Origin of the sequence: Haloterrigena salifodinae, from assembly GCF_003977755.1 — an archaeon.
GTDB lineage: Archaea > Halobacteriota > Halobacteria > Halobacteriales > Natrialbaceae > Haloterrigena > Haloterrigena salifodinae.
Genome location: NZ_RQWN01000001.1, coordinates 279,972 through 335,369, shown reverse-complemented (window position 1 = coordinate 335,369; position 55,398 = coordinate 279,972). Strand labels below are relative to the sequence as shown.

The 55,398-nt window shown below is 65.3% G+C and carries 53 protein-coding genes, 2 tRNA genes and 1 pseudogene (1 of these 56 cut by a window edge); 28 read left to right on the top strand and 28 right to left on the bottom strand.

The window, feature by feature from the left end:
- Window positions 1-26 precede the first annotated feature (26 nt).
- From EH209_RS01665 to EH209_RS01655, 3 genes are all read right to left on the bottom strand, one after another.
- On the bottom strand, window positions 27-860 hold the full coding sequence (locus EH209_RS01665; protein WP_126661255.1) for an alpha/beta fold hydrolase: 834 nt from the start codon (window positions 858-860) through the stop codon (window positions 27-29).
- A gap of 140 nt (window positions 861-1,000) precedes the next feature.
- The gene (locus EH209_RS01660; RefSeq protein WP_008894912.1) at window positions 1,001-1,279 is read right to left on the bottom strand and encodes a MarR family transcriptional regulator; all 279 of its coding nucleotides are present in this window, start codon (window positions 1,277-1,279) and stop codon (window positions 1,001-1,003) included.
- A gap of 158 nt (window positions 1,280-1,437) precedes the next feature.
- A complete protein-coding gene (locus EH209_RS01655) occupies window positions 1,438-2,130 on the bottom strand; it encodes a haloacid dehalogenase type II (RefSeq protein ID WP_126661254.1) in 693 nt (230 codons plus the stop codon).
- Between the two features lie 139 nt (window positions 2,131-2,269).
- On the opposite strand from EH209_RS01655, the gene EH209_RS01650 reads away from it, so the two are divergent.
- On the top strand, window positions 2,270-3,151 hold the full coding sequence (locus tag EH209_RS01650; RefSeq protein WP_126661253.1) for a halocarboxylic acid dehydrogenase DehI family protein: 882 nt from the start codon (window positions 2,270-2,272) through the stop codon (window positions 3,149-3,151).
- A 37-nt stretch (window positions 3,152-3,188) separates the two neighbouring features.
- On the opposite strand, the gene EH209_RS01645 is transcribed toward EH209_RS01650, so the two are convergent.
- The gene (locus EH209_RS01645) at window positions 3,189-3,989 is read right to left on the bottom strand and encodes a class I SAM-dependent methyltransferase (RefSeq protein WP_126661252.1); all 801 of its coding nucleotides are present in this window, start codon (window positions 3,987-3,989) and stop codon (window positions 3,189-3,191) included.
- 304 nt (window positions 3,990-4,293) lie between these two features.
- Window positions 4,294-4,389 (bottom strand): annotated as a pseudogene (locus EH209_RS24505) (cation transporter); the annotation flags it as partial.
- Between the two features lie 155 nt (window positions 4,390-4,544).
- Between EH209_RS24505 and EH209_RS01630 the strand changes: the two are divergent.
- The 3 genes from EH209_RS01630 (at window position 4,545) to EH209_RS01620 (ending at window position 6,414) form a co-directional block, all read left to right on the top strand.
- Window positions 4,545-5,240: an SDR family NAD(P)-dependent oxidoreductase gene (locus tag EH209_RS01630; RefSeq protein WP_126661251.1), complete on the top strand. Its 696-nt coding sequence runs from the start codon at window positions 4,545-4,547 to the stop codon at window positions 5,238-5,240.
- Between the two features lie 59 nt (window positions 5,241-5,299).
- A complete protein-coding gene (locus tag EH209_RS01625; RefSeq protein ID WP_126661250.1) occupies window positions 5,300-5,668 on the top strand; it encodes a methylglyoxal synthase in 369 nt (122 codons plus the stop codon).
- An 86-nt stretch (window positions 5,669-5,754) separates the two neighbouring features.
- The gene (locus EH209_RS01620; RefSeq protein WP_126661249.1) at window positions 5,755-6,414 is read left to right on the top strand and encodes an HAD family hydrolase; all 660 of its coding nucleotides are present in this window, start codon (window positions 5,755-5,757) and stop codon (window positions 6,412-6,414) included.
- A 45-nt stretch (window positions 6,415-6,459) separates the two neighbouring features.
- Here EH209_RS01620 and EH209_RS01615 read toward each other — a convergent pair whose 3' ends face one another.
- Window positions 6,460-7,947, bottom strand: coding sequence for a flippase (locus EH209_RS01615; RefSeq protein ID WP_126661248.1), 1,488 nt, complete (start codon window positions 7,945-7,947; stop codon window positions 6,460-6,462).
- 249 nt (window positions 7,948-8,196) lie between these two features.
- Here EH209_RS01615 and EH209_RS01610 point away from each other — a divergent pair, with 249 nt between their 5' ends.
- The 3 genes from EH209_RS01610 (at window position 8,197) to EH209_RS01600 (ending at window position 13,570) form a co-directional block, all read left to right on the top strand.
- A complete protein-coding gene (locus tag EH209_RS01610) occupies window positions 8,197-9,651 on the top strand; it encodes a sulfatase-like hydrolase/transferase (RefSeq protein ID WP_126661247.1) in 1,455 nt (484 codons plus the stop codon).
- A 69-nt stretch (window positions 9,652-9,720) separates the two neighbouring features.
- Window positions 9,721-10,701, top strand: coding sequence for a hypothetical protein (locus tag EH209_RS01605; RefSeq protein ID WP_126661246.1), 981 nt, complete (start codon window positions 9,721-9,723; stop codon window positions 10,699-10,701).
- A 229-nt stretch (window positions 10,702-10,930) separates the two neighbouring features.
- Window positions 10,931-13,570, top strand: coding sequence for a hypothetical protein (locus EH209_RS01600; protein WP_126661245.1), 2,640 nt, complete (start codon window positions 10,931-10,933; stop codon window positions 13,568-13,570).
- 45 nt (window positions 13,571-13,615) lie between these two features.
- Here EH209_RS01600 and EH209_RS01595 read toward each other — a convergent pair whose 3' ends face one another.
- From EH209_RS01595 to EH209_RS01585, 3 genes are all read right to left on the bottom strand, one after another.
- A complete protein-coding gene (locus EH209_RS01595; protein WP_126661244.1) occupies window positions 13,616-14,026 on the bottom strand; it encodes a hypothetical protein in 411 nt (136 codons plus the stop codon).
- A gap of 23 nt (window positions 14,027-14,049) precedes the next feature.
- A complete protein-coding gene (locus EH209_RS01590; protein WP_126661243.1) occupies window positions 14,050-14,514 on the bottom strand; it encodes a DUF2240 family protein in 465 nt (154 codons plus the stop codon).
- Window positions 14,515-14,586: 72 nt separating this feature from the next.
- Window positions 14,587-15,225, bottom strand: a complete 639-nt coding sequence (locus tag EH209_RS01585) for a ribonuclease H (RefSeq protein ID WP_126661242.1) — start codon at window positions 15,223-15,225, stop codon at window positions 14,587-14,589.
- A 425-nt stretch (window positions 15,226-15,650) separates the two neighbouring features.
- Between EH209_RS01585 and EH209_RS01580 the strand changes: the two genes are divergently transcribed.
- Both EH209_RS01580 and EH209_RS01575 read left to right on the top strand, forming a co-directional pair.
- Window positions 15,651-16,016 carry a DUF7344 domain-containing protein gene (locus EH209_RS01580; RefSeq protein WP_126661241.1) on the top strand — a complete coding sequence of 122 codons (366 nt, stop codon included), beginning with the start codon at window positions 15,651-15,653 and terminating at the stop codon, window positions 16,014-16,016.
- A 135-nt stretch (window positions 16,017-16,151) separates the two neighbouring features.
- Window positions 16,152-17,084 (top strand): DMT family transporter, encoded by a 933-nt coding sequence (locus EH209_RS01575; protein ID WP_126661240.1) that lies wholly within the window; start codon window positions 16,152-16,154, stop codon window positions 17,082-17,084.
- 178 nt (window positions 17,085-17,262) lie between these two features.
- Here the strand turns inward: EH209_RS01575 and EH209_RS01570 are convergent, their stop codons facing one another.
- Window positions 17,263-19,494, bottom strand: coding sequence for a CDC48 family AAA ATPase (locus EH209_RS01570; RefSeq protein ID WP_012943348.1), 2,232 nt, complete (start codon window positions 19,492-19,494; stop codon window positions 17,263-17,265).
- 248 nt (window positions 19,495-19,742) lie between these two features.
- Between EH209_RS01570 and larC the strand changes: the two genes are divergently transcribed.
- A complete protein-coding gene (larC, locus tag EH209_RS01565; protein WP_126661239.1) occupies window positions 19,743-21,137 on the top strand; it encodes a nickel pincer cofactor biosynthesis protein LarC in 1,395 nt (464 codons plus the stop codon).
- Between the two features lie 57 nt (window positions 21,138-21,194).
- Here the strand turns inward: larC and EH209_RS01560 are convergent, their stop codons facing one another.
- The 3 genes from EH209_RS01560 to EH209_RS01550 all read right to left on the bottom strand — a co-directional run bounded on the left by EH209_RS01560 (window position 21,195) and on the right by EH209_RS01550 (window position 22,916).
- A complete protein-coding gene (locus EH209_RS01560) occupies window positions 21,195-21,827 on the bottom strand; it encodes a hypothetical protein (RefSeq protein WP_126661238.1) in 633 nt (210 codons plus the stop codon).
- Between the two features lie 367 nt (window positions 21,828-22,194).
- Window positions 22,195-22,548: a toxin transporter gene (locus EH209_RS01555; RefSeq protein ID WP_126661237.1), complete on the bottom strand. Its 354-nt coding sequence runs from the start codon at window positions 22,546-22,548 to the stop codon at window positions 22,195-22,197.
- 14 nt (window positions 22,549-22,562) lie between these two features.
- Window positions 22,563-22,916: a toxin transporter gene (locus EH209_RS01550; RefSeq protein ID WP_126661236.1), complete on the bottom strand. Its 354-nt coding sequence runs from the start codon at window positions 22,914-22,916 to the stop codon at window positions 22,563-22,565.
- A 1,148-nt stretch (window positions 22,917-24,064) separates the two neighbouring features.
- On the opposite strand from EH209_RS01550, the gene EH209_RS01545 reads away from it, so the two are divergent.
- On the top strand, window positions 24,065-25,534 hold the full coding sequence (locus EH209_RS01545; protein WP_126661235.1) for a hypothetical protein: 1,470 nt from the start codon (window positions 24,065-24,067) through the stop codon (window positions 25,532-25,534).
- 207 nt (window positions 25,535-25,741) lie between these two features.
- On the opposite strand, the gene EH209_RS01540 is transcribed toward EH209_RS01545, so the two are convergent.
- Complete coding sequence (locus tag EH209_RS01540) at window positions 25,742-26,572, bottom strand: hypothetical protein (RefSeq protein ID WP_126661234.1); 831 nt, start codon at window positions 26,570-26,572, stop codon at window positions 25,742-25,744.
- A 482-nt stretch (window positions 26,573-27,054) separates the two neighbouring features.
- Between EH209_RS01540 and radB the strand changes: the two genes are divergently transcribed.
- Window positions 27,055-27,762 carry a DNA repair and recombination protein RadB gene (gene radB, locus EH209_RS01535; protein WP_008894942.1) on the top strand — a complete coding sequence of 236 codons (708 nt, stop codon included), beginning with the start codon at window positions 27,055-27,057 and terminating at the stop codon, window positions 27,760-27,762.
- A 66-nt stretch (window positions 27,763-27,828) separates the two neighbouring features.
- The gene (locus EH209_RS01530; RefSeq protein WP_126661233.1) at window positions 27,829-30,078 is read left to right on the top strand and encodes a beta-glucosidase; all 2,250 of its coding nucleotides are present in this window, start codon (window positions 27,829-27,831) and stop codon (window positions 30,076-30,078) included.
- Between the two features lie 27 nt (window positions 30,079-30,105).
- Here EH209_RS01530 and EH209_RS01525 read toward each other — a convergent pair whose 3' ends face one another.
- Window positions 30,106-31,263, bottom strand: coding sequence for a CBS domain-containing protein (locus EH209_RS01525; protein ID WP_126661232.1), 1,158 nt, complete (start codon window positions 31,261-31,263; stop codon window positions 30,106-30,108).
- 105 nt (window positions 31,264-31,368) lie between these two features.
- Here EH209_RS01525 and EH209_RS01520 point away from each other — a divergent pair, with 105 nt between their 5' ends.
- The 4 genes from EH209_RS01520 to EH209_RS01505 all read left to right on the top strand — a co-directional run bounded on the left by EH209_RS01520 (window position 31,369) and on the right by EH209_RS01505 (window position 34,497).
- Window positions 31,369-31,668, top strand: a complete 300-nt coding sequence (locus EH209_RS01520) for a lycopene cyclase domain-containing protein (RefSeq protein WP_126661231.1) — start codon at window positions 31,369-31,371, stop codon at window positions 31,666-31,668.
- A gap of 112 nt (window positions 31,669-31,780) precedes the next feature.
- Window positions 31,781-32,548, top strand: coding sequence for a CAP domain-containing protein (locus EH209_RS01515; RefSeq protein WP_126661230.1), 768 nt, complete (start codon window positions 31,781-31,783; stop codon window positions 32,546-32,548).
- Window positions 32,549-32,672: 124 nt separating this feature from the next.
- The gene (locus EH209_RS01510) at window positions 32,673-33,455 is read left to right on the top strand and encodes a YihY/virulence factor BrkB family protein (protein WP_126661229.1); all 783 of its coding nucleotides are present in this window, start codon (window positions 32,673-32,675) and stop codon (window positions 33,453-33,455) included.
- A 79-nt stretch (window positions 33,456-33,534) separates the two neighbouring features.
- Window positions 33,535-34,497: a hypothetical protein gene (locus EH209_RS01505; protein ID WP_126661228.1), complete on the top strand. Its 963-nt coding sequence runs from the start codon at window positions 33,535-33,537 to the stop codon at window positions 34,495-34,497.
- Between the two features lie 112 nt (window positions 34,498-34,609).
- Here the strand turns inward: EH209_RS01505 and EH209_RS01500 are convergent, their stop codons facing one another.
- The 6 genes from EH209_RS01500 to EH209_RS01475 form a co-directional block, all read right to left on the bottom strand.
- On the bottom strand, window positions 34,610-35,518 hold the full coding sequence (locus EH209_RS01500; RefSeq protein WP_126661227.1) for an AEC family transporter: 909 nt from the start codon (window positions 35,516-35,518) through the stop codon (window positions 34,610-34,612).
- A gap of 163 nt (window positions 35,519-35,681) precedes the next feature.
- Window positions 35,682-36,710 (bottom strand): hypothetical protein, encoded by a 1,029-nt coding sequence (locus tag EH209_RS01495; RefSeq protein WP_126661226.1) that lies wholly within the window; start codon window positions 36,708-36,710, stop codon window positions 35,682-35,684.
- A gap of 118 nt (window positions 36,711-36,828) precedes the next feature.
- Window positions 36,829-37,368 (bottom strand): hypothetical protein, encoded by a 540-nt coding sequence (locus EH209_RS01490; RefSeq protein ID WP_126661225.1) that lies wholly within the window; start codon window positions 37,366-37,368, stop codon window positions 36,829-36,831.
- A gap of 37 nt (window positions 37,369-37,405) precedes the next feature.
- The gene (locus tag EH209_RS01485; RefSeq protein WP_126661224.1) at window positions 37,406-37,618 is read right to left on the bottom strand and encodes a hypothetical protein; all 213 of its coding nucleotides are present in this window, start codon (window positions 37,616-37,618) and stop codon (window positions 37,406-37,408) included.
- 181 nt (window positions 37,619-37,799) lie between these two features.
- Complete coding sequence (locus EH209_RS01480) at window positions 37,800-38,606, bottom strand: helix-turn-helix transcriptional regulator (RefSeq protein ID WP_126661223.1); 807 nt, start codon at window positions 38,604-38,606, stop codon at window positions 37,800-37,802.
- Window positions 38,607-39,393: 787 nt separating this feature from the next.
- Window positions 39,394-39,867 carry a DUF1330 domain-containing protein gene (locus EH209_RS01475; protein ID WP_126661222.1) on the bottom strand — a complete coding sequence of 158 codons (474 nt, stop codon included), beginning with the start codon at window positions 39,865-39,867 and terminating at the stop codon, window positions 39,394-39,396.
- Window positions 39,868-40,142: 275 nt separating this feature from the next.
- Between EH209_RS01475 and EH209_RS01470 the strand changes: the two genes are divergently transcribed.
- Window positions 40,143-40,988: a helix-turn-helix transcriptional regulator gene (locus EH209_RS01470; RefSeq protein ID WP_249038727.1), complete on the top strand. Its 846-nt coding sequence runs from the start codon at window positions 40,143-40,145 to the stop codon at window positions 40,986-40,988.
- Between the two features lie 706 nt (window positions 40,989-41,694).
- On the opposite strand, the gene EH209_RS01465 is transcribed toward EH209_RS01470, so the two are convergent.
- Window positions 41,695-41,769 (bottom strand) — tRNA-Val (locus tag EH209_RS01465).
- 183 nt (window positions 41,770-41,952) lie between these two features.
- Between EH209_RS01465 and trpD the strand changes: the two genes are divergently transcribed.
- Genes trpD through trpG form a run of 4 tightly spaced genes read left to right on the top strand, consistent with a single transcriptional unit; the run spans window position 41,953 to window position 45,977 of the window.
- Window positions 41,953-42,969, top strand: a complete 1,017-nt coding sequence (gene trpD, locus EH209_RS01460; RefSeq protein ID WP_126661221.1) for an anthranilate phosphoribosyltransferase — start codon at window positions 41,953-41,955, stop codon at window positions 42,967-42,969.
- Complete coding sequence (locus EH209_RS01455) at window positions 42,966-43,616, top strand: phosphoribosylanthranilate isomerase (RefSeq protein ID WP_126661220.1); 651 nt, start codon at window positions 42,966-42,968, stop codon at window positions 43,614-43,616. Before trpD ends, EH209_RS01455 begins: the two co-directional genes overlap by 4 nt.
- Window positions 43,617-43,623: 7 nt before the next feature.
- Window positions 43,624-45,330, top strand: coding sequence for an anthranilate synthase component I (gene trpE / locus EH209_RS01450; RefSeq protein ID WP_126661219.1), 1,707 nt, complete (start codon window positions 43,624-43,626; stop codon window positions 45,328-45,330).
- On the top strand, window positions 45,327-45,977 hold the full coding sequence (gene trpG / locus EH209_RS01445) for an anthranilate synthase component II (protein ID WP_211338310.1): 651 nt from the start codon (window positions 45,327-45,329) through the stop codon (window positions 45,975-45,977). The genes trpE and trpG overlap by 4 nt, the downstream gene beginning before the upstream one ends.
- 164 nt (window positions 45,978-46,141) lie before the next feature.
- Here trpG and EH209_RS01440 read toward each other — a convergent pair whose 3' ends face one another.
- Entirely contained in the window at window positions 46,142-46,330 is a 189-nt protein-coding gene (locus EH209_RS01440; protein WP_049914527.1) for a hypothetical protein, read from the bottom strand.
- 432 nt (window positions 46,331-46,762) lie between these two features.
- Between EH209_RS01440 and EH209_RS01435 the strand changes: the two genes are divergently transcribed.
- A complete protein-coding gene (locus EH209_RS01435) occupies window positions 46,763-49,891 on the top strand; it encodes an adenosylcobalamin-dependent ribonucleoside-diphosphate reductase (protein ID WP_126661218.1) in 3,129 nt (1,042 codons plus the stop codon).
- A gap of 211 nt (window positions 49,892-50,102) precedes the next feature.
- On the opposite strand, the gene EH209_RS01430 is transcribed toward EH209_RS01435, so the two are convergent.
- Window positions 50,103-50,321 carry a hypothetical protein gene (locus tag EH209_RS01430; RefSeq protein ID WP_249038726.1) on the bottom strand — a complete coding sequence of 73 codons (219 nt, stop codon included), beginning with the start codon at window positions 50,319-50,321 and terminating at the stop codon, window positions 50,103-50,105.
- Between the two features lie 114 nt (window positions 50,322-50,435).
- Between EH209_RS01430 and EH209_RS01425 the strand changes: the two genes are divergently transcribed.
- Window positions 50,436-50,627, top strand: a complete 192-nt coding sequence (locus tag EH209_RS01425) for an HVO_2523 family zinc finger protein (RefSeq protein WP_126661217.1) — start codon at window positions 50,436-50,438, stop codon at window positions 50,625-50,627.
- 134 nt (window positions 50,628-50,761) lie between these two features.
- Window positions 50,762-51,289, top strand: a complete 528-nt coding sequence (locus EH209_RS01420) for a response regulator (RefSeq protein ID WP_126661216.1) — start codon at window positions 50,762-50,764, stop codon at window positions 51,287-51,289.
- A 3-nt stretch (window positions 51,290-51,292) separates the two neighbouring features.
- Here the strand turns inward: EH209_RS01420 and EH209_RS01415 are convergent, their stop codons facing one another.
- The gene (locus EH209_RS01415) at window positions 51,293-52,045 is read right to left on the bottom strand and encodes a VTT domain-containing protein (RefSeq protein WP_126661215.1); all 753 of its coding nucleotides are present in this window, start codon (window positions 52,043-52,045) and stop codon (window positions 51,293-51,295) included.
- A 92-nt stretch (window positions 52,046-52,137) separates the two neighbouring features.
- Between EH209_RS01415 and EH209_RS01410 the strand changes: the two genes are divergently transcribed.
- Window positions 52,138-52,536, top strand: coding sequence for a DUF5830 family protein (locus tag EH209_RS01410; RefSeq protein ID WP_126661214.1), 399 nt, complete (start codon window positions 52,138-52,140; stop codon window positions 52,534-52,536).
- Window positions 52,537-52,540: 4 nt separating this feature from the next.
- Here EH209_RS01410 and EH209_RS01405 read toward each other — a convergent pair whose 3' ends face one another.
- Window positions 52,541-53,770 (bottom strand): DUF7115 domain-containing protein, encoded by a 1,230-nt coding sequence (locus tag EH209_RS01405; RefSeq protein WP_126661213.1) that lies wholly within the window; start codon window positions 53,768-53,770, stop codon window positions 52,541-52,543.
- A gap of 103 nt (window positions 53,771-53,873) precedes the next feature.
- Here EH209_RS01405 and EH209_RS01400 point away from each other — a divergent pair.
- Both EH209_RS01400 and EH209_RS01395 read left to right on the top strand, forming a co-directional pair.
- A tRNA-Met gene (locus EH209_RS01400) sits at window positions 53,874-54,025 on the top strand.
- Between the two features lie 241 nt (window positions 54,026-54,266).
- Window positions 54,267-54,545 (top strand): HalOD1 output domain-containing protein, encoded by a 279-nt coding sequence (locus EH209_RS01395; protein WP_126661212.1) that lies wholly within the window; start codon window positions 54,267-54,269, stop codon window positions 54,543-54,545.
- A gap of 212 nt (window positions 54,546-54,757) precedes the next feature.
- Here EH209_RS01395 and EH209_RS01390 read toward each other — a convergent pair whose 3' ends face one another.
- On the bottom strand, window positions 54,758-55,057 hold the full coding sequence (locus EH209_RS01390; protein WP_126661211.1) for a HalOD1 output domain-containing protein: 300 nt from the start codon (window positions 55,055-55,057) through the stop codon (window positions 54,758-54,760).
- A gap of 113 nt (window positions 55,058-55,170) precedes the next feature.
- A protein-coding gene (locus EH209_RS01385) for a PAS domain-containing protein (protein WP_126661210.1) crosses the window boundary here: on the bottom strand, window positions 55,171-55,398 show its end. It continues 2,958 nt past the right edge of the window; 228 of the gene's 3,186 nt are visible here — the last part of the coding sequence; its start codon lies off the right edge, out of view; its stop codon occupies window positions 55,171-55,173.

The window sequence follows — 55,398 nt, the reverse complement described above, 5'->3', positions numbered from 1 at the left end:
GCGACGGGTGATAGTCACACCGCGGTTCACGCGTCGAGGAACTCGCGGAGCCGCTCGGTGTAGGCGTCGGGCCGGTCGGCCATGACCCAGTGAGACGCCTCGTCGAGTCCGACGAGTTCGGCGTCGGAGATATCGCCCTCGAGGCGCTCGGCGTACTCGATCTCCTGGAACTCGTCCTCGGCACCCCACAGCAGGAGCGTCCGGGCGGGGATCTCGCTCGGATCGATCTCGGTCGTGTGGCTCGTGTTGGTCCCGATCGCGTTGCGCGACAGCGAGACGACCGCCTCCTCGGAGTCCCACGGGGCGAGCATCCCGTCGACGAACGTCTCCTCAGGGTCGTCGTATCGGGTATCGCGGAAGACTTCCTCGAGCGTCTCGTGGACGTCGTCGACGCTCATCTCGTTGATCGTCGCGGGCAGTCCGAGGTCGACGATGGTCTCGATGGGCCACGAGTCATAACAGACCGCGTTCGACAGGACGAGTCGGTCGACCGCGTCCGGATCGTGAACGGCGTAGCGCAGGGCGACGCCGCCGCCGAGGTCGTGACCGACGAACGTCAGTGACTCGAGACCCAACTTCTCGACCAGGCCGGCGATCATCGCCTCTTGGGCCCTGATCGAGCGGTCGAACCCGTCGTGCATCGCCGAGTTTCCGTAGCCGACCATGTCCGGGGCGATCACCCGGTAGTCGTCCGACAGCGCCGGTGCGACGTCGCGCCAGAGGAACGACGACGTCGGAATGCCGTGACAGAACAGGATCGGCTCCCCGTCACCGTCGTCGTAGTAGGCGACCTCGAGGTCGTGTTCGTCGACGGCGACCGTCGTCGTCTCCTGGTTCTCGGACCACGTATCGTAGTCCATGCGTCTCGCTGCTGCCACGCCGACGCCATTAGAAGTTCGCGTCCGTCGGTATTCGGACGTGTAAGCTGTCGTAGCCGGTAGCCGATCAGCGTGATCCGTTCGGAACAGCCCTCGAGTCCGAGCGGCGAGGGTCGTCCCGGTTACCGAGCGTTCGACTCCGCGAACCGCTCGCCGTTGATGGAGTAGACGTGCTGTCTGGCGTCCGCAAACGAGATCTGGGAATCGACGAGGTCGTGCTCCTCGAGTTGCTTCAGGGCGTAGCGGACCGTTCGGGCGGGGAGCATGGTCTCCTCGGCGAGTCGCGACTGCGTGAGAGAGCCCTCGTGTGCGAGGACGGTCAACACCAGTTTCGCGCTCGGCGGAACGTCGTCGACGGCGTCCGGGGCGGTATTCGACGTGAGAACGACCTGTTCGCTCATTATCCCCCCTCTGGCCGTGGAGCCTCTTTAATGGTTCTCTATACTATATTGGATGGCCGGCCGCTGCGAAACCAGCCGGAGGAGAGTCGCGCTCGCGGCTGACCGTTGACGCACGTCTTCTCGAAGACTGCTGTCACTCGAGAGTCGTCGCGCCTCGATCAGGTCGTCTCGAGTTCCTCGGCCAGGTCGTGGAAACTGTCGATCGTCAGGTCTGGTTCCGTCTCGTAGGGTCCCCAGAGCGTGTCCGACCGGTTGATCCAGACGCCCTGCATTCCGGCGTTCATCGCACCGGGGACGTCCCACCAGCCCGCGGCGACGAACGCGATCTCCTCGATCGGCGTCCCGATCTCGTCGGCGGCGTGGCGGTAGAGCTCCGGTTGGGGTTTGAACTGCTCGATCTCGTCGGCGCTGACGGTGTCCTCGAGGACGTCCTCGAGGTCGGCGCCCTCGACCAGCGACTCGAGCATCTCCTCGTTTCCGTTGGAGACGACGTAGCAGTCGTATCCGAGGTCCCGGAAGCGCTCCATACCGTCGCGGACGTCGTCGAAGACCGGCAGCTCGTGGTACGTCGAGAGAATCTCCTCGCGCTCGTCCGCGTCGAGTTCGACGCCGACCGTCTCGAGTGCAACCCGCAGGGCGTTGCGGTTCATCTCGTAGAACGCGTCGTACTCGCTGATCGCGTTGCCGACCATCGCGTTCGCCAGCGAGCGCTGGCGCCAGATTTTGGCGACGAGAGAGGGGTCGAAGTCGTCGACGCGTTCCGAGATCGGTTCGGCGACCGCGGAAACGTCCACGAGCGTACCGTACGAGTCGAACGCGAGCGTCTCGACCGCGTCGGGATCGAACGACATGACGGTCTCGGTACCCCGCGAACGGCGAAATAGCTTGGCCCGGCGGTGAATCGGACCGCGGGCGAGTCGAGTGCGATTCGAATCCGTTCGAACCGCTGCCGGCCCGAGACTGATGGTCGTCTCCGTCGTGGCAACTCGCATGGACCCGAGCAAACAGCTGTACGAACGGGAGGCGACGGGCTGGCGCCGCGGTCTGTACGAGGACGTCAAGGGGACGTTTCGCGCGCCGATCGTCAACTGGTTCTTCCGGACGCTGACGGCCAACGAACCCGAATTCACTCGACACCTGTGGGCCCAATGCAAGCCGCTCTTCGAGACGCGCGCGTTTGGTCGATACACCGTCTCCTACCGAGACGCAGTGCTCTCGTCGCTCGAGGATTCCCCCGCGGACGTCCCGCGCTACCGGCGTGCCGACCTCGATCTCCGACCGGTCGAGTGGCGCGAACTCCGCGGCCAGGTCGCGACGTTCGACGTCGTGGCGCCGCGGCTGGCGTTTACGTTCGCGGTCTGCGATCGGGCGATGAACGACGAGCTTCCGGATCCGGAGCCGACCGGCGAGCCGTCGACGGCGCCCCTTCCCGAGTGGCTCGACCGCGACCGCGGCCTGTCGGTGACGATGCTCGACGACGGTGCGGTTCCCACAGACCTCGAGCCGACCGTCGACGAGATCCGCGACTTTCACGGCCTCGAGGACGGGCTGCCGAGCATCTATCGCTGTCTCGCCCAGTGGCCGAACTATCTCGAACCGGCCTGGTCGGACCTCGCGGACGTCCTCGAGAGCGACGCCTTCGAGCGCGGCTGTGACGACGCCGACGGGGTCGTCGACGATCACTGCGCCGAACTTCCGTACGTCCCGCAGCTGTCGCCGTCGGCCCTCTCCGAGCGCGGGTTCGATGAGTCGACGATCGACGACCTCGGCGAGTTCGTCCGGCAGTTCAACCGCGGCGCTATCGAGTCGGTGCTGCCGGCGCTCGTCGTCTACGCGGCGACGCTCGATGCCGGCGGCGAGCGATCGCTCTGACCGTGCCGGTCGATCGAGGATCCGCCGGTGCACGCCGTCACTCGAGGACGGCCCGAACCTGCAGATACTCGACGCGGATCGCGTTGTCGCCGAACCACTCCTCCAAGGCCGCGACGGCGTCCCGGCGGAGCGCGTCGCGGGACTCGTCGTCGTCCATCCGCCGGAGGACCGGCGACAGCGGGCCGGACTCCTCGGCGAACTCCCGCCAGAAGTGGTGGGGCGTGGCGTAGCGGAACTCGAGGTGGCGTCGCTGGAACGAGGGGTCCGCGACATCGGCGAACTGCTCGCGGACGAACGCGGGATCGCCCCACCGGAGGTGCGACCACGGGTCGCTGGGCGACTCGTCGACGTGGTCGGTCAGCACCTCGGTGAGATCGCCGACGACGCCGTTGGGCGACCACGCTGTAAAGCAGACTCGGCCGCCCGATTTCGTCGCGCGGCACAGTTCCGCGCCGGCGGCCGTCGAGTCCGGCGCGAACACGTGGCCGAAGTTCGAGAGGACGACGTCGAACGCGCCGTCGGGGACCGGGAGCGCCTCGGCGTCGCCAGCGAGCCAGCCGATATCGTCGTACCCCGCGAGCGCGGCGTTCTCGCGGGCGAGTTCGAGCATGCCGTGTGCGAGGTCGAGGCCGACGACCTCGGCGCCCGACCGGCGGGCCGTCAGCGCGGCGTTGCCGGTCCCGCAGCCGACGTCGAGGACGCGGTTGCCCGGATCGATCCCTGCGGCGTTGACCAGTCGCGCGATGGCGGGCAGCATGTTCGGCGCCATCGCGGGATAGCGGCCCGCAGACCAGACGTGTCTCGCCGATCGGTCGTCGGCCCCGCTCGAGTCGCTCATACGTCGTTTGCGGTCGCCACGGACAAAAATCGGCCGTCGGGTCCGTCACCGTCGCGGCAGTCGCGAAATCGGCCGCCGCCGCGATCGGTGTTGAGCGGTCGCTTTTGGCGCTCGAGTCCCTAGTAAGACGAAAACGATGGGGATCGCCCGGGAACAGTTCGCCGTCGGTGGAATGAGCTGCTCGTTCTGCGCCGAGAGCATCCGGAAGGCCTACGACCGCACCGACGGCGTCGGGGACCGCCTCGCCGGTCTCGCGGATGGTGGCGTGGAGGTCGTCCGCCGTTACGTCGTCGACGACGACCTCGACGACATCGTCCTCGTGGTCGGCCGCCACGTCCGAGACGCTCTCGATGGTCGTCAGCGCGCTCTCGACGTTCCGTTCGCAACCGTTGCAGGACATCCCGATAATCGAAATTGTCCGTCGTTCCACACGGAGACGTTCCCGCTCGAGGAGAGAGGCCGTTTTTCCAGAGCCGTTCGCTGGCCCGCGCCGGTCGATCGGACCCCGCGAATGCTGGCCCCCGAACGGTAGTCAGCGCGACCGTCGCTGGCCACATGACGCGCACAGCCGTGATCGCCGGCGTCGGTCCCGGTCTCGGAGAATCGCTCGCCCGCAAGTTCGTCGACGAGGGCTGTCAGGTCGGGCTGTTCGCCCGGTCGGCGGACTACCTTGAGGACCTGGCGGACGACCTCGGCGACGACGCCGTCGCCGTTCCGACGGACATCACGGACCCCGAGCAGGTCGAGGCGGGCTTTCGCGCGGTCCGCGACGAGTTCGGTCCGGTGGACGTCCTCGTCAATCACGCCAGCGGCGGCGCCTGGCAGGGACTACGGGAGATTTCGCCGGACGCGTTCGAACGGGCCTGGCGCGTCTCCGCCATCGGCGCCTTACTGTGCTCGCAGGCGGTCGTCGACGACATGCTTGCGGGGGACGGCGGCACGATCATCTTCACCGGCGCGACGTCGGCGATCCGCGGCCGAGAGGGCGCGATCGGTTTCAGCGCGGCCAAGTTCGCCGTCCGCGGGATGGCCGAGTCGATGGCCCGCGAACTCGGCCCCGAGGGGATCCACGTCGCCCACGTCGTGATCGACGGGGGGATCCGGCCGCCAGACGTCGACGAATCCGATCGCGACGCGGTGGCGTATCTCGATCCGGACGCCATCGCCGACTCCTACTGGCATCTCGTCACGCAGGATCGGTCCTCGTGGACCCTCGAGTTGGACCTCCGGCCGCACGTCGAGGAGTTTTGACTTGCCGAACCGGGCCAAGCGGAGCCTAGCGTTATCCCGTCGGGGATCGATCGTTCGCTATGACTCGCGTCGCGCTGATCGCCCACGACGAGAAGAAGCCCGATCTGATCGAGTTCGCACAGACCCACGAGGCCCAACTCCGCGAGTACGAACTGATCGCGACCGGCACGACCGGCAAACGGCTACAGGAGGAGACCAACCTCGAGATCGAGCGCAAGGAGTCGGGCCCGCTCGGCGGCGACCTGATGATCGGCGCCGAGGTCGCGGAGGACAAACTCGACGGCATCGTCTTCCTCCGGGATCCGCTGCGGGCCCAGCCCCACGAACCCGATATCTCGGCGCTGTTGCGGATCTGTGACGTTCACGACGTCGCGCTGGCGACGAATCACTCGTCCGCGGAGTTTCTCATCGAGGGGTTGGCCGACTGAGCGACCGACGGCCGGCAAATGATGTCGGGGGTGTCACCCGTTCGAAAAGGGATAGCTTCAACCTCCTCGAGTCCCCCGTGATACCTATGCCACGGGCGGTCATCTTCGACCTCGATTACACGCTGGCCGTCCCTACGCGGGACCGAGCGACGCTGCTCTCGGAGGCGACGACCGCCGCCGACGCGCCGTCGCTCTCCCGCGAGGAGTACCTCGCGGCCCACCGACGGAACCTCACCCGCGAGACGCGCAAACCGATCTTCGCGGACCTGCTCGACGACCGCGAGACCGACGCCGATCCCGGCGCGGTCGCCAACGCCTATCGGGAGACGATCGCCGACGCGCTCGAGCCCCTGCCCGGCGTCGAGTCGATGCTCGCGGACCTCCGCGGGGAGTACCGCGTTGGCCTGCTCACAAACGGCCCCGTTCGCGCCCAGCGGGACAAACTCGCGACGCTGGGCTGGGAGGACGCCTTCGACGCCGCGCTCGTCACCGGCGAACTCGAGGCCGGCAAACCCGACTCGCGCGCGTTCGAAGCCATCGCCGCCGAACTGGACGTCGACCCCGACGATGCCGTCTACGTCGGCGACGAAGTCGAGGCCGACGTCTCGGGGTCGACCGACGCCGGCATGGACGCGATCCAGGTCCTCCTCAAGGACGGACCCGACCGCGATCCGCGCGCGGTGGCGCACATCGAACAGGCGTCGATCGCAATCGAGCTGCCGACGATTCTCGAGGACCTCGAGTAGCGGCGGCGAACGAGCGGCCTCGATCCGGCGGTCGATTCTCGCCGCTTACGAGACCAGTCCGAGGTACTCGTCCGCGATCTGGATGTCCTGCTCGTCGAGCCCGAGCAGGTACAGCGTCCCGAGGAAGGCGGCGGTGCCGGCCGCCCCGCCGACGAAGACGACGACCGTCCCGCCGAGGTACAGCCGGAGTCCGTACATGACGACGGCGCTGACGGCGGTGGCGACGCAGGGCTTCCACAGCGCCAGCGAGTAGGCGAACAACCCTTCGAGGTACCACACCTCGAGGACGCGGACGACGTTCAGGGTCGCCAGGACGGTGGCCGTCGCGAGCGCGGCGCCGATCAGCCCGAACTCGAGGATGAAGTAGTAGTTGAGGACGACGTTACAGACGCCGAAGACGAAGTGGTTGCCCATCACGAGGTACTGGTGGTCGGTCATCGTCAGAAGGTCGTTTGCCGGCCCGGCGGCGGCGTTGAACAACTGCCCGGCGATAAACAGCGTGACGACGAGCGTCCCGGCGACGAACTCGGGACCGAACAGTGTGAGCACCTCGGTCCGGTAGACGTACAACGGGAGTGCGATGGCGACCGAGGCCGTGATCGACCAGCGGGTGACGGTCGCGTATATCGACTCGAGCGTGTCGTACTCCTCGTTCGAGTACAGCCGCGAGGCCACCGGAGGGAAGAACTGGTTGAAGCCGGCCAGCGGCATCGCGATCACGCCCGCGAGCAGGACGGCGATGTTGTAGATCCCGACGTCGGCCGATGCAAGCAGGAAGCCGACCATGAAGACGTCGACGCGTTTGAACAGGAACGACGAGGCCTTCGAGAGTGTCAACGGCGCCGAGAAGTTGTAAAACTCGGTCGTCTCGGACCGAGAGAAGCGTCCGGACGGTCGGAGATCGGTTCGCGACAGCGAGTAGCCGATCCCGAACAACGCGGCCATCACCGCCGCGACCGCGAACGCCGCCGCGATACCGAGCAGCGAGTAGCCGAGCGCCACGGCGGCCGCGACCGCGACGAGCCTGATCGTCGGTCCGACGACCATGATGACGGTCTTCTCGGTCGGTTTCTCGAGGCCTCGAACCGTGCTCGAGGCGATCTTGCCGAGCGCCTGAAACGGCAACGCGATGGCGAAGATTCGGAGGGCGATCGTCAGCATCGGCTCCTCGAGCGTGTGGGCGGTGATCGTCGGGGCGACGGTGTAGACGATCGCCGCGGTGACGAGACTGCCGACGATCGTCGTCAGGTAGGCCAACCCGAGCATCCGGCGCTGGTAGGCGGGATCGTCCTGGTTCGCCGAGAGGTACTTCGTGATCGAGACGTCGGTCCCGACGGTGGCGAACAGCAACACTGCGTTGAGGATCATCGTCCCATAGGCGTAGATCCCGTACACGCTGGCGCCGAGCAGCCGGGTCAACAGGATGTTCAACAGGAACCCGACGACGTTGACGACGACGGTGCCGAGATAGTGCAGTGACGCGCCGTCGGCGACGGAGCGGAGATCGGCGATTCCGGCAGAGTCGTTCGACATCGTCGATGGATTCTCCGACATCCCCTTTTGTAGTGGGCCGGTTACCGTCCCCGCGGTCTCGAGACGCTACTGAGCTCCGCGCGCCGCTGGCGGTTCGCGCGGAGGCGGGACGACGGTCGGTCCAGCGGTCAGTATTCGAACGATGACTGTCGTCGCAACTCGTGATAATCGATCTGTAACTGGTCACCCACTCCGGGAGATCGCCGATAACAGGTTCGTAACAATGAGTGTTCGAGAAGAGTGACCGCTATGCGAAACGTCGTTTTGCTCTGTCTCGACTCCGTCAGGAAGGACACGTTCGACGCGTGCGCCCGGCGGCTCGACGGGCGGGCCGACCTGTCGTACGAGCAGTGTCGGGCCGCGAGCTCCTGGAGCGCCCCGAGCTACGCCAGCATGGTGACCGGGGCGCTCCCGCACGAACACGGCGTTCACACCCACGACCCGTCCGTCTCCGGGATCGATCGCTCGGAGACGCTCTTCGGGGACCTCGAGTCACACCGGGCGCTGGGGGTGAGTACGAACGTCTTCGCCGGCTCGCCGTACGGCTTCGACGCGTTCTTCGACGAGTTCGTCGACGTCACCGAGGCCTACCGGTTTCCGGAGGGAGCCGATCCGGTCGCCGTTCGTTCGGCCAGCGACCGGTCGGGACCGGCCGTCTACCTCGACTTCCTCCGTACCGCGCTCACCCACGATCGACCGCTGTACAGCCTCGCCAACGGCGTTACCGGCTTCCTCGATACGGTCTCCGAGGACGCGCCGATTCCGAAGCTGTTCGACGACGGCGCGCGCGCCGTCACCCGCACCTCGAGGCGGCTGATCGACGACACCGACGGACCGTTCGTCCTGTTCGGTTCGTTCATGGAGGCCCACACCCCGCTTCGGAACCTCCGGGCGTTCGACCGATCGCTTCACGCGGCGTCGAACGCGTTCACGACGGCCGATCGGACCGTCTGGGAACTGATGGAGACCCCCGAGGAGCACCGGGAGTTCCTCGAGACGCGCCGCGAGCTGTACGGCGCGGCGATCGACTACCTCGACCGGACGATCGCCGACTTCGTCGACTGGGTGCGGGCGAACACGGCCCGCGAGACGACGGTCGTGATCACCGCCGATCACGGCGAGAATCAGGGGTACAAGTGCGAGGACGGACTCGTCCGCCACAAGAGCAGCCTCTCCGAGGGACTGTTACACGTGCCGCTGCTCGTCGTCAATCCGCCCGAGGGCTACCCCGAAACCGAATCCGAGTTCGTTTCTCACCTCGAGTTGCCGTCGCTGCTCGCGGCGATGGCCCGCGACGAGGTCGTCGATCCCACGGCCGACCGCGTCGTCGCGGAACACGTCGGCATGAGCGCCGGTCCCGAACCGCCCGATCGACTGGAGTACTGGGATCGGCTGATGCGGGCGGCCTACGACGGATCGACGAAGTACGTCTGGGATTCGCTGGGGAGCCGCCGCGAGTACGAACTCGATCGCGACCGCCCGTGTTGGCAGCGCCGCGTCGGTGACGAGAGTGAGGCCCAGGGTGAAACGGACGGCTCGAGTGGCGACGAACTGCGATGGGCCGTCCCCGACTGGGCGACCGACCGGTTCGAGACCGACGCGATCGAGTCCAAGCGACGGGCACTCGAGGACGACGACGACGGCTCGACCGACGACGTCGACGCGGGCGTACAGGACCGCCTCGAGAAACTCGGCTACGTCTAAGGTAACAGCGGGATAATCGGTCGTCACGGGAGACTAACAAAGGACGATGTGAGTCACGGGTTCGAACACATGGCTACTCGATCCGTTCTTCCGGAGCGATACTCGCTCGAGAACCTCCAGAAGGTCGTTCGAAATCCCAGGCTCCTCCAGAAGGAACTGTTCACGCTCGGTCTGCGGATCAACTCGCGGGCGGCCCAGTTTCGAAACGAGCGCCGGGGAACCGACGACGGCGTCGATGTGATGGACGCCGACTGGGACAACCTGCTCATCCTCGACGGCTGTCGGCACGATATGTTCGCCGCCCAGTCGGACCTTGAGGGGACGCTCTCCCGGAAACGATCCCGGGGCAGCGATAGCTGGGAGTTCATGGAGGCGAACTTCGCTGGAAAGGACCTCCACGATACGGTGTACGTCACCGCTAACCCCCACGTCTACGAACTCGAGGGCGACGTGTTTCACGCGGTCGTTGACCTCCTGGATCGCTGCTGGGACGAGGACGCCCGGACCGTCCGGCCGGACGCGGTCGTCGAGGAGGCGATCGCCGCCCGCGACCGGTTCCCCGACAAACGGCTCATCGTCCACTTCATGCAGCCCCACTTCCCGTTTCTCGGCCCGACCGGGGAACAGTTCTCGCACAAGGGTCTCGAGCACCACCTGGACGACGACGAGCGCTCGAGCGCGCCCAACCCCTGGTTCGGACTCATCCACGACCGGAATATCGACGTCGAGACGGTCGTGGCCGCCTACCGGGAGAACCTCGATATCGTTCTTCCCCACGTCGAGTCCCTCCTCGAGGCGCTCGACGGAAAGAGCGTGGTGACCGCCGACCACGGAAACCTGATCGGCGAGCGGGGCGTTCCCGTGCCGATCCGGCTGTACGGCCACCCGCGCGGACTCCACGTCGATCAGTTGCTGACCGTTCCGTGGCTCGAGGTCGACGGCGCCACGCGCCGGGAGGTCATCTCGGAACCGCCGGTCGCGGCCGACGACGCGACGGATGCCGACGACGACGCGGTCGAGGATCGGTTGAGCGCGCTCGGCTACGTCTAGTCGCGGCCGGACGTCCGTCGAAGCAACCCGTCTGCCGCTCGGATAGACGCTCGCTGCGAGGGACAAACGCCTCCCGCCGGCTCTCGTCGTACCAGCCCACTATTTATCAAAACCATCCCCATAATACCAATCATAATTATACGTTTGGTCACGGTACAATGATATTCTGATTATTTTATTCAATAATCAAGAGAAGACTTATATAGGAAACGGAGAATTACAGCATCGTATGGCACGCGATCCTGCAGTATTGGATGATGGTGAATCCAGCGGCACGAACCCCGAGAGAGCGGATGACGGGGATAATAACACGTTACTTGACCGTCGCTCGTACCTGAAATTGGCGGGGGCAACGACGGCCGCGGCGACCGCAGTGACCGGAGCGACCGGCGCTGCGAGCGCGGCCGACTACGACGTGATTCGGGCCCAGGGACAGACGATCAACATCGGCAGCGGGGAAACGTTCGAGAACAAACTGATCGATCTCACGACCGGCAGCAGCGTGCTGTTGATGGTTAACGGAGCGAACTCGACGATCCGGAACGTCGGCTTCAAAGGCCTCCACCGGGGCGACGGGTTCATGATCTCGATCAACGCCGGCCGCGGCGACGTGCTCGTCGAAAACGTCTATCTCGGCGACGGGTCGACGAAGGAAGGTGCGGATTTCGTTCACGGGCCCGGCGCGGTCTTCATGCACCGGAACAACAACGCCGACGTGACGTTCCGCCGCTGTAACGTACAGGGGTGGCCGAACAACGCCTTCTACTGTTCGAACACCGCCCACGGCGGCAGCGCTCGATTCGAGTACTGTCTCGGCAAGAACAACGGCGTTTCGACGTACCGCGTCGCGAGCGGGAACGACGCGATCATCGGTTGCGTCGCGTACAACGACAACACCGACTACGGGCAGGGATACGGCGGCTACGGCGAGACGAACGGCCGCCCCGTCTGGGTCTGGAACGGCGGCACCGTGACCATCCGCGACTCGAACTTCTCCGACGGCCCGTACCCGTACGCGCTGGTCGCCGGCGCGAACAACTCGCCCGGCCGCGCCAATTTCGAGAGCGGCGGCTACAGCGGCAACATCCGTCGGGGCGCCGGCTCGACCGTCACCGTCGGCAGCGCCGTCTCGAGCGATCCCGATCTCTCGATTCCCGACGGCGTTCCCACGTCGGCCGAGGCGGCGGCCTCGGGCGGTGAGCAGCGAACCCGCGGCGACCACGAGAACCTCCAGCACACCTACGAGTTCGTCGCCCAAGGTGAGAGCGAGCCGACCGACTACTACTTCGAGGTCGAAGAAGGGCCGATCGAGCCTTCATCGTACAACGGCGCGACGATCGAACCGGAGTACATGTGGGTTAACGACGACGGCACGCGCGCTGCGGGCCGCGTCGTCGACGGCCGACACGCCTGGGAGTTCGATTCGCCGCTCGTCGACGTCACCGTCGACGGTCCGGCTACCCCCCTCGTCAACGACCGGCAGTCGAACCTCGATCGCTACCCGCGTTCGGGCGCAGCCGGCGACGACTGGAAGGGAGACATGCCGTGGCACGGCACCGACAGCGGATCGTCGGACGAACCCACCGACGGCGGTGGCGACGGAACCGACGGCAGCAACGACGGAAACACCGATGGTGGCGACGGGACGGACGACAGCGGTGACGGCGAACGCGCGTTCGAACACACCTACGAGTTCGTCGCCCAAGGTGAGAGCGAGCCGACCGACTACTACTTCGAGGTCGAGGAGGGCCCCATCGAGCCCTCCACGTACAACGGTGGGACGGTCGAGGAGTCCCGCATGTGGGTCAGCGACGACGGCACGCGCGCCGCGGGTCGCGTCGCCGACGGCCGCCACGCTTGGGAGTTCGACTCGCTACTCGTCGACGTCACCGTCGACGGCCCGGCCGAGCCGCTCGTCGACGACCGACAGTCGAACCTCGATCGCTACCCGCAGTCGGGTGCGACCGGCGACGGCTGGAAGGGTGACATGCCGTGGCACAAGTCGTTCGAACACACCTACGAGTTCGTCGCCGAGGGCGAGAGCGAGCCGACCGACTACTACTTCGAGGTCGAAGAAGGACCGATCGAGCCCTCCACGTACAACGGTGGGACGATCGAGGAGTCCCGCATGTGGGTCAGCGACGACGGCACGCGCGCCGCGGGCCGCGTCGCCGACGACCGCCACGCCTGGGAGTTCGACTCGCTGCTCGTCGACGTCACCGTCGACGGCCCGGCCGAGCCGTTCGTCGACGACCGACAGTCGAACCTCGATCGCTACCCGCAGTCGGGTGCGACCGGCGACGGCTGGAAGGGCGACATGCCGTGGCACGCCGCTGACGACCCCGAGCACACGCTGTTGATCGACGGCGTTGGTATCATCGGCAAGACCAGCTACGACTTCCGCGTCAGCGGCGACGCCGAACCGACGAACTACCAGGGCGCGTCGATCAACGACGACACGTCGATCGTCGACGGACGCGTGGGCGGTTCGCTGCGGGGCTGGCGCGACGCCTTCGAGTTCAGCGGCGACCTCGAGTCGCTCACGATCAACGGCTCGGCCCGCGTCTACCTCGACGACGAGCGGGTCGATCCCAACGAGTACGGCGAGGAACTCGACCACGTCCTCACGGTCGTCAGCAACGGCTCGCCTGCGAGCTACGAGGTGAGCGTCGACGGACGGATCGCGGCGATCGCCGGCGACGACTCGAGCGAGGCGGCCTCGATTCGGGACGGACAGACGGCCGTCGGCTCGATCGACGCCGGCTACCACCGGTTCCGCTACTCGGGATCGGTGACGGATCTCGCGTTTGACGAAGGAACGGCGTTCGTCTACGCTGATCAGGACCGAATCACCCCCGACGACTACTGAACCGAGCCGGCGAGGATCCGCCGCCCGAACCGCGGGCGGTCCGCGCTAGAACGATTCCGTTTTTTCCGCCCGAACCACCGCTTTCACGACGTCCGTCGCCCGTTTGACCGCGGCGCCGCTCTCGACGAACACGAGCGTTCGCGGCGGTTTCGTCGCTTTCGGACGGACGCGTAACTCGAGGTCCTCGGCAGCCTCGGCCGCGACGTCCTGTCCCGTCTCGAACTCGAGTCGGGCCCTATCCTCGTGGACGAAGACGCGCGCGATCCGTTCGTCGTCGTCCGAGCGAGGGGGCGCGAGCGCCACGTCGTAGGCGCGCGCACCGTCGGTCGTCGGCTCGACGTCGCGGTCGGCGTTCGCGACCTCGATCGACGCGAGTTCGTCGTCCTCACGGCCGTCGAGTTCGGAGGCGAGCAGTTCGGCGATTCGGCGACCGTCGGTGATCCGCTCCTCAACCATACACCCGGTCGGGCGGCCTGGAACTAACGCCCTTCGGCTTCCGCGTCGGCGAGGGCCTCCCGCGCGACGGGAACCAGTTCGCTCACGTCGACGCCCTCCCGCCGGGCGTAGACGACCGCGGCGGCCTCGATGGTCAGGCCGAGGTCGTCCTGCAGTTGGTTGATGGCGCCGACCGCCTCGTGTTTCTCCATCCCCTCGGCGACGAGCGCGTCGAGGACGCGTTCGAACGCCGAGCGCTCCTGTAGGAGTTCCTCGTCAGGGACGAACTCGTCGGGGACGGTCACCTCGCCGGGATCGAACGTGGCCTCGAGGGCGTCGTCGGTGCGCTCGAGGAGGCCGTCCTGGGTGGCGACGTCGATCAGGCGTTTCGACTGGTCGGGCGAGAACCAGTCGCGGTCGAGCGAGAGCGCGACCACGAACTCGTTTTCCTGGAGGCGCCGGGTGCCGTTCTGGATGAACGGGGCGGCGACCGCGACGCGAAGACTCATAGAATGTGGTCGCCGGAACGACGAGATAACGGTGGCGGTTCCGCGCCGCCGTCGCGGACGCGGAGGACGGCGTCAGTCCGAGGCGCGCCCGCTCCCGCCGTTACGATCGGCTCGAGACGGCGGCGGGAACTCAGCGGCGGCCGGTTCCGGCGTCTCCGGCAGGACGCAGCGCTCGGGTTCCTGGTTGACGTGTCGGTAGCGATCGGGGGCGTTCGCGAGTGGGTGGGCCGGGTTCTGTCCGCTGTCGATGCGCGCGGCCCTGACCTCGCCGAACCCGGTGAGCCGGGCTTCGATACCGCGCCAGTGGTTGTGCGACGCGGGCGGGATCGAGACCGGACGCGGCGATTTGCCGTCCGGATGGTTCGTCGCAAGGATAGTGCTGTTGACGTTGCTGGCCAACGAGTCGTGGTCCACGAGCACGCCGACGCAGGCGTCTCGCGGCGCGCGAGCGGCGAGGACGTCGAGACCGAGATGGAGCGCCCGATACTCGGCGACGTTGTTGTCCGGGGGCGCGTCCGCGGTCGCGACGCGGGCGACGCGGGTGCCGTCGCGCGTTTCGATAACAGCGCCCAGTCCGCCGCCGGACTCCCGGAAGGAGCCGTCGGTGGCGACGTAGAAGTCCCGGTGATGGGTGCGCGGGGGGTGGGCGATGTGCGGTGTGGGCGACTCGTCGAACAGGTCCCGCAGGTTGGACCGGCCGTGAGCGGCCATACGAACGACTAAGCCACTCGCCAACTTAACTATTCTGTCCGCGATAACATATACCACATACCTGCGGTACTGTGTACTACTGTAACAACCGTAGAACGAATCCGTCTCGTTGACGGCAGCACATCCGGAGAGAACGTCCCCACCTTGCCGCCGTGATCACGGTGCTTAGGGAGCGGTATTCGGGAATCAACCGGTCCCGAACCGCGAAATCTCGAGCGGACGGTCGTCCCGGGTTCGTGAGCGTCGGCGTCATCGGTCGAGCCGCCCGACGTCGGTCGGCTCCGATCGCCTGGTGCTATCAGTCGGTGATATCGGATACCGGCCCGCCATCGGCGGGTTTTGGGACGGCACGAGCGAACTGTTCAGCCGATCGCCCCTATCTGTGTTGGCAGTAGGTGTAATATGGCTGGACGCCTTGATCGAGTATGAACGACGCGAACGCCACCCGGATGGAAGCCGCCTGCTCTCTTCTCGCCGAGTCCGAACGTCGATACCTGCTCTACCAGCTCGCCGAGAACCGCGGTGCCCACCTCGAGGACGTCGTCACCCGGATCGCCGCCTGGGAGTTCGACGTCCACCCGGTCGAGATCGACAAGGAGGACCGACAGCGGGTCTATGTCTCGCTGGTTCACAACCACCTCCCGCGACTCGCCGACTACGACATCATCGAGTACGACCTCCGCAACGGCGACATCGTCCTCGCTGACGGGTTCGACGATATCAAGCCGCTACTCGAGCAGTTTCGGCAAACCGAGGAAGAGCCGGAGATCCGCGAACTGCCGTCGCTCTAACCCTCGAACATCGCGGTAACGCAACTCGTCGTACAGCGGCCGTCCATTCCGTACAGCGTCCGATCTTTTTCGATCCCGTTCGTCGACCCCGTTTCGAATCGAAACGCGTAGAACCGTGCCGACGAGACGGCCGGTATGAGCCGCTTTCGCGATCTCGTTCGCTTTCTCGCGCTCGCAACCGTTTGGGGCTCCGCGTTCGTCGCGATCAGCGCCGGCCTCGACCACTTCCCGCCGGTGTTGTTCGCCGCCTTTCGGTACGACATCGCGGGCGTCCTGATGCTCGCCTACGCCGCTGTCGCGGTCGACGACTGGCGACCCCGCGACCGCGGCGAGTGGTCGCTGGTCGCCGTCGGTGCCGTCCTGTTGATCGCGGCCTACCACGCCTTCCTCTTCGTCGGCCAGCAACACACGACGGCGGCCGCGGCCGCGATCGTCGTGAGCCTCTCGCCGGTGCTGACCACCGGGTTCGCTCGCCTGCTCGTCCCCTCGGACGCGCTTTCCCCAGTCGGCGTCGGCGGCCTCCTAGTCGGCCTGCTCGGCGTCGCGGTCGTCGCGCGCCCCGATCCCTCGAACCTGCTGTCGGTCGACGCCGTCGCGACGGGGCTCGTCTTCTGTGCGGCGGCCGCCTTCGGACTGGGGAGCGTCCTCACCCGCCGGATCGACGCCTCGCTCCCGATCGAGACCATGGAGGCCTGGTCGATGATCGGCGGCGCCCTCCTGATGCACGGCGTCAGTCTGGTGCTCGGCGAACCGCTCGAGCCGTCGACGTGGACCCATCCCGAAGCGCTCGGCGCGCTGGGCTACCTGTCGCTGGTCGCCAGCGCGCTGGGCTTTCTGCTCTACTTCGATCTGCTCGAGCGGCTGGGCGCCGTCGAGATCAACATGGTCTCCTACGTCGCGCCGATCGTCGCCGCGTTGGTCGGCTGGCTCTACCTTGGGGAAGTCGTCGACGCGACGACGGCTGCCGGCTTCGGCTTCATCGCGGTCGGCTTCGTCCTCGTCAAGCGACGGGCGCTGCGCGAGGAGTTCGGACACGCGCTGGATCTGGGTCGATCGTCGAGCGAGTAAGCCGACGACCGATCGGAAACTCCCGCGGCCGGCGTACGGCGCGGGTCGAGAGAGAGACTCGAGTAGCTATCGGCTGGTATCCCATCGATAGTGAGGCTCAGTTCAGACGCCGCTCCGAGAAACGACTGCTCGTCGATCGAAAACCGCAAAAAATAACGCGTCCAGCCCGAGGGTGCGATTACTGGAAGCCGATCCGACTGTCGCGGCGACCCGTCGGTCCGGGGCCGCCCGATCCGCCGCCCTGGAACTCCTCTTCGATCTGCTCGTAGTAGTCCAGGATGTCGTCCGTGATCGTCGGCCGAACGTTCTCCATGGCCTGCCGGAAGTGGCGCATCTCGACGATGTCGGCCTCCTCGTCCTCGCGCAGCGCCTCGATGGCCGCCTCGCGGGCGATCGACTCGAGGTCGCTGCCGACGTAGCCGTCGGTGATCTCGGCGATCTCGCGCAGCGTGACGTCCGCGGCCAGCGGCGTGTTCTCGGTGTGGATCTCGAGGATGCGTTCGCGGCCGTCGACGTCGGGTTCGCCGATCATGACCAGCCGGTCGAACCGCCCCGAGCGCAGCAGCGCGGGGTCGATCATGTCCGGTCGGTTGGTCGCGCCGATGACCATCACGTTCTCCATCTCCTCGAGCCCGTCGAGTTCCGTCAGGAGCTGGTTGACGACTCGCTCGGAGACGTTCGAGCCGGTTTCACCGCCCCGTCCCGGCGCGAGCGCGTCGAGCTCGTCGAAGAAGATCACCGTCGGGGAGACCTGCCGCGCCTTGCGGAAGGTCTGCCGGATGGCCTTCTCCGATTCGCCGACCCACTTCGAGAGGAGTTGCGGACCGCGCACCGAGATGAAGTTCGCGTTGGTCTCGTTGGCGACCGCTTTCGCCATGAGCGTCTTCCCGGTGCCCGGCGGCCCGTACAGCAAGACGCCGGCTGGCGGATCGACCCCCAGCCGGTCGAACCGCTCGGGGTTCGAGAGGGGCCACTCGACGGACTCCTGGACCTGCTCCTTGGCGGAGTGGAGGCCGCCGACGTCGTCCCAGGAGATCTTCGGGAGTTCGACGAGCACCTCCCGCATCGCCGAGGGCTCGACCTCGTTCAAGGCGCCGCGGAAGTCCTGGCGCTTGACGATCATCCGGTCGATCAGGCTCGGCGGGATGTCCTCCTCGTCGAGATCGATCTCGGGGAGGTACCGGCGCAGGGCCTTCATCGCGGCTTCCTTCGTCAGCGACTCGATGTCGGCGCCGACGAAGCCGTGGGTCTCGTCGGCCAGGTGGCCGAGGTCGACGTCGTCAGAGAGGGGCATCCCACGGGTGTGGATCTGGAGGATCTCCTCGCGGCCGACTTCGTCCGGGACGCCGATCTCGATCTCGCGGTCGAACCGGCCCGGCCGGCGCAGTGCGGGGTCAACCGAGTCCACGCGGTTGGTCGCCGCGATGACGATGACCTGACCGCGGGACTCGAGACCGTCCATCATGGTCAGCAACTGGGCGACGACGCGGCGCTCGACCTCGCCGGTGACGTCCTCCCGTTTGGGTGCGATGGAGTCGAGTTCGTCGATAAAGATGATCGACGGCGACTCCTCGGTCGCGTCCTCGAAGATCTCCCGTAACTGCTGTTCGGACTCGCCGTAGTACTTCGAGATGATCTCCGGCCCCGCAATCGAGAAGAAGCTCGCGGAGGTCTCGTTGGCGACGGCCTTCGCGAGTAGGGTCTTCCCGGTGCCCGGCGGCCCGTGGAGCAGGACGCCCTGCGGGGGCTCGATGCCGAGCTTCTTGAAGATCTGCGGGTGTTTCATCGGGAGTTCGACCATCTCCCTGACCCGCTGGATCTCGCTTTGCAGACCGCCGATGTCCTCGTAGGTAATGCCGCCGCCGGTCTTCTCGAAGCCCGAAATTGGCTCCTCGCGAAGCTCGACGTCGGTGTCCTCGGTGATGAGGACCACGCCCTCGGGTTCCGTCTCGACGGCGATGAGCGGAATCGCCTGGCCGGGCGACCGCATGAACGGATGGTTCGTCGAGGACATGACCGGGACGATGTCGCGACCAACGACCGGCCGCTTCAAGATCTGTCGTTTCACCATGCCGGCGGCGTCGGAACCGAACTGGACCGACGCCTCCTCGGGGGGTGCGAGGGTGAGCTTATCCGCTTTCGTGGCTTCTGCCTTGCGGATCGTTACGCGTTCGCCGATCCCCACGTCGGCGTTCTGACGGGTGAACCCGTCGATGCGGACCGTATCGGTGTTCCAGTCCTGCCGGTCGGCGCGCCACACCTTCGCGGCGGTGGTGTCGGCGCCTTCGATTTCGATGATGTCGCCCGGACTCAGCTTCAGATGCAACAGCGTGTCCGGGTCGAGTCGGGCGATACCACGACCCGAGTCGTTCGGGTACGCCTTCGCAACCTCCAGTTGAACTTCGTTCATGATTCGGGATGGACGGCGATGTCAGTGGTTCCGCTTCGTGAGCGGATAGGTTTTTTGCTAGCCTACGTCGTTGCCTGTGCTAGTTGATACCATATCTAACTGATACGGCAGCGCACATAGATGTACCGGCATCGGTCGGTTTTGGTGGTACCGACACCGCCTCGAGAACGCGGCGCGGCACCGATCGTCCTCCATGGGAGTCGCGCCGAGAGGATGCCTTTTTGATCGTTCCACCCGGCGACCTAGCTATGCAACTCCTCGCGTTCGACGGCCGCATGGGCGCAAGCGGCGATATGATCCTCGCCGCCTTGCTCGATGCCGGCGCCGATCCCGACGCCCTCGAGGCCGTGACGGACGACCTCGCGGTGGCGTACGAAATCGACGAGACGGTCAAGTGCGGCATTTCGTCGACGACGGTCGACGTGTTCCTGACCGACGATTCGGCGGCGGATCCCGGCGGGCACGACGGCGACGGGGAGTCCAGCGGCGACGGCGGCCACGGTCACGACCACGGCGATACCGACCACGACGCACACGAGCACGGCCATAACCACGCACACGAGCACGGCGACGACGGACACACTCACGCCGACGAGGACGCTCACGCTCATTCCGACGGAGATGACGTCCGCGCCGAGGGACACGGCCCCCACCGGAGCTACCGCGAGGTCCGCGACATCGTCGCGGGGATGGACCTCGAGCCGGCGGTCGAACGCGACGCACTCGCCATCTTCGAACTACTCGGCGAGGCCGAGGCCAGCGTCCACGGCGAGTCCATAGCGGAGATCCACTTCCACGAGGTGGGCGCCGACGACGCCATCGCCGACGTGGTCGGTGCCGCCCTGCTCGTCCACGACCTCGAGCCCGATCGGATCGTCACGACGCCGCTCGCGACGGGCGGCGGCAGCGTCTCGATGAGCCACGGCGAGTATCCCGTCCCGACGCCGGCCGTCGTCGAGATCGCCGAGCGAGCGGACTGGCCGCTTCGTGGCGGCCCCGTCGACGCCGAACTGCTGACGCCCACCGGCGCGGCGATTCTGGGCCACTTCGCCGACGGCGTCGACTCGTTGCCCTCGCTCGATCTCCGCGGGGTCGGCTACGGTGCCGGCGGCTACGACCTCGATCCCCACCCGAACGTTCTCCGTGTCCTGGTCGGCGACGCGCAGGGGGAACTCGTGAAGGACGACATCGCCGTCCTCGAGACGAACCTCGACGACGCGACGCCGGAGGTGTTGGGCGGCCTGCAGGAGACGCTGGCCACCGCGGGCGCGCGGGACGTTTCGATTCTGCCGGCGACGATGAAGAAGTCCCGCCCCGGCCACCTCGTGAAGGTGATCTGCAAGCCCGCGGATCGGGAACGGGTCGCTCGAGCGCTGGCCGAAGAGACCGGAACGCTAGGCGTGCGGGACGCCGGCGCGACCCACCGGTGGATCGCGAATCGGGCGTTCGAGACGGTGGCCCTCGAGATCGACGGCGAAACCTACGAGGTGACCGTGAAAATCGCCAGCGACGCGGACGGCGAGATGTACGACGTGAGCGCGGAGCACGACGACGCGCTGGCGGTCGCGCGCGAGACCGACGTTCCGATCCGCGAGGTCACCCGCCGTGCGGAGCGAGCGGTGCTGGACGAACAGGGCCACTAGAAAATCGGAATCAGCGGCGCTCGGAAGCCACATCCCGGAGCGGCGTATCCGCTCGAGTTAGTCGTCCTCCGTCTCGGTATCGATATCGATCTCGATCGATTCGTCATCGGTCCAGTTCGACGATTGCGTGACGTCGGTGGAGCTACTGGTCACTGACGAGCTGGAGACCGTCGTCGACGAAACGGTCGACTGCGAGACGCTCGTCCCGCTCTCGCTCGTTTCGCTCGTGGACGTAACGGACGATGTCGACGTCTGAGCGCCGTTTTCGGAGACCGACGTCACGGAAACCGAGACGTCATTATCGGCGTCGACGATCACTTCGATATCGGTCGCACCGGTGTCGGAATCGGTCGCGTGGATCACTGCACCCCAGGGGAACGACTCGACGGCTGCACCGTCCGCAGTCGCTTCCTCGTCGTGCATATCCGTCGCATTGGGGGCCGTTATCGTCGATATCGAAACGTCATCGTCGGCGTCGACGATCACTTCGACGTTGGTGTCGCCGGTTTCGGCGTCGGTTTCGTGGATTACCGTACCCCACGAGAATTCGGTTTCTGTCATGGTTTCTGATGTGTTTTCGGTCGAATCGCTTACGGGGTCGCCGGGTGCAGCGATCACCGTTGCACCCGCGGCGACGACCGCCGCTGCCGCGAGTCCGATCGTCAGCGCCATCGCGGTTCGTTGGTTCATAGTTCAGTTAGCACACCGAGGCACGTTGCCCGTCCCCAGCGACTCACTCGTCGGCAGATTCGGGCATTAATCAATAGAACTGTTTCGCCGATATGCGTCTGCTAACCGACGGCTAACGCGACGGCATCGGTTCGCGAGACCGACGTATGAAACGGCCCTACGACGAGTTACTCGGCGTTTTTCACATCCGCACGCGATCGAACGCGGTCCCGGATCGGAGAGCGTGTTCTCGCTGTGCTTTCGGCCGTGACTAGATCGTTACTCACGACCTATTCCGACGAACCGTCTACCGTTGGCTGCTCGGGAGCACAACTGCGGTCCGCGGCGATCCGGACGGCTAAAAATAAGTGAACGAAGCCGGGTGTCTCTAGAACAAGTCGACTTCGAACTCGTTCTCAGCGTCTTGGTCGGCGTCCTGGTTGATTTCGCCTTCGTTCTCGGCCTCGGCCTCACCGTACTGCACGTTGGTGTTCGACTGGTCTAGGTTGTTCTCGGCCGTGGCGTCGCCGAACACTGCGTAGGCGGCGTTACCGCCCTGCAGGCCGACGTTCGTCTGGTCGACGTCCTGGGACTGCTTGACGTCCGCGTCTGCCTTCTGGTAGAGGTCCGCGTCTTGGTTGGTATCCTGATCGACGTCGTTGACCTGTGCAGCCGCACCGCCTGCGAATACGAAGCTACACGCCAGTGCGATCGCCAGCAGCATCGAGATTGCGCGTTTCATTGTTGATCAGGTAGTTAGAAGACGTCGAACTCGAACTCGTTCTCAGCTTCCTGGTTGGCGTCCTGGTTGATTTCGCCTTCGTTCTCGGCTTCAGCGACACCGATTTGCGCGTTGTTGTTGGTCTGGTCTAGGTTGTTCTGGGCCGTGGCGTCTCCGTACGCAGCGTACGCGACGTTACCGCCCTGCAGGCCGACGTTCGTCTGGTCGACGTCCTGGTACTGCTTGACGTCCGCGTCCGCCTTCTGGTAGAGGTCCGCGTCTTGGTTGGTATCCTGATCGACGTCGTTGACCTGTGCAGCCGCACCGCCTGCGAATACGAAGCTACACGCCAGTGCGATCGCCAGCAGCATCGAGATTGCGCGTTTCATGGTTGATCATTGGGCACCCACACACGCATGGACGCTCGAGCACCACTCCATCGTGACCGATTCGCGTCGCACGGATCGCGAATCCAGCCGTCTCGAGCGTCCAACGTGCCGTGTTGCCCAGTCGGGACAACAGCCGGGTTCCGTATTAAACCGCCCAACGGTTACGATGTATAGCCGATATTGCGGACAGTTACAATCGTTAGGATGTGTGGGAAATATAATGAAATGTGTGTAATATTTGCGCAGATGCGGATAGATATTCGCTACTACCGGAATTTCCCGCAGAACTGATTCCGCGCCGTCTTCGAAATAGCCCGTGTAGAACGGTTGTAACTTTGATCGCGACGTCGTAATAGTCTCTGCGACGAGAACAGTTTGTCGCCGTGAACGAGCGTGCGCTCATCGATACCGTCGGTTCGAAGGCCTCGAGAGTCGATTAAGCACCGCTCTGAGGTCGCGTGATGCCGGCATCGTCGCGTCTACACACTGGGACTCATCGCGCGAGAATTGCTGGTCCGGCAGCGGTGATGGATCGATCGGCTCCGAGACCCGCGGCTCCCGTCCCCGGCGCTGATCGTCGGTGTCCCCTTCTCGGCCCGTCCGGTGAGCGTCGGACCGCATCGCGTCGAGAGGCGCCGCGATCGCTCCCACGACAGCCGTCGCGCCGTGCTGATCGCGGCCGCCGTTGAAGCCGACCTCTCCTCGCCATCGATGATAACCGTTCACGTTCACTGTCGATTACCGCGCGCTGGATCTCCCTTCGATCGTGAAACGGTCATTCGATCACTACTACCGTCGGTAGTTTTGGATTTCGCTGTCGACGAAGCTTCTCGAACCAAAGAATTTCGAGCGCAAGTCGACTGTAGTGGCGTATCGCGTGTCGATCCGTCGATACCTCCGGACGGCGGCGCGTAATCTACCGTTCGAGTGGTCGTCTGACGGAGGTAGACGGTCGTTTCCGCGAGTAGCGGCGGAGTTCTAGTTAGTAGGGCGACTAATACGTTTTCCAACCTGTAGATAACAAAGTCTGTCTTTGGGATAGGACCGTTCGCGTCGAATCGTTCAGCAACAGAACAAACTCACGATCGAAAATCAGAGCTACCATGACAGAAGAAGACACGAGACGCTCACGGTATACGACAGTATTGATGGCCTGTATCGTTTCCATATCGATGCTGGCCGCCGGCGCGCCAGCCGCGATGGCGGGCGGCAACGACGACGTTCAGGCCGATTCGGTTCACGCGCTCGAGGACGGCGAAGACCTCTACCTGGTCTTCGGCGCCGATCTCAACGAAACGAGCCTTGAGGAGTATATCGACGCTCACGCGTCCGAGGAACTGAACGCGGACCAGATGAGCAACACCGAGGTCGTCCAGCACCAGAACGTCGACCAGGTGAACATCAACGAGCAGGGTGAGGCGGTGTCGATCGCGATCGACGGCGGCGAGGCGACCGCCATCCAGGAAGCCAACCAGCTCAACGCCAACTCCCAGACCGGCGAGGCGTCGGCCGAGAACAACGTCGTCAGCAGCCAGACGACTCAGTTCGAAGACGTCGGCACCGTTTACATGATCATGGGCGACGACGGCAGCCAGCAGTTCAACGGCTGGGGCGTCGCCACGGAGAAAGGCGACAAAAAGACCGTCACGCAGTCCGCCGAGGCCAGCGTGACCCAGACCCAGGACGTCGCGCAGGGGAACTACAACGAACAAAGCGTCGCCTTCGCCCTCGCCGCGGAGAACAGTTCGGCGACGGCCCTTCAGCAGACCGACCAGCACAACCAGAACCTGCAGGAAGGTGCCGCCAACGCGTCGAACATCTACGCCGGCCAGGGTGAATACACCGAGCAGAACGCGAACAGTTGGCTGACTCAGCAGCAGGCCGTCGAACAGACGAACGTCAACGAACAGGGTGCCGCCGTCGCCATCGCCGTCGGCGAGAACAGCACCGCGACGGCGATCCAGGTCACCGACCAGACCAATCTCAACGAACAGACCGGCTCCGCCAACGCCGCCAACCTGCTCGCCTCGATGGGAGAAATGAACGTCGCGTCCGCCGGCGACAGCAGCGTCGTCGACACGGAGACGCCGTCGAAGAACAAGAAGGACAAGGACGACTCCCAGACCGCGACGACCAGCGTCGAGCAGGAGCAGGCCGTCGAGCAGCTTAATATCAACCTCCAGAACACCGCGGTTGCCATCGCTGTCAACGACAGCGAGGCCGAGGCCGTCCAGATGGCCTCCCAGCAGAACTACAACGCACAGATTGGCACCGCCGCTGCGCTCAACGTGTACGCGTCGCCGGGGTACACGTACGACTCCGAGGCGCAGACCTCGAGTACGACCGTCACCATCGGCGGCAACGACGTCGAGAACGCGCCGGGGATGTCCTACGACTACGACACCAGCGCCGAGCAGAACAGCGACGTCACGCAGGACGCGACGGCCGCCCTCGAGCAGACCCAGTTCGTGACCCAGGAGAACGTCAACGAACAGCACTCGGCGATCGCCGTCGCCGAGGATGACGGGGACGCCGCCGCGACGCAGGTGAGCATGCAGGAGAACGAGAACGTCCAGATGTCCGCCGTCGCCGCGACGAACGTCTGGATCGCGCCGTAACGGCGATTCCCGATCGATCGCTTTTTCTCTTCGACGACCGCGTCGCCGACGTAGCGCCTCGAGTCGAGACGACCCTGACTCGAGCCGAACCGAGACGAGCCCGACCGAGCCGATCGTAATTGGGACGACTCCGACTCGAGTCGATCCGAACCGGGACGAGCGAATCAGTCTCGATCGTCAGAAGTCGGTTAGCAGCCGCTGTTACTCTCAGTCTCCGTCTACGTCCGCATCCGACGACTTCGAGGTTGCGTCGTCGGTGGTGCCGGTGTCGTCCGTACCGTCGTCGGTGGTGCCGGTGTCGTCGCTATCGTCATCGGTGCGGTGCTCCGAGAGCGCTTCGTCGATCGTCAACTCGCCGGCCGCGACCCGTCGAGCCAGCACCTCGTCGATCGCCCGGTTCTCCTCGCTTTGCTCGCGCGAGCGATCCTTGATCACCTGTAACTCGCCGGCGGTCGGTTCGATATCCCGCGAGTCGATGACCTCCCCCTCGAGCCGAGCGATGTTGGCCGCCGCGAGGACGTCGCCCATCCCCCGCGAACCGGTTCCGAGGTACGGCGTCGTCCCCGTCTCGTCGACGAGTTCGACCGTCACGTCCTCGAGTTCGTTGACGAGTTTGGCGCTCTGGAGGCGGGCGCCGTCCCCGACGCGAACTACCGGATTGGTCGCCTCGTCGGCCTCGCGCTGGATCACGTCCACGGCGTCGGAAAGGGGCACCTGAAAGGCGGCGACGACCATCTCCCCCGCGAGGACGGCGATACCGGGTTTCCGGCCCGGATCGACGCCGATGATGGTTCGGCCGCCGTTGCCCCGAACCGCGGTCAGGGCCTGGTCGACGGCGCGTCGCGGATGGTCCGGATCGGCGACGACAGTCGTCACGGTCGCGAAGTCGTCGGCGTGGTCGGCGCCGGTGACGACCACCGACGTCCGCTCCGGGAGTTCCTCGTCGGGCTCGACGGTCGTGAACTGGGTCCCGCGCTCCCGGAGCTCGTTGACGACGCCGTGGTACACCTCGAAATCTGCTGTGGCGACGACGATCACGCCTCGAGGTTCGTCTTCCGGAGGAATAAACGTACAGCAACCGCTCACGCGTCGTTCGACGCACCCGTCCGCGGCTCATCGTTCGATATCGTCTCAACGTATATATCTTGACTCGACGATTTTCCACTACAGATGACCGTCAGCGAGATTAGTTACTGTCCTTTCTGCGGATCCGCCGAAATCAAGCGGAGCGAAACGGCACATCGAGGGCCCGAAACGTACTATAACTGCCCGAACTGTGGTCGCGTCGGAACCACCGGCATCGGTCGTTCACCGGCCGGATGAACGATTAATCGTCTTCTCGCGAGCGCTCTCGCGTCCGATAGCGAACGCGTATCGGTCCCACCGAAGCGTCCGTTCGGTCCTCTGTCGCGACTTGGCGATCAGGACCGTCTCACGTCCGCTCGAGGCCGCTCGACTGTCCGCGATCGCTCACCGGCCCGTTTCGGGGGCTTTTTGCGGGCCACCTGCCAACTCGAACCGTGAACGACGAGGCGATACCGACCGGCTGTGGGCCGGTCGACGAGTTACTCGGCGGGGGGTTCGAACGCGGAACCGTCACGCAGGTGTACGGCCCGCCCGCGGCGGGGAAGACCAACCTCGCGCTGTCGGCGGCCGTCGAGACGGCCGTCGCCGGCGGGACCGCGGTCTACGTCGACACCGAGGGCGTCTCGGTCGACCGCTTCCAGCAACTGCTATCGGCCCGGGTCGACGACGAGGACGTCGAGGCCGTCGCCTCGCGGATCGTCATCGAGGACGCCGTCGACTTCGAGGAACAGTCCGAGGCCGTCCGGGACACCGAGGAGTTCGCCGAACGCGCGGACCTGATCGTCCTCGACAGCGCGACCGGTTTCTACCGCCTCGAGCGCACCGGCGAGAGCGACGGCGGCGAGGCGCTGCGCAGCGTCGCCCGACAGGTGACTCACCTCCTCTCGTTGGCCCGCAAGCACGACCTCGCGGTGGTCCTGACGAACCAGGTCTTCGCCGATCCCGACGCCGACCGCACGCGCGCGCTCGGCGGCAACACGTTAGAGCACTGGACCGGCGTCGTCCTCCGCCTCGAGCGGTTCCGGGGCGGGAACCGACGGGCGACGCTGGAGAAACACCGCTCGAAGGCGGTCGGCGAGTCCGTCCAGTTCCGAATTACGGATCGGGGACTCGAGGGTGGCGACGAGTCGATGCGTCAGTAACGCGAGCTTTCGGTTACGATAGCCGCCTCCCAAACAGTTACCGGGCCGACCAACCAATTGGATTACATGATAGGCGGTTCCGGACGCGTCGAGGAACTACTCGCATCGATGACCCGCGAGGAGAAACTGCGCCTCGTGAGCGGCCGCGACGATCCCGCGGGGACGGCGACGGGCTACCTGCCCGGCGTCGAGCGACTCGACGTTCCGCCCTTCCGGCTGGTCGACGGCCCGCTCGGGGTTCGCGCCGAGGGAGAGCGGGCGACGGCGTTTCCGGCGTCGATCGCCGTCGCGGCGACGTTCGACCCCGACCTCGCGCGCGAGAAGGGCGCGGCGATGGCCCGCGAGGCGCGGGCGCTCGAGCAGGACGCGCTGCTCGCGCCTGGCGCGAACCTGATCCGGGTCCCCCACTGCGGACGGAATTTCGAGTACTACTCGGAGGAGCCGCTGCTGGCCGCCGAAACGACAGCGGGCGCGGTCGACGGGATCCAGAACGAGGACGTCGTCGCGACGGTCAAACACTACGTCGCGAACAACCAGGAGACCGACCGCGTCCGCGTCAGCAGCGAGGTCGACGAACGGACGCTTCGGGAACTATATCTGCGACCGTTCCGGGCGGCCGTCGAAGCCGGTGCCGGCTCCGTGATGACCGCCTACAACCGCGTCAACGGGGCGTACATGAGCGACCACGACCGCCTCGTCGACGACGTACTCAAGGGCGAGTGGGAGTTCGACGGCTACGTCGTCTCGGACTGGTACGGCACCGAAAGCACCGTCGGCGCCGCGAACGCCGGCCTGGACCTCGAGATGCCCGGGGTCGCGATCGATGGCGGATTCGATGGCGACGGGGACAATGGGGACGATGGAGACGAGGAGGACGGCTCGTTCGACGGGGCCGACCTCGAGGGCGAGGCCGCCGAGATAATGGGCGGACTCCCCGACGGAACGCGGGGCGACTTGTTCGGCGACCCGCTGGCCGACGCCATCGACGCCGGCGAGGTGCCGGCCGAGCGGCTGGACGACATGGTTCGGCGGATTCTCGGGCAACTCGAGCGGATCGGTCGCCTCGAGAACGACGCCGGCGATCGAAGCGCCGGCAGTGACGGTGACGGCGATGGCGACGGCGACGACGCCGGAGCGATCGATACGCCCGCCCACCGTGACCTCGCCGAGCGGATCGCCGTCCGGGGGACCGTCCTGCTCGAGAACGACGGCGTTCTCCCGCTCGAGGATGGGGCCGACATCTCCGTCGTCGGCCCGAACGTCCACGAGGCGAAACTCGGGGGCGGCGGCTCCTCGGAGACGACGCCGTTCCGGTCGACGAGTCCGGCGGCCGGGATGGAGTCGCGGGCCGACGGTGCGGTGACGGTCGCCCGCGGCTGCGAGCCGATTCCGGACCTCTCGCTGTTCGACGCGCTGCCGTTCGTCGACGGCGAGGTGCCCGACGAGCCGGAGGCGGACGCGGGGGTCGGAATCGACGCTGACGAGCCCGCTATCGACGCCGCGGTCCGAGCCGCCGCCGACGCCGATGTCGCGGTTGTCTTCGTCCGCGACCGGACGACCGAAGGGAAGGACCGGGACTCGCTGCGGTTGCCCGGCCGGCAGGACGAACTCGTCGAAGCGGTCGCCGACGCGGCCGCGGCGACGGTCGTCGTGGTGCAGTCGAGTGGTCCCGTCAGACTCCCGTGGCGCGACGCGGTCGACGCCGTCCTCGAGGCGTGGTACCCCGGACAGTCCGACGGCGCGGCGGTCGCGTCGGTGCTGTACGGCGACCGCGATCCGTCGGGGCGCCTGCCGGTTACGTTCGCCCCCGAAGGGATGTACCCGACGGCCGACGAGCGCCGGTATCCCGGGATCGAGGACGAAGCGCACTACGAGGAGGGACTGTTCGTCGGCTACCGCCACTTCGACCGCGACTCCGTTGACGCCGAGCCCACGTACCCGTTCGGTCACGGCCGCTCCTACGCCGACTTCGCGTACCGCGACGCCGCGGTCGTCGACGACCGGACGGTCCGCGTCACCGTCGAGAACGGCGCCGACCGGGACGGTCGCGAGGTCGTGCAGGTGTACGTCCGTCCCCCCGAATCGACCGCGGTCGAGCGGCCGACGCGAGAACTCGCCGGCTTCGAGTCGGTCGCCGTCCCCGCCGGCGAGACGCGGACGGTCGACGTCACCCTCGCCGACCGGGCGCTCGGCCGGTACGACGCGGCCGACGGCTGGGTGATCGATTCCGGAACCTACACTGTCGAACTGGCCCGCTCGGCGCGGGACGTGCGAAAAACGGTCGATCTCGAGTTCGAGGACGGCACGACGCCGTAACGCGCGGTCCGCGGAAACGACCGCGCTCTAGAGTTCGTTCAGCTTTCGGAGCAACTGGCCGCGGTACTCCTCGTCGCTGGTGACGCCCTTGACCTCCAGGACGTTGCGCTCGAGTTTGTCGATGGCGACGCGGAAGGCGTTCTCGGAGCCGTAGCCTTCGCCGGTGCCGGCGATCTGTCCCTTATTGGTTCGCAGGCGGATCTGGCAGTGGATCAGCGGCGTCCCGCGGAGCTTTTCCTGGTGTTCCTTGAACCGGACGTGGGCGTGCTGGACCTGCATGTCCTGGTACTTGTCGACGACGTTCTCGATGTTCTCGACGATCCCTTCTCGAGTGATCGTATCGAGCATCGAGATGTTGGTGATCTGGACGTCCATGCGCTGTTCTTCGGTGAACGTCAGCGCGCGCAGGACGTCGGTCTTGGTGATGACGCCGATGACCATCCGGTCGTCGTCTTCGGGGGTGACGATCAGACCCGAGTAGTCGTTATCGAGCATCGTCTCGACGGCCTCCTGAGCGGTGGTGTCCAGCGTCGTCGTCTCGACGGGGCTGGCCATGATGTCGTAGACGGGAACGTCGAGCAGTCGCTGGGTGTCGCCGACCCGGTCGCCGGTCGTCGTCGTGTGGTTTTCCCGGATAACGAAGTCGGCGATGTCGTGGGTCGTCACGACGCCCGAGAGGTAGCCGTTCTCGTTGAGCACGGGCAGTCGGGAGATGCCGTGTTCGCGAAGCTGGTTGATCGCCCGCCCGATCCCGTCGTCCTCCTCGAGCGTGACCGGATCGGCGGTGTAGATGTCCTCGACCGTCAGCGTATCGAGGTTCTCGAGGACTGCCTCGAGGATGGCGTCGTCGGTGATGACGCCCCAGAGATCGTCGTTCTCGAAGACCGGGGCGACCTTCGCGTTACTCTCGACGAGCACGCGGGCCGTCTCTCGGACGTCCTCGTTGCGGTCGACCTGCGGGGCCGGCGCGTTCCGACTGGGTTTCATGAGTGCCGCCACCTTGGCGTCGTCTTCGACGTGGGACTGGAGGACCTCGCGCTCGCTGATGACGCCCTCGTACTCCCCGTCGTCGGTGACGATGATCCCCTTGGGGTTGCCGTCCTCGAACATGGATCGGACTTTCCCCATTCGCGTCCCGACGTCGACTTCGATGAACTCCGTGGTGGCGATATCAGCGATATTCATCCTTCTGGGGGAGTATACTGCCGCCGGGCTTTTGAACATACCGCACGTTTTAGCCGGGTGGGCGCAGGGGTGACCGTTTTGAGGGCTGGAATGGATATCTTCCGTATGGTGCCCGATATCAGCGTTTTCGGCCGATACACCTACCTCGCGACGGAACTGTTCTGGGGAGCCGTCGCCGCCGTCCTCCTCCGCCGGGCGAACGCGCTCCGGAAAGCCGGCGTCACGATCCTCGCGCTGTACCCGATCGCGTACCTCTGGGACCGCTACACGCTCGCCGTCGGCGTTTTCGACATCAAGCTCCGAACCGGGATCGATATCGCCGGCATCCCGCTCGAGGAACACCTGTTCATGGCGGTCGTTCCCGGCCTCGTGATCGGGATTCACGAGACGATCTTCGGCGAATGACCACAGGATACTCGATACCTATCGGTTACGTTGATAGTCACTCATCCAGTAACGTATCAACGGCTGCAATCGAACGCGGAACACTTACCCTGCGATCTATTCGTTTCGAACGATGTGTCCCCGGTCCCGGTCGACCACCGGATCCGATCGTGCCGATTCCGACGATAGGGCCGTTCTGCGGTCGCTGTTTCGCCTGCTCGTCGCCGTCGCCCTGATCGGCGTTCTCGCCTTCGGAACCACCGTCCTCGCCCCGGGAATCCTCGAGAGCGTCGACACGGGCGATCTCGAGGGGCCCAGCGGCATCGGTAGCGAGGTGACGCCGAGTTCCGACCCGCCGCCGGCGGGCGAGCGCAACCCCGCCGTCACCGATCCCGACGATCCAGGGAACTCGAGCTACGAAACCGACGTCGAGACCGTCGGCTCGGCGACCGTCGAGGACTTCGTCCACGCCGAGGTCAACGACCGCCGGGCCGAACACGGCCTCGAGCCCCTGGAGTGGGACGGAACGATCGCCTCTGTCGGCCGCGCCCACAGCTACGACATGGCCCAGCGGGAGTACTTCGCCCATATCAATCCCGACGACGAGGCGCCGATGGATCGCTTTCGAGACGTCGACAACTACTGTCGGGGCTACGGCGAGAACATCGCCCTGACGTGGGTCGACCGTCCGGTCGAGAATTCGGAGACAGACGAGACCGTCCGCTACCGGACTGCAGAGGGACTCGCCGAGGGACTGGTCAACCAGTGGATGAACTCCACCGACCACCGACGCGCGATCCTCGAGCAGGGGACGCCCGATTGGGATCGCGGCGGCGTCGGCGTCTACATCGCCGACGACGGCGCGGTCTACGCGTCGCACAACTTCTGTCGCGAGCGGTGACGGCCGGGAGCGAGCCGCAATCGGAGCGAGCGTACGGGCCGACCTCTCATCCGGCGAACCGAACAGCGATTCTGAAACTACGGTGGACTGATAGTCATTTACCCGCGGCCGTTCTCGGTCCGGTATGGACGCTCGAGAGACGCTCACTGCAGTCTATCGAACGGCGAGCGACCGCGACGTTTCCTTTCTCGCGGCCGCCGTCGCGTACTACGCGTTCGTTTCGCTGATCCCGCTGGTGTTGCTCGCGCTCGTCGTCGGGTCGCTGCTCGGCGGCGAGGACGCCGCCCAGCGGTTGATCACGGTCGCCGGCGACTTCCTCCCGGCGGCGGGCGAGGAGCTGGTCACCGACGCGTTGACGACCGAATCCGGCCGCGCGCAGGCGACCGTCGTCGCGCTCGCCGTCTCGGTCTGGGGCGCGCTGAAGGTCTTTCGCGGGCTCAGCCTCGCCTTCAACAAGGTCTACGGCGAGGTCGTCGACGAGTCGCTGGTCGACCAGCTCAGGGACGGCCTCGTCGTCATCGTCGCGGGCGCGGGCGCGATGGGACTGATGATCGTGATCGGATGGATCGTCGGCTTCGCCGCCAAAGTACTCCCCTTCGCCGGCGTCCTGAGCTGGCTGACGCTACTGATCGGGCTCGTCCTCGTATTTCTACCGATCTACTACGTGTTGCCGCCGATTTCCGTCGCGTTTGCCGACGTACTCCCCGGCGCCGCCTTCGCCGCGGTCGGCTGGACGATCCTGCAGGCCGGTTTTCAGCTGTACGCATCCAACGCCGGCCAGTACCAGGCCTACGGCGCCGTCGGTGCCGTCTTGCTGTTCGTCACCTGGCTCTACTTCGCCGGCATGCTCATCCTCTTCGGCGCAGTGCTCAACGTCGTCCTCTCGGAGCCGCCGCTGGCAGAGTGACGACTCGGCCGCCGGCGCCGGACGCCGCACCGACCACAGGGGGGAAAGATTATGGTCTCGGCACGGCCAGACCTCCACAATGAGTGACCAGTCTTCGAACCAACCCTCCGCGGCCGATTCGGCCTCCGACTCGAGCGAGTCGGTCGACGACGCCGGCGCCTCGAGCGGAAGCCTCGAGCCGGGCGGCGGCCCGCAGCGGATCGTCTCCGACCAGAGCGTCGACGACATCCTCGACTCGCTCGACGCGACGAAATCCGGGTCGGCGGACGCAGACGAGGACGCGACGGACGGGGACGAGCCGACGGGAGCAGGGAACGAATCCGAGCCGGACGACGCCGCGTCGGCGGCCGACGAACCGACGGCTGCATCGGCGCCGAGCGAACCGACCGATAGCACGACGGAAGCGGACGACGAAACGGCCGCGACAGCGGACGGGCCGACCGAGACGGACGGCGACGTCACGACCGCGTTCGACGAGGAAGAGATCCCGTCGACCGACGAGCGAGGAACCGACGAAGTCGCCGTCGGCTCGGTAGCGGAATCGGCGGACCCGATCGAGTCGATCGAAACGGCTGCGTCCGCCGACGTGACCGACGCTGCGAGGACGACGGACTCCGCGAGCACGACCGGGAGCAGTACCGACGAGTCGTCGATCGACTCCGCCGCGACGTCGCTCGAGGACCTCCCAGACGACGCTGCGTCGCTCGAGGATCTCTCGGACGACGACGCCTCCCTCGAGGAACTGGCCGCCCGCATCGAGGACGGCGCCGTCACCGGGGCGGACGTCCGGGCCGCCGAAGCGGGCGAGGGACGCGAGTCCACGCCCGACGTCGACGAGATCGAACTCTCGATGGACGACTTGGAAGAAACCCAGGCAGCGACGACGTCCGCGGCTGGAAGCAACGGTGCACCCGACGTTCCCGACGATACTGGCCCGCTCGCGGGGTCGGTCGGAGCCGGCGAGGACTCGAGCGACGACGACGCGGACGGCGACGACTCGCCGGGCTTGCTCGGTCGGATCAAGCGGTTCTTCGGCGGCTAGCCGTCGGGATCGCAGCGATCAATCGGTTCCGTTCTCCGAGTGTTCGAACGCTCACGTTCGCCGTTCTCGAGTCTCCCAGTAGGTCGTTCGACCGCGCCACGCTCGAGTGGGCCTAGCTCACGAGCGTGATCAGCACGAACAGGGTCAGCATCGAGACCAGCGTCGTCGCGAAGACGTTCAGCGACGCGAACTCCTCGTCGCCGCCGAGTTCGGCCGCGAAGACGAACGTCGAGACGGCCGTCGGCGTTCCGAGCATGACGACCGCCGCGGTGAACGTCGCCGCGTCGACGGCGAGTACCGAGAAGACGGCCCACGCGAGCGCGGGCATACAGACGATTTTCAGCCCGATGACGGACCCGGTCGCGCCGAGATCGATCGACGGGAGATCAACCTCGAGTGACGCGCCGACACAGAGGAGGGCCAGCGGGAGGGCGACCGAACCGAGGAGGTCGAGGCCGGTCGCGGCCGGCCCGGGAAGCGTGATCCCCAGCGAGCCGACGGCGAGTCCGGCGATCAGCGACCCCAGGACGGGGTTTTTCGCCAGCCCCAGCAGTTCGTCGCCAAGCGCGGCGTCGGCCCCGTTGAGCATCGAGAGGAGGAGGACCGACAGGGGCAACTGGGTCAGCGTGACGACGCCCAGAACGACGCTCGCGGTCGCGGTCACCTCGGCGTCGAACGTCGCTGCGACCAGGGGCAGGCCGAGATAGCCGAGATTCGAGTGGTACGACTGGACGACCGCCACGCTCCGCCGGCCGATCGACCCCTGGTTGCGGTGAACGAGCCACGCCAGCCCGACCGTCGCGAACAGCACGAACAGCAAGCCACCCAGCAGCGTCAGCGAGAGCAACTCGCCGATCGCTCGATCGTACGTCGAGACGAAGATCAGCGCCGGCAGGGCGACGTAGTAGGCGACCGCGTTCAACCGCGTCGTCCGTCGGGCGTCGAGCAGCCCCGTCGTTCGGAGCCCGGCTCCCAGCAGGAGCACGACCAACAATCCCGACAACCGGACGAACAGTTCCATACGACCCTCGAGTCGATTCGGACTTTTCTACCGTTCGATCGGCGAGGTCACTGTGTCTCGGTAGCACCACTCGAGTGGTTCGCCCGCGCTTCCGTCGTTTCGATCGGGAGTTCCCGCCGACTTCGACGCTCGAGTTCGAATCGGCGGCCGGACGTCGATGCAGTTATTCGTCCCAGTCGATCGCCTCCGTCCGTTCCGCGCGGCGGAGGATGAACGGGCCGAGCGAGCCGGTCCGCTTCGATATCGTCGCGATTCGAAGAACGTAGGTCGTCAGCAGGAAGAACGGAACGAGGGTGATCGTCGCGCTGGCGCCCACGAGCCACACCATGGTATCGACACCGAGGATCGTTCCCTGAACCAGTTCGGGATCGAGATACAGCACCGTCGCCGTCGCGGCGACGACGCCCGGTAGCCCCGAGTAGAGCATCGATCGCGTGAGGTGGACGAGTTCCCACTGGAAGTACAGCGACTTGAAGTGCTCGAGGGCCGGCCCGAACAGCCGTAGACTGTCAATCAACTCGTCGAACGCCGCCAGTTGGTCGTCGTCGAGGCTGTCGCCGTGCTCGTCGCGCAGCCGACGGACCGCGTAGATCTTCCAGGAGTAGTTGTAGTTCAGTCCAGATCGAAGGACGCCGAACTCGCCGAACTGGGACGTCTCGAGTTGGGACTCGATCTCATCGGAGTTCCGGCAGACGTTCTCGACCAGTCGGTCGGTCCGTTGCCGAAGGATCTCGTCGTCGGTGTCGGCGACGGCCTCGCGAAGCGCTTCGGCGCGGTCGCTGCTGGTCTGCACGAGCGCCTGCAGGAATTGCGCGGGATCAGGCGGTCCGACCGATCCGAACAGTTCCTCGACGTCGTGGCGGTAGGCCATCGCCTCGTTCATCCACGTGTGCTGGTCGCCGAGCCGCCCGAGTTCCTGGGAGAGCACGAGCTGGTTGATCGAGACGACGAGCGTCACGCCGGTGAGAACCGCGGCGATCAGCGCCTGAAACGCCGTGTCGATGGGCGTGCCGCTGTCCATCATCTCCCGCATCGGAAGCGATATTGTGCCGAGAACGACGAACGTAGCGAAGGCCACGGCGGACAGTAGCCCAGCCAACACCCATCGGTTCGCATCGAGCAAGAACCAGTGTGCGACGGGGTTTTCACCGGTTCGCCCGCGAAGCGTATCCCTCGAGAACGGACCGTCCATACGGTTCGTTCGGTCGCAGGACGAAAAGCGGTTGAGCCTGAATCCGTCCGGGGTCGAGTGAGCCGAATTCGCGGGCGGACGAAGCGGTGAACCGCCGTCGAAAATTCGTACCGGACCCCTAGACTCCGGCGTCGTCGCCGGGATCCGACAACTGCGGATCGGCTCGCAGTCCCCGGAACGCGAGCGCGGCGCCCGCCACGAACACGATCGTCGCGAGGTAGATCGGTCCGAGGTGGGTCAGCCACTCGTGCGCGAAGAGGTCCATGTAGTGCATCGGAAGCGCGAGCGCCAGGCCGGTCACGGCGGCGACGACCGCCGTCGCCCACGCCCACAGCAGGCCGGCGCGAACGCCGTACCACGCCAGCGCCGCGACGGCGATCCCGGTCGCGATGATGAACGCCGCGGTCGCGACGTGGAGGTGATTGATGTAGTGCATGATCGCCGGATCGATCGCGTTCAGTTCCGCCGGCGTGATGCCGTTGAGGGTCGCGACGCCGAGCTCGAAGCCGGTGCCGAAGAACGTCCTGGCGAGGAACACGACCCCGTAGCCGACGAACGCGACGCCGGCGAGCGCCATCAGGAGCGCTCCGGTCCGCACGCTGCGTCCGAGTTCGTAATCGGTCTCGTGGTGGTCGACAGTCGCTTGGTCTGTGCTCATAGTCAGATCGGGCCGTCGTGTGTTGTCTCGTGCCGGTTCAGACCTCGACTTCGGTCACGTGCCGGTCGTTGATCTCCTCGAGGGAGTACTCCGTGCCGTGCTGTTCGCTGACGTGGTCGCGCGTGATTTCGAGCAATCGGTCCCGGTTGTCCACCTCCGTCCGCATGCGGAAGACGCAGCCCGATACTTCGGTATCGCACGCTACTTCCAGGGCCGTCAGTTTCTCGTCGCTTTGGTGTGTGTCTGCCATGGTTTGGTTTCGCCTCCTCGAAAGAGCGTACACTGCGTAGACCTATGGAGGCATCTAGCGGGTTTCGGGCAGCGGATGACAGCCGTGCAGACGATGCACGGCAGTCACCGGCTGCAAGCCGGCGACCCGGCCGCCCCTCGCACCATCGCGGCTGGACGCTCACTGCGACGGCGGGGCCGAACTATCCGACCACCGGCTCGAGCGCGAGCGGCCGGGCGTCGCGTCGGTAGGACGCGAACGTCGATTCCGCCCAGTCGCGCGCCGCCGGCGCGTCGGTGTCGATCAACAGCCGAACCATCCCGCTGTCCGGATCGTAGCAACTGACGGCGATCCGGTCGTCGAAGAGACTGACGCCGCAGGGCGGCACGTCGTCGTGCACGCTGATCGAGAGGTTCCCGCTCTCGAGGGCGGCCGAGCAGTGTTCCCGGTAGTTTGAGAGGATGTATTCGGCGACGCCCGGCGGATCGACGATTTCCGCTTCCATGCCGTCGACGATCAACCGCCGAAGTTCGTCCTTGCAGGGCTCGAGCAGGGCGATGTCGGCGCCGACGAACCGGAACCGGTTCGTCCGCTCGAGCAGCGCCGCGAATCTGTTCACCGGCCGGTACGGGGCCTCGGGCTCGGCGGCCGTCACGACCGCACGGCTAGCCATCTCGACGGTGAACCCGCTCTCCTCCGGGAGAAACTGCCAGCTGTCACGGAGCGCCCGCTCGGTCTCGAGCCGGGCGAGCAGCTCCCGCAGTCCGGCCGCGACGAACGCACCCAACTGCGTCGCTTCGTACCGGTCCCCGTCCCGTCTGATCCAGTTGCGTTCGTCGAACGCGCGCAGCGTCCGTCCGATCGTCGACGCCGATGCTCCCGTCTTCGTCCGGAGCGCGGCTCGACTCGTCGGCCGCTCGGCCAGCGCCTCGAGCACGGCGACGCGGTGTTCCGACCGCGCGAGGAACTCGATCTCCTCGAGCGGCTCGTCAGTGGTGCTGTGTGTCATGGGTGAAGTACGCACGCTGGAGGTATAGCTGTTCCAGTAGGGCGTCCTTACGGCATCTCCAAACGGGTCCCCGAGCGGTCGTGGTCCCGCACTGCGATCGCTCTTCACGCTCGAGTGGCGGACTGGACAGTTCTGGTGCGGTCGAAGAGCGTGTTTGCTCGAGTTGAACAAGAGAGCGGAGGCAGATTTGAACTACGCCGAGACGTGCTCGCTCACTCGCGTTCGCTGCGCGCGACTCGGCGTAGTTCAAATCTCCCGTAACAATTTTCCGAGCAACGCGCTCGTCGTAACCAAATAACGCGCCCATGCGACTACACACGCAAGTGTTCAACATAGCCGTGAAATCACCGGCTGCGAAGCCACAACGCGATTGCACGCCGCACGCTGCCCAAGCTCTATCGCGCCACGTGATCTCCGTCGATCCAGCGTGACGTACTTACTGGATGAAGGCCACCGGAGAGAGTTAGTCGCAGATCGGGTAGATATGTCAGTCCGGACGATGGAAGAGCACTACGAAGCGTACAGAGGCAGAAAAGCGCCAATTGAGACGTGAGGAGTTTGGAATGGACAGCTAATCATTTGAGAATAATCGGCATGTGGTTCCTTTTTGAAACGGATCACGAAAGTCCTGTGCAGTGTAGGGCAGGAACATCGTACTGGACAGGCAAATGTATCGGAGAGGAGATATGGTGGTGTTCAGTGAAGTCACACCCCTTCTGGGAATTCTCTACCACATCACATGGAGAGAATGCTTCCGATTTACCGGGAGGAAAGAAGATGATATTCCTTACGCACGACCTTCAGGGGAGTACTGAGAGGTGACGATCTTATTGGAGTAGGCGGTAGTCTCGTGGCGAATCTGCCGGACTTCTTGTAAGGCGTCATCGGCATACCACTCCTTCGCTGCTTGAACGGACGGGAATTCCAAGACGGACGTCATATCATGAACCCATTCACCGTCAAGCACGGTCGGATCAAATGAGAGAACGAGCGCCTCTCCGCCATGCGCTTCAATTCTCTCTCCAGCAACAGGGAGGTACTCGTTCATAAACCGCTCCCTGTCGGTTATCCTCTCAACAGTAATTACATACCCCTTCTGGGATTGTGCAGGTTCGCTTGTGGTCGTTTCGTCAGTCTGCGTCTCATCCCCACTGCCACTAGCTGTTGCAGGCGGGAGCATCTCGACTGCGCCCATTATGACTGCTCCCGCTTTCAACAGCGTTCGGCGCAAGACATGATCTGGATTCGGCTCGTTGGTCATTGTTACAGCCTCATACGCCATCCACTGGTTCGTAACACCGTGCGTCGGCTCATGTTTGTAACCCTTACAATCTATTTGATAACGATCTTATCGGCGTATTCCTGATTACTTGTCTCGGCTGTCCTTCGGTTCGGTATTCCTCGTACTCGATCGTTCATTCTCATCCCTTGCCCTTCGGCAACATATACCAGTGTATTATTCATAGCCCTATTCGTTGAGAAGTTTTCGAAACCTTGCAACGGTTTCCACCCCCTGCACAAGCTATTAGCAAGTCCGTGGAGATAGTAATCGAAATAGAGGGGTGGTGGCTTATGCCAACATCTGACACGGGAGGGGCGCTGGAAGAGATTCAAATCTTCGCAAATTCGCCGTATAGTGTACAGGTCTTCGAAGTACTCACCGATGGGCCGACGACAGGTCGCGCCCTCGCAGAGCAGACTGGTGCCTCGCGGTCAACCGTTTCTCGCATCCTCACCAAGGGGGAATCACGGGGGTGGATCGACTCAGAGGGCAGTCAATACGAACTCACGGACATGGGAGAAACCATGACCAACGAGTTCCACGACTTCCTACAGACCGTCAAAGGGATCCGGCATCTCGGAGAGATGATCCGATTCCTTCCGCCGCCTGCTCGTGAACTCGATCCCCGCTATCTCCGCGATGCCGACATCATAACGCCGACCGAGACGAATCCCGTTAAGCCGTTCGATTACTTAGCGGAGTGGATCCGTGCTGCGAACAAGAAGCGTTCGCTTGCCCGACTCGCCGTCAGCCGGTTTGTGGAATTAATCCACGATCAGTCAGTACAGGGACAACTGGATACTGAATCCGTGATTGAAGCCAGTTGGTTCGACACCCTTGGCGCAGAGCCGAAACAGATTCCAATCTGGCAGACACGTGCGGAGAGAGGAGATGTTCTTGTATACGATGGGGACGTTCCGATAAGTTTTCATATAATCGATAGAACAGTCGGGTTCTGGTTGAGCGAGGACGACCAGAATGGAGTTGAAGGGTTGGTGGTAACTGATGATCCAGCCGTTGTCTCGTGGGCGAGATCACTCTATGAGGACTACCGTGCTGAGGCGAAGCCTCTTAACCCGACGATGTTGCCGGAGGCCTAACACGTAGTTCCAACACTCTACAGTGTTCCGGAGCACTCGCTGATGTCTGGCATGGTCGTAGCGAAGGTAGCAGGAAGAACCAGTCTGAAAGCGCCTGATTCCGAACTATATTGGAATAAGCGGTAGCGCCCCTGATGCGCTAGCGAGCTAGTGTACGAGCGGTACTATCTTGCTTATCTACACTGACTTTCTATCCATGACGACTGACCGGCCCGATATCGACGTGGTCACCAACGTGAAACCGCGTGCAGATATCATCGCAGACATTGTCGGCCACCCACAGGGCGCACCCTCGTTCGAAGAGTGAACATACATGAACCGATCCCTCGGCGCGAGAGAGATCGGTGAACACCTCTACGCGCTAACGGAGGCAGGAATAGTTTGTGTCCTTGAAGCCGATACGGGGTATCTGAACCACGAGACGGGACGACAATCCCACATCAACAACGGTAGGCCACCCGACGTGACTCACCCACGAAAAGCGACTTCTGATAAGAACCCGGCCGCGTCTGCTAGTTAGGATATCAGCGGAAGGAAAATGGGTTGGGGCAGATTTGAACTACGCCGAGACGTGCTCGCTCACTCGCGTTCGCTGCGCGTGACTCGTCTAGTTCAAATCTCCCGTAACAATTTCTACGGAACAAACGACTCGCGTCGCGTGACGGTATCGTCACGCTCCGCTCGTCGGCTGTTGTTCCGTCAGAAATGGGTTGGGGCAGATTTGAACTGCCGGCCTCCTCCATGTCAAGGAGGTGTCATAACCAGACTAGACCACCAACCCGCCTGGTTTCGCTTGCGTGGCGTCCGTCGCCACCTCGCCTGCACTCAATCCTTGCTGGCCACCATAATTGAAGGTTTCGAATCGGACGCCGTACGCGACACCACCGCACGATGACCTCCGACACGCTTAAGTCGATGTACTCATTTGGTCATTACAAGACAACTACGTACATTGGTGATCACTATGCAGGAGTACGTCGAACGGGTGACCGAGGGCGAGGATCTTACACAGGAAGACGCTCGAGCGGCCTCGACGGCCGTCTTCGAGGGCGCGACGGAGGCACAGATCGGCGCGCTGCTGGCGGCGCTGCGAGCGAAAGGGGAGACGGAAGCCGAAATCGCCGGCTTCGCCGAAGGAATGCGCAACGCAGCCAGGACGATCACGCCGGACCGCGAGCCGCTGGTCGACACCTGCGGCACCGGCGGGGACGACTACGATACGATCAACGTCTCGACGACCAGCGCGATCGTCGCCGCCGGGGCCGGCGTTCCGGTCGCTAAACACGGCAACTACTCCGTGTCGTCGTCGTCGGGCAGCGCGGACGTCCTGGAGGAGGTCGGCGTCGACGTCGAGGCTGAACCCCCCGCAGTCGAGGAAGCGATCGAGCGCGACGGCATCGGCTTCATGCTCGCGCCCGTCTTCCACCCCGCGATGAAGGCCGTCATCGGTCCGCGCAAGGAACTCGGCATGCGGACGATTTTCAACGCTCTCGGCCCGCTGACGAACCCTGCCGGCGCGAACGCACAGGTCATCGGCGTCTACGACCCCGATCTCGTCCCCGTCCTCGCGGACGCTCTCTCGCGGATGGACGTCGAGCGCGCCTTAGTCGTCCACGGCGCGGGTACCGACGAGATCGCAATCCACGGCGAGACCGTCGCCGCAGAAGTGACCGGTTCGGACGTCGAGGAGTACACTCTCGAGCCCGCTGACCTCGGCCTCGAGGAACACGACATCGAAGCCATCTCGGGCGGTTCGCCCGCGGAGAACGCCGCCGACATGCGCGGCATCGTCGCGGGTGACGTCACGGGTGCGAAACGGGACGTCATCCTCGCGAACGCCGGCGCGGCGATCTACGTCGCCGGCGAAGCCGACTCGCTCGAGGCCGGTGCCGACGCCGCTCGCGAGGCGATCGAGTCCGGCGACGCCGCGACGAAACTCGACCACCTCCGGGGCGAAGTGGCCGAACCCGGTGGACGATGACGCGGGTGAAGATCTGCGGGCTGACCAACGAGGACGACCTCGAGACGGCCGTCGCGGCCGGCGCCGACGCCCTCGGGATCATCTGCGACGTCTCCGTCGACACCCCGCGGGAGGTTGCGGTCGAGCGCGCCCGCGAACTCGTCGACGCCGCGCCGCCGTTCGTGACGACCGTCCTCGTGACGATGCCCTCGAGTCTGGAGCGAACGATCGAGTTGGTCGAGACGGTCGAACCCGACGCGATCCAGTTCCACGGCACCATTCAGGTGGGGGACCTCGCCTACCTCCGCGCGCAGATCGACAGCAAACTCCTGCTCGCCGTCGACGCCGACGACGCGGTCCGGGCCGAGACCTACGACGACCTGGTCGACGGGCTCCTCGTCGACACGCCGGCCGCGGACGGCGGCGGCGGCACCGGCGAGACCCACGACTGGGACCAGACGCGGATGGCGACCGCGGACCTCGAATCGCCGCTGATCCTCGCGGGGGGACTCACGCCCGACAACGTCGCGGACGCCGTCCGGACGGTCGAGCCGTTCGCGGTCGACGTCGCCAGCGGCGTCGAGGCCGAAGGCGGCGTCAAGGACCCGACGGCCGTGCGATCGTTCGTCGACCGAGCCAAGAGCGCCCGACGAACGGCGGAGCCGTGATCCACCCATGAGTGACTCCGACACCGAACCCGACGTTTCGCCGACGCTCGACGTCGACCGGGAGACGTTCCGCGAGCACGCGGGCGAGGACGAGGACCGACCGGTCGTCGTCCGCGCCGTCGCGACCCTCGACGTGGAGACGACGCCCCTCGAGGCCTACGCTGCCCTCACCGGCCGCTCGGACTCGAGCGACCGGGAGCGGTCGCCGTACGCCTTCCTGCTCGAGAGCGCCGAAAAGACCGCCTCGAGCGACCCGGACGGCGCCTTCCGGCCGAGTTCGGCGGACGCGGACCGCCACGCGCGCTACTCCTACGTCGGCTACGACCCCGATGCCGTCGTCACGGTCGATCCCGAAGAGACGACGGTCGAGCGACTCACGGACGACGCGCCTCGGGATCTGATCGAGACCGACCCCGAGGGCGACACCGTCGACTCGCTCCGGGCGGCGATGCCGGATGTCCGCTTCGCGAACCCGCCCGAACACGACCGCCAGCACCTGACCGGCGGGCTGGTCGGCTTCCTCGCCTACGACGCCGTCTACGACCTCTGGCTCGAGGAGGTCGGCCGCGAGCGACCCGAGTCGCGGTTCCCGGACGCGCAGTTCGTCCTGACGACGAAGACGCTCGCGTTTGACGAGCGTGACGGGTCGGTCTCGCTGGACTGTACGCCGATCATCGAGGCCGACGACGACCCCGACGCGGTCTACGACGCCGTCCTCGAGGAGGCCGAGGCCGTCGCGGAAACGCTGCGGGCCGCGTCGGCGCCGGAGACCGGCGGGTTCGTCCGGGAGGACGAGGTCGTCGGGCCGAAAGCCGAGTACGAAGAGAGCGTCCGCCGGGCCAAGGAACACGTCCTCGACGGCGACATCTACCAGGGCGTCGTCTCTCGGACCCGCGAACTGTACGGCGACGTCGATCCCCTCGGCTTCTACGAGGCGATGCGCGACGTCAACCCGTCGCCGTACATGTACCTGCTCGAGCACGACGACCTGACCGTCGTCGGCGCGAGCCCCGAGACGCTGGTCTCCGTACGCGGGCGCGAGGTCATGTCCAACCCGATCGCCGGCACCTGCGATCGGGGCTCGAGTCCCGTCGAGGACCGCCGGCTGGCCGGCGAGATGCTGGCCGACGAGAAGGAGCGGGCCGAGCACACGATGCTGGTCGATCTGGCGCGAAACGACGTGCGCCGCGTCTCGGAAGCGGGCTCGGTCCGCGTCGACGAGTTCATGAACGTGCTCAAGTACAGCCACGTCCAGCACATCGAGTCGACGGTGACGGGCGACCTCGCGAGCGACGCGGACGTTGCCGAACCACGTTCGGCAAGCCGGGAGACTTCGTCTCCCGATGCCTTCGACGCGACGCGGGCCTCGTTCCCCGCCGGCACCCTCTCGGGCGCGCCGAAGATCCGGGCGATGGAGATCATCGACGACCTCGAGGCCGAGCCGCGAGGCCTGTACGGCGGCGGCGTCGGCTACTACTCGTGGTGTGGCGACGCAGACTTCGCGATCGTGATCCGGACCGCCACCGTAGAGGACGAAGGAAATCGGGATCGGATCACCGTCCGCGCCGGCGCCGGGCTGGTCGCCGACAGCGATCCGACCGCCGAGTACGAGGAGACCGAGAAGAAGATGGGCGGCGTCCTCGCTGCCCTCGAGGCGATCGAGGGCGACGAGGCAGGCGACGAACTCGAGTCCTCGCCGGAGGTGAGCCGATGAGTACGATGGACGACGCGGCCGAAACCGAGGAATCGGACGCGGGCGGCGAGGCGGAGCCGCTGACGGTGCTGTTCGTCGACAACTACGACTCCTTTACGTACAACTTAGTCGAGTACGTCAGCCAGCACGAGGGCACCGAAACCGCGGTCGTGAAGAACACCGCCTCGCTTGCGGACGTTCGCGCCGTCGACCCCGACGCGATCATCGTCAGCCCGGGACCTGGCCACCCGAAGAACGACCGCGACGTCGGCGTCACGATGGACGTGCTCCGGGAAGTGAGTCCCGAGGTGCCGACGCTGGGCGTCTGTCTCGGGCTCGAGGCGGCCGTCTACGAGTACGGCGGGACCGTCGGCCGGGCGCCGGCGCCGATCCACGGCAAGGCCTCCGCCGTCGACCACGACGGCAAGGGTGTCTTTGCGGGCCTCGAACAGGGCCTTCGCGCCGGCCGGTATCACTCGCTGATCGCGACCGAGGTGCCCGACTGCTTCGACGTGACGGCGACGGCGGAACACGACGGCGAGACGCTCGTGATGGGGGTCCGCCACCGCGAGCATCCGATCGAGGCCGTGCAGTTCCACCCCGAGAGCGTGCTCACGGCGGTCGGTCACGACGTGATCGAGAACTTTCTCGAGTCGATCGACGGCTGAGCTGTCTCCTCGAGCGGGCCATAACGGAGTGTCGGTGTGCCGAGTTCGAACCCGAGAAACTGACGGGCATCTCGAGACCACGCAGCGTCGAGACCGAAACTAACGATGCACCGGCTGAACCTCTCGCATCGACGCGATACCTACGGACCGGGTCCAATACCGAGTTAGAAGAACGGCAGGAACGACAGGTCGGTGACGCCGGCCGTGTAGAGGCCGGCGAGGACGATAGCGGAGACGATACCGACGCGGATCGCCAGTTTGATCGCGATTTTGATTGCGACGACGGCGACCGCCAGCGCGGCCAGACCCGCCAGCACGAGCAGAACGGTCGACGAGGTCAATGGTTCGACCATGGGAAATCCTGCGTATTGCAGGGACGTAATCTTTCCGGATAGAATGAACAAATCGATCACGTGACTCTTCGAAGCGCGGAGAGGTCGGTTTGGAGCCGAAAACCACACGACAGCGCGCTGAATATACCCGCTGAGGATTACTTTCAGGACGCTCTGAAAATCGTTAAGACCGTCGGCGTTGTAGGTGTTGATAGCCACGGTTACGGCCGTCTCGAGTAGCCGTGATCGAACCCGGAACGATAGGATACGAAAGGACCCCAGAGACATCTATCCAACTGAACTTGTCCTAATACAAGAAAAGTAGGACAACAACACCACGTTTTAAGATGGACCGATGTCTACCGAACCTTCGTCACGAATGATGCGAGCCAGCACTCGGACCCACGCTAGAATCGCCACCCTGCGGCGGGGGAACTACGAGGTGACCCGCGCATGAGCGAATCGGAACTCTCCGCGGAAGATCTGACCCTCCCGATCAAGCGCACCGACGGCGACACGCTCGAGGAGCGCCTGACCGGCAACGCCTACCACAACATTCTACCCGCGCGATACCTGCGCAAGGATGCCGACGGCGAACTCATCGAGGACCAGGAGGATCTCTTCGACCGCGTCGGCAAGAACATCGCCCTTGCCGAGGCCGTCTTCGAGGCGCGCAAGCGCGACACCGAGATTACGGTCACGCCCGATCAGCTCAAGCCCGACCACCCGCGGCGCGACGAACTCGCCGAGGAAGTGTTCGGAGCGGGCACTACCGCCGAGGACGACGACGAGACGACGCTCTCTATCTACAACGTCAACAAGTTCGCCTACGACACCGTCGTCCCCGAACTCCCCGACGAGATCCGCACCCACGTCGAGGACGTCGCCGACGAGTTCCAGGGCATGATGGAGAATCTCGACTTCATGCCGAACTCGCCGACCCTGATGAACGCGGGCGACGAACTCCAGCAGCTCTCGGCGTGTTTCGTCGACTCTCCCGACGACGACATCGACGACATCCACCAGACCGCCAAGGAGGCCGCCCAGGTCTTCCAGAGCGGCGGCGGCATGGGCTATGCCTTCTGGCAGCTTCGTCCCTACGGCGACGCGGTCGGTTCGACCGGCGGCATCGCCAGCGGCCCGATCACCTTCATGCGCACGTACGACCAGATGTGCGAGACGATCGCCCAGGGCGGCGCCCGACGGGGCGCCCAGATGGGCGTCATGCGCGTCTCCCACCCGGACGTCATCCAGTTCATCCATGCCAAGAACAAGGACGTCTCGCTGGCCGAAACGCTGCGCCTGAACGACCCCGACGACTTCACGCACAACTCCTTCCAGGAAGCGCTCGACGAGGCCCGCGAACTTATCGACGACGAGGGGAAGGTCCCCAAATACCTCCGGAACGCCGTCGAGGGCCACCTCTCGAACTTCAACATCTCCGTCGGTATCACCGACGACTTCATGGAAGCGCTGCAGGACGGCGAGGAGTTCACGTTCACCAACCCCCGAACGGGCGAGCCCCACATCGCGACGGAAGAGACGAAAGAGCTCTACGACATGTTCGGTCTCGGCGAGCACGTCGAGGTCGGCGAAGCGCTGTCGATCCCGGCCGAGGAACTCTGGGACGACATCGTCGAGGGCGCCCACGAGAACGGCGAACCCGGCGTCATCTACCTCGAGCGCGTCAACAAACAGCACTCCTTCGACGTCGAGAAACACCCCGACCACCGCATCCTCGCGACGAACCCCTGCGGCGAGCAGCCCCTCGAAGAGTACGAGGCCTGTAACCTCGGGCACATTAACCTCTCGACGCTCGCGGACTTCGAGGCGCCCGACTGGCGCGTCTGGTACGACGAGCACAGCGACGAGTACGAGTCGCTCGAGGACGCCGTCGATGCCTTCCTCGAGGAGGCGATCGACTTCGAGGAGTTCGACCGCCGCATCGAGATGGGGACGCGGTTCCTCGAGAACGTCGTCACGATGAGTGACTTCCCGGTCGAGAAGATCGAGCAGAAGGTCCGGGAGATGCGCAAGATCGGCCTGGGCATCATGGGGCTGGCACAGCTGTACATCCAGCTCGGGATGGAGTACGGCAGCGAGACCTCCAACGAGGTCGCGCGCCAGCTGATGCGCCACATTAACCACGGCTCGAAGTGGGCGTCCCACGAACTCGCCGAGGAGCGCGGCAGCTTCGACGAGTGGGACAACTCCAAGTACGCGAACCCGACCGAGTACCGCGAGTGGTTCGAGAAACAGACCGGCCTCGACGCCGATGAGTGGGAAGGCGGGTTCTCGATCCGGAACCACAACACGACGACCATCGCGCCGACCGGCACGACCTCGATGGTCGGCAACACCACCGGCGGCTGTGAACCGATCTACAACGTCGCCTACTACAAGAACGTCTCCGACGACGTCCAGGGCGACGAGATGCTGGTCGAGTTCGACGACTACTTCCTCCGCGTGCTGGAGGACAACGACATCGACGTCGACGCCGTCAAGGAGGAGGCCCAGGAGCAGATGGCGACCAACCAGTTCAACGGCGTCGAGGGGCTCTCGACGGTGCCCGACGCCATCGGCGAACTGTTCGTCACGACCGGCGACCTCTCGGCGAAAGAGCACGCCGGCGTGCAGGTCGCCTGTCAGCAGGGCGTCGACTCCGCCATCTCGAAGACCGTCAACGCGCCCAACGACTCCACGCTCGAGGACGCCAAGGACGTCTTCGAGTACATCTACGAGCACGGCGGGAAGGGTGTCACCTACTACCGCGACGGCACCCGCAGCAAGCAGGTGCTGACGACGCGCGCGAAGAACACCGACTTCGCCGACGAGACCGAGGCCGCCGAGGCGCTCGCCGAGCAGATCGATGAGATTTTCGGCGGCTTCGAGGCGTTCCTCGAGAACGAGGACGTACAGGACGTTCTCGAGGCGGACCTCGGCTCGCTGTCCGGCGACGCGGACGACGCCGAGCCCGTGCAGGTCGACTTCACCGAGAAGCGCGAGCGCCCCGACGCCCTGCAGGGCGTCAGCCAGCGCATCGACACCGGCTACGGGAAGGTCTACGTGACGATCAACGAGGATCCCGAGACCGGCCAGCCGTTCGAACTGTTCGCCAACATCGGCCACTCGGGCGGGTTCACCAACTCCTTCACCGAGGCGCTGGCGAAGGTCATCTCGACCTCGCTGCGCTCGGGTGTCGATCCCGAGGAGATCGTCGACGAACTCTGTGGCACCCGCTCGCCGAAGGTCGCCTGGGACAAGGGCGAGCAGATCCAGTCCATCCCGGACGCCATCGGCACCGCGATGCGCCGCTACCTCGAAGACGAGATCGACAAGCCATACCCGACGCAGGCGACGCTCGAGGAGTCCGCCGACGCGGACGCCATCGAGTACGACGGGCCGAAGACTGACGGCGGCGCGGCGGCCGCTCAGGGCGGCGCCGGGGACGCCGAAGACGACGCGACGCAGGACCTCATCGAGGCCGGCGAGTCGCCCGAGTGTCCCGACTGCGGCTCGATGTCGCTGTACTTCTCCGAAGGCTGCAAGACCTGCGAGTCCTGTGGCTGGAGCGAGTGTTGATCCAGTCTAACGGCTGAAATCAACCGAATCGTCTCGAACCGTCTTTCTTGTCGACGCGTTTCGTTTTCCACCGGTTTCGAAGCGATCAGGCGACGGACCGATCCGGTTCCGGGACGGTCATCGTCCGGTACCACGGCAGGCCGACGGTGGTCTCCGCCACCACCAGTCCGCCCGCGACGGCGAAGGCGAGGCTGTAACTCGAGGCGGCGAGTCAGCCGCCGATGATGCTGTCGAGCCCGCCGGCGAAGGCCATGAGAGCGCTGTAAGCACCCAGCGTCTCGCCGCGGATCGACGCCGGCGCGAGCTGGGTGACGATCGTCCCCGTCGTGACGGAGACGACGGCCCACGTGACGCCGATGACGGCGAAGACGACCGGAATCGACCGCGTCAGCGGAACGACGGCGAGCATCGCGGCGACGAGGGCGAGCACTCCGACGACGAATCCGCGGCGCTTCCCTGTTCGATCAACGAGACGCCGCCGAACGCCGCGGAGTCGCTCGAGCGGACCGTCAGGACTTAGCGCCGGCCGATCAATGGGGTCCGTATGGCAGCCGACAGCGACGAACCCGACGCCGGGAATGCGGCCGAGACCGACGCGGACGGCGGAGGAGCGACCGCCCGGTCGAGCGGCCCGACCTGTCCGCACTGCGACGGCGAACTGTTCAAACGCCACTGCAAGTACGTCTGCCCGCAACACGGCGTCATCTTCGACTGTGCGGATACGTTCTGGACCTGAGCCGGGTCCCGGTGCGGGAGCGGCGGCTCGATTCTCCCGTGCCCACCGGAGGGCGGTTCGGCGCCCGACTCGAGGCGTGAGTCGCCCGGTACTGCTACAAGACGACGCGTTGTGGTCTCGGACGAACGATCCGTATGTCTACGTCTACGCAACCGACGATTCTCGTCGTCGAGGACGAGCGCGAACTGGCCGATCTCTATGCGACGTGGGTGAGCGAGGATTACGAGGTACACACCGCTTACGACGGTCGCTCGGCGCTCGAGGCGATGAACGGGACGGTCGACGTCGTCCTGCTCGACCGACACATGCCCGATCTGACCGGCGACGAGGTGCTCAACCGAATCCGGGCCGCGGGCCACGACTGCTGGGTGATTATGGTCACGGCGGTCGATCCCGGACTCGATATCGTCGAGCTCGATATCGACGACTACGTCACCAAACCCGTCTCTCGCGCGCAGCTGACGCGGATTATCGAGAACCTCCGGGTCCAGTCCCGGTACGGCGGCGACGGCCGGCGCGAGCTCACCGCTCTGTCGAACAAGATGGAGACCCTCGAGGAGGAACACGGGCCGGACGAGCTAGCGGAGACCGACGGCTACCAGCAGTTGGAAGCGGATCTGAAAGACATGAGCGAGTCGCTAGTCGACGACGGCGACCGCTGATCGTTACCTGTCCGTCGGTCGGCCAGTCGTTCGGCTTTGGTCTCCTCGACCCCGAACGAGTCGATACGCCGGCGCGGCCAGCAGCGCGATCGCAGCCGCCAAACAGGCGAGCGTGAGCGCCGCTCCGAGGTCGCCGACCCCACCGGTCCTGACCGTCGCCGCCGACGCACCGACGACGACAGCGGCGATTGTCCAGGGGAGTTCGCCGATCGCCGTCCCGATCACGAGGTGGCGGAGTCGCACATCACTGACCGCCGCCGCGCAGGTCGCCACGTCCGACGGGATCGGCGCCAGTCGCGAGGCGACGACGCCGCGGATCGGGCCGGCCGTCTCGTAGTACTGTCCGACGACGGTTCCGGCTCGCTCGAGGATCGATCCGAACGGGCCGGGAGCCGATGCAGAGATTGATGCAGGCTGAACGCCGGTATCGTCGTCGGGCGAGCCGACGGCGATCCAGCGGACGGCGAGGAAGACGGGGACGACCGTCACCACGACGCCGAGCAGCGCCACCGGAACGCCGACCGCGACGCCGTAGCCGTAGCCGACGACGGCGGCCAACGGTGTCGTCGGCAGGGCCAGCAACGGTCGCCCAAGGTAGAGACCGGTCACGACGAGACCGAACAGGAGCGGCTCGGCCGACACCGATTCGACGGTCGCGAGCAGCGCCGACGGCGAGACGAGCGCGACCGTACAGAGGAACGCACCGATCGCGACCGCGGCGGCGACCGCGCGCGTTCGCACCGAGGGGGACGACATCGATCGCAGTTTCCCACCGAGCGTTGAAACTTTTGTGTCTCTGGGCGGTCGGGACAGAACGTTTATTCGGTCGGAGAGACCACCACTCACCGATGGATCGGGAGGACCGTCGGGTCGAGACGTCCGCCGACGCCAGCGACGACCGCGTCGAACGCGGGCTGGCGTTGCTCGAGCGACTCGAGCACGAATCGCTCGCGCTGGCCGACGTCGTCGACCGGATCGAGATGGTGACCAGCGACCCCGCGGTGACGCGGACGATCCTCGACGAGGCGGAACTGCGGGGAATCATCGAGCGCGACGACGGCATCGTCCGCCCGAAGAGCCGCCAGTACGTCAGCTTCGATCAGGACGTGATCACGAAGGAAGGGGAGTTCTCCTGTCAGCGCTGCGGGTCGGGGCTGTCGACCGGCTACTTCATCGACCTCGACGCCGGCGAACTGGGGCCGTTCGGCTCGTCGTGTATTCGGAAGGTGACGGGACGGGACGGGTGAGGCCTCAGCGACCCTGCCGGAGTTCGGCGATCAACTGTTCGATCGTCTCCTGTTGTCGTTCGATGAGTTCGGACTGTTCCTCCACGGCCGCCTCGAGCGCGTCGATCCGTTCGGCGAGTTCGGCCGGATCGTAGTCGTCGGTCGCGGCAGCCGTGGCGGACGCTGCGGACGCGGATTCGGCCGCCGCGTCGGCGACGAACCCGCTGTCGTCCCGCGTCGATTCGGGCACCCGTTCGTCGTCGACCGGTGCGTCGGACGCACCGTCGAAGGCCGTCTCGACGTCGTCGGTCGGAGTGTCGGCGCGGCTCGCGTTTGAATCCGACGACTGCTCGGCCTGGGTCGCGGTCGCGGCGGCGCGCGCCGACTGCTGGGCGGACTGCTGTTGCGTGCGCTGTGACTGCTGCGGTTCGCCGGCGGCCGCGAGTGGATCGGTCGACTGCGGCTGGGGCCGGGGCTGGGAGTCGTCCGAGTCGGCCGCCGTCTCGGTCGCCGTGACCGTCTCTCGGTCTTCCGGTCCGGGCGGGTTGGCGTCGAGCGGATCGACGCCGTCGCCGAAGTCGACCGCGCCGCCGTCCCGGCCGCCGCCGTCCTCGTCGACGCCGATCGTCTCGTTGAATTCCGCGAGCGACGTCACGCCGTGGTACTCGAAGAGGGCCCGTTTGAGGCGCTCGCGGAGATCATTCGCCTCCTCGTTGGGCGCTTTGATCCGCTCCGGGCGGCCGGCGACCGTGAGCACGATTTGGGTGGCAACGCTCCCGTCTTCGAACGCGAGCTTCGTCACGTCGTCGAAGTGGTAGCCCTCGTAGTCGCCGTCCCAGACTGCCCCGCCGATGTGTTTGACCAGACGGTCGCTGGTGATGATCAGCGTCAGTTCGCTGAAGCGGTAGGTCTTGACGACCGTCTCGCCGGGATCGGTGATCCCGTTGCCGTTCAACACGCCGGCCAGCACCGGATGCAAGACCGCATCGGTCTTGTCCGAGGGGACGGTGAACTCCTTGGTCCCTTCGAGGGAGTACTCGAGGGTGAACTTCGTCTTGCGCCGGCCCTCGGAGAGGGTCAGCCGGTCGGCCTCGTGGGGGTATTCCTCGATCGATTCGTCGCTCAGGATGCCGTCGGATCGGTAGACGAGGGAACTCGAGGACGTGATGAAGAGTTCGTCTTCGCCGCCCAGAGAGACTCGAGCCGCGATTTCGTCGCCGTCGAGAGTAGATTGGACGATTTCCGGAACGCTCATGCGCGGGTAGTTGGGAAGGCCATGTCATAAATCCGTGGGTCGGCGTTACAGGGCGATCGGGAATGAGAAGGTTAAAGAAACACAGCGCACAACTGAAGAGTGAGCCCGGGTGGCTTAGCTGGACATAGCGCCGCACTCATAGGGTTCAGAGATTCGGTGCGGTACGCCTTGGAAGCCTCCGTGTCCCCCACGAGGACCGCCGAGCCTCGGACCTGGGACATGCGGAGATCGAGGGTTCGGAGCCCTCCCCGGGCATGCTTCTCACGAACGTTACAAGTATAGACGAGTGACAACGCTAAGAAGCAGGACCGGATCGCTCCGAATCCGTAGGTCCTCAAGAGTGAACGAAGTGAACGATCGAGGGCACGGAAGAGTGGAGCGCTTCCAGAGGTTCGGAGCCCTGGTTTTCCACCACACTCGAGTCGAGAAACCGGAACGAACCGTCAATTCGGCCCGCATCACCAGCTTTATCCGACGTACCATAGCATGGCGGCGTATGGGGACGGGGGTCTCATCGAAACCGAGTCACAGCATCGTCACGCAGATCGCCGAAATCGAGGACGTCGATCCGACTGACCTCGAGCCGCCGCTTCACGCCGTCGTCGATCTCGACGCGCTCGAGCGGCTGATCGACTCGAGCAGGGCGGCGCTCTCGATTTCCTTCCCGTATCGGGGCCATCGCGTTCGCATCGACGGCTCCGGAGCCGTCGAGATTACGGCAGCGAACCATACCGATCCGAGCGGCGAGTCGCCGGAGGAGTCACACGGCGACTGAGTAGTCTCTGTCGCCAACCCGACGGACGGTAGAGTAGCGGTCGTGTGATCGAGATGGTCTCGTTCTGCGTTGAGAGAGCCACAGCGACCGGGATCCGCCCTCGAGGAGGAGGGTCGCGGCTACCGACTCGAACGGAGTAGCGACGCGACCGGTCGGTAGGTACTGTCGAGGTCGCGGATAAAGAGGCGGAAAACGCGTCAGCAGGCGTCGATTTACGCCGCTTCGATGCGGATCTCACCGTCGGCGGTGACGGTGACGAGATAGTCGAGGTACTCGAAGGAGACGGACCCCCCTGATCGAACCCCGTCCGTACGCGGTTCGAACAGTCGCTCGAGCGCGTCGGTGTTGATCGTGTAGTGAAGCGGTTCGAGTTCCGTTACCGATTCGTTGCCGAACGCCGCGACCGCGTTGACGATAGCGACGCTCAGTGGTTCGTCATCGAGTCGATCGTACTGCGAAACGTACTCTGCGTCCGCTTGCGCGGACGGTGATCGTGTAGTCATCTCAGTCATTGATTTCGCGCACCCCCAGTGCGGTCTGTGGGAAGACAGCCGTTCTTCACCGGTCGTCGTAAAGAATCTGATCGTTATCTGTATAACCGGACCGATGGGGGTAGGTTATACAGTTAACCATCCAGCGAGCGGCCGTCGAACAGCGCGGTGAAGAGCTTCCGCTCGGTGGCTCGGACGTGTTTCTGAAAGGCGGGGGAGGAGATTCCCAGCGAGTCGGCGATCGATTCCCCGGTCGTTTCCCGCGGCCACTCGAAGAAACCGCCGTGGTAGGCCGTCTGGACGACCTCGCGTTGCCTATCGGTCAGTTGCTCGAGCAACGCGTTGCGGGCGGCGGCATCGAT

What these genes read in the sequence shown, in the direction of transcription:
- EH209_RS01515 (WP_126661230.1), top strand. Translation starts at nt 31,781, where the DNA reads ATGTGTCCCCGGTCCCGGTCGACCACCGGATCCGATCGTGCCGATTCC.
- EH209_RS01415 (WP_126661215.1), bottom strand. Translation starts at nt 52,045, where the DNA reads ATGTCGTCCCCCTCGGTGCGAACGCGCGCGGTCGCCGCCGCGGTCGCG.
- EH209_RS01495 (WP_126661226.1), bottom strand. Translation starts at nt 36,710, where the DNA reads ATGGACGGTCCGTTCTCGAGGGATACGCTTCGCGGGCGAACCGGTGAA.
- EH209_RS01500 (WP_126661227.1), bottom strand. Translation starts at nt 35,518, where the DNA reads ATGGAACTGTTCGTCCGGTTGTCGGGATTGTTGGTCGTGCTCCTGCTG.
- EH209_RS01475 (WP_126661222.1), bottom strand. Translation starts at nt 39,867, where the DNA reads ATGACCAACGAGCCGAATCCAGATCATGTCTTGCGCCGAACGCTGTTG.
- EH209_RS01655 (WP_126661254.1), bottom strand. Translation starts at nt 2,130, where the DNA reads ATGTCGTTCGATCCCGACGCGGTCGAGACGCTCGCGTTCGACTCGTAC.
- EH209_RS01590 (WP_126661243.1), bottom strand. Translation starts at nt 14,514, where the DNA reads ATGAGTCTTCGCGTCGCGGTCGCCGCCCCGTTCATCCAGAACGGCACC.
- EH209_RS01580 (WP_126661241.1), top strand. Translation starts at nt 15,651, where the DNA reads ATGAACGACGCGAACGCCACCCGGATGGAAGCCGCCTGCTCTCTTCTC.
- EH209_RS01545 (WP_126661235.1), top strand. Translation starts at nt 24,065, where the DNA reads ATGGCCTGTATCGTTTCCATATCGATGCTGGCCGCCGGCGCGCCAGCC.
- EH209_RS01625 (WP_126661250.1), top strand. Translation starts at nt 5,300, where the DNA reads ATGACTCGCGTCGCGCTGATCGCCCACGACGAGAAGAAGCCCGATCTG.
- EH209_RS01650 (WP_126661253.1), top strand. Translation starts at nt 2,270, where the DNA reads ATGGACCCGAGCAAACAGCTGTACGAACGGGAGGCGACGGGCTGGCGC.
- EH209_RS01480 (WP_126661223.1), bottom strand. Translation starts at nt 38,606, where the DNA reads ATGACACACAGCACCACTGACGAGCCGCTCGAGGAGATCGAGTTCCTC.
- EH209_RS01520 (WP_126661231.1), top strand. Translation starts at nt 31,369, where the DNA reads ATGGTGCCCGATATCAGCGTTTTCGGCCGATACACCTACCTCGCGACG.
- EH209_RS01390 (WP_126661211.1), bottom strand. Translation starts at nt 55,057, where the DNA reads ATGACTGAGATGACTACACGATCACCGTCCGCGCAAGCGGACGCAGAG.
- EH209_RS01525 (WP_126661232.1), bottom strand. Translation starts at nt 31,263, where the DNA reads ATGAATATCGCTGATATCGCCACCACGGAGTTCATCGAAGTCGACGTC.
- EH209_RS01630 (WP_126661251.1), top strand. Translation starts at nt 4,545, where the DNA reads ATGACGCGCACAGCCGTGATCGCCGGCGTCGGTCCCGGTCTCGGAGAA.
- trpD (WP_126661221.1), top strand. Translation starts at nt 41,953, where the DNA reads ATGCAGGAGTACGTCGAACGGGTGACCGAGGGCGAGGATCTTACACAG.
- trpE (WP_126661219.1), top strand. Translation starts at nt 43,624, where the DNA reads ATGAGTGACTCCGACACCGAACCCGACGTTTCGCCGACGCTCGACGTC.
- EH209_RS01570 (WP_012943348.1), bottom strand. Translation starts at nt 19,494, where the DNA reads ATGAACGAAGTTCAACTGGAGGTTGCGAAGGCGTACCCGAACGACTCG.
- EH209_RS01605 (WP_126661246.1), top strand. Translation starts at nt 9,721, where the DNA reads ATGGCTACTCGATCCGTTCTTCCGGAGCGATACTCGCTCGAGAACCTC.
- EH209_RS01490 (WP_126661225.1), bottom strand. Translation starts at nt 37,368, where the DNA reads ATGAGCACAGACCAAGCGACTGTCGACCACCACGAGACCGATTACGAA.
- EH209_RS01560 (WP_126661238.1), bottom strand. Translation starts at nt 21,827, where the DNA reads ATGAACCAACGAACCGCGATGGCGCTGACGATCGGACTCGCGGCAGCG.
- EH209_RS01610 (WP_126661247.1), top strand. Translation starts at nt 8,197, where the DNA reads ATGCGAAACGTCGTTTTGCTCTGTCTCGACTCCGTCAGGAAGGACACG.
- EH209_RS01485 (WP_126661224.1), bottom strand. Translation starts at nt 37,618, where the DNA reads ATGGCAGACACACACCAAAGCGACGAGAAACTGACGGCCCTGGAAGTA.
- EH209_RS01435 (WP_126661218.1), top strand. Translation starts at nt 46,763, where the DNA reads ATGAGCGAATCGGAACTCTCCGCGGAAGATCTGACCCTCCCGATCAAG.
- EH209_RS01585 (WP_126661242.1), bottom strand. Translation starts at nt 15,225, where the DNA reads ATGGCCGCTCACGGCCGGTCCAACCTGCGGGACCTGTTCGACGAGTCG.
- EH209_RS01595 (WP_126661244.1), bottom strand. Translation starts at nt 14,026, where the DNA reads ATGGTTGAGGAGCGGATCACCGACGGTCGCCGAATCGCCGAACTGCTC.
- EH209_RS01660 (WP_008894912.1), bottom strand. Translation starts at nt 1,279, where the DNA reads ATGAGCGAACAGGTCGTTCTCACGTCGAATACCGCCCCGGACGCCGTC.
- EH209_RS01615 (WP_126661248.1), bottom strand. Translation starts at nt 7,947, where the DNA reads ATGTCGAACGACTCTGCCGGAATCGCCGATCTCCGCTCCGTCGCCGAC.
- EH209_RS01530 (WP_126661233.1), top strand. Translation starts at nt 27,829, where the DNA reads ATGATAGGCGGTTCCGGACGCGTCGAGGAACTACTCGCATCGATGACC.
- EH209_RS01505 (WP_126661228.1), top strand. Translation starts at nt 33,535, where the DNA reads ATGAGTGACCAGTCTTCGAACCAACCCTCCGCGGCCGATTCGGCCTCC.
- EH209_RS01575 (WP_126661240.1), top strand. Translation starts at nt 16,152, where the DNA reads ATGAGCCGCTTTCGCGATCTCGTTCGCTTTCTCGCGCTCGCAACCGTT.
- EH209_RS01395 (WP_126661212.1), top strand. Translation starts at nt 54,267, where the DNA reads ATGGGGACGGGGGTCTCATCGAAACCGAGTCACAGCATCGTCACGCAG.
- EH209_RS01410 (WP_126661214.1), top strand. Translation starts at nt 52,138, where the DNA reads ATGGATCGGGAGGACCGTCGGGTCGAGACGTCCGCCGACGCCAGCGAC.
- EH209_RS01440 (WP_049914527.1), bottom strand. Translation starts at nt 46,330, where the DNA reads ATGGTCGAACCATTGACCTCGTCGACCGTTCTGCTCGTGCTGGCGGGT.
- EH209_RS01510 (WP_126661229.1), top strand. Translation starts at nt 32,673, where the DNA reads ATGGACGCTCGAGAGACGCTCACTGCAGTCTATCGAACGGCGAGCGAC.
- EH209_RS01600 (WP_126661245.1), top strand. Translation starts at nt 10,931, where the DNA reads ATGGCACGCGATCCTGCAGTATTGGATGATGGTGAATCCAGCGGCACG.
- EH209_RS01455 (WP_126661220.1), top strand. Translation starts at nt 42,966, where the DNA reads ATGACGCGGGTGAAGATCTGCGGGCTGACCAACGAGGACGACCTCGAG.
- EH209_RS01420 (WP_126661216.1), top strand. Translation starts at nt 50,762, where the DNA reads ATGTCTACGTCTACGCAACCGACGATTCTCGTCGTCGAGGACGAGCGC.
- trpG (WP_211338310.1), top strand. Translation starts at nt 45,327, where the DNA reads ATGAGTACGATGGACGACGCGGCCGAAACCGAGGAATCGGACGCGGGC.
- EH209_RS01620 (WP_126661249.1), top strand. Translation starts at nt 5,755, where the DNA reads ATGCCACGGGCGGTCATCTTCGACCTCGATTACACGCTGGCCGTCCCT.
- larC (WP_126661239.1), top strand. Translation starts at nt 19,743, where the DNA reads ATGCAACTCCTCGCGTTCGACGGCCGCATGGGCGCAAGCGGCGATATG.
- EH209_RS01425 (WP_126661217.1), top strand. Translation starts at nt 50,436, where the DNA reads ATGGCAGCCGACAGCGACGAACCCGACGCCGGGAATGCGGCCGAGACC.
- EH209_RS01550 (WP_126661236.1), bottom strand. Translation starts at nt 22,916, where the DNA reads ATGAAACGCGCAATCTCGATGCTGCTGGCGATCGCACTGGCGTGTAGC.
- EH209_RS01665 (WP_126661255.1), bottom strand. Translation starts at nt 860, where the DNA reads ATGGACTACGATACGTGGTCCGAGAACCAGGAGACGACGACGGTCGCC.
- EH209_RS01645 (WP_126661252.1), bottom strand. Translation starts at nt 3,989, where the DNA reads ATGAGCGACTCGAGCGGGGCCGACGACCGATCGGCGAGACACGTCTGG.
- EH209_RS01555 (WP_126661237.1), bottom strand. Translation starts at nt 22,548, where the DNA reads ATGAAACGCGCAATCTCGATGCTGCTGGCGATCGCACTGGCGTGTAGC.
- EH209_RS01405 (WP_126661213.1), bottom strand. Translation starts at nt 53,770, where the DNA reads ATGAGCGTTCCGGAAATCGTCCAATCTACTCTCGACGGCGACGAAATC.